Raw genomic sequence first — 57,671 nt, forward strand, 5'->3', positions numbered from 1 at the left:
GTTTACAATAAGTGATTTTTTTCTGCTCCAATCCCACAGTTCTACTGACATTGTGATAATGTTCTCAAACACTGCGATAACGGTGGAAAGCGCCGCAAATGACATGAAGATGAAGAAGAATATTCCCCACAAACGGCTTGAAGCCATATGGTGGAAAACGTTAGGCAGAGTGATGAAAAGCAGTGACGGTCCTGAGTCAGGCTCGATTCCGTATGCAAAGCAGGCAGGGATTATGATAAGTCCCGCAACGACAGCCACGGCAGTGTCAAGAACGATAACGTTCACAGACTCGCCTACAAGAGTGCGGTCCTTTTTCAAATAGCTTCCGAATATCTCCATTGTGCCTATGCCTATGCTCAGTGTGAAAAATGCCTGAGTCATTGCGGCGAAAAGCACTGATGTGAAACCTTTTTCCTTAAAGACGTCAAAGTCCGGCACAAGAAAGAATTTAAGCCCCTCAGAAGCGCCTTTCAGCCTGATAGAGTTCACCGCCAGCACCACCATGAGCGCCATAAGCAGTATCATCATAAATTTCGTTACCTTTTCAATGCCGTTTTGCAATCCCAGTGCGCAAACACCGATACAAAGTATGATAACGATAGCCGAGAATATGAGCATGAGCCACGGGGAAGCCTGCATATCCTTAAAAGCCTCAGCCGTTGCCGCTGTGCTTGAAGCGTCCAACGAGCCAGTGGCGTATTTGAAAGCGTAGTATAACATCCAACCTGTGACCATGGTGTAAAACATCATGAGCAGATAGTTTCCTGCAATGCTCGTGTATTTTGTGCAGTGATATCGACTACCGGGCTTTTCAAGTCGGTTGAAAGCCTGAGAAAGACTTCGGTTGCTTCCTCTGCCTATGGCAAATTCGCATATGAGTATTGGAAGACCCAACAGCACAAGGCAGATAAGGTATAGGAAAAGAAAAGCTCCGCCGCCGTTTTGTCCGCAAATGTATGGAAATTTCCACACGTTGCCAAGACCAATGGCACACCCTGCGGACACAAGTATAAATCCCAATCGGGATTGAAAGGTTGCTCTGTTTTTATTTTCGTTCATAATAATTCTCCTGTAAAAATAGTCATACAATCTCTATTATATAGTATATCTTATCTTTTGTCAAATTTTCACAAAGTATCATGTTACTATGCTAAAACGTGTTAAAACGAGCCTTTCAAAAAACGCAAAAGCGGGACGTCGAGGGCGCCGTCTCCTACATATACTGCAAAATGTTTTGTGAAATTTGCCGAAAACAAAAACCCTCCCAAAAGGGGAAGGCTTTGTTTTAAGGAAATGTATTATTAAAGGATAATTATTATGCAAATTTATATAAATTCTATTTTTCTGTAGGAGTCGATAGCACCCTGATGTTTAACGCTTTCACCGCAGAATTTATTTGAAAACGCTATACAGCGTTCTAGCTGTGTACTGTCAAGGTCACAAAGTTTTTCAACGGTCACGCTGAGAGTTTTCAGTGCATATAGGAACGAGCCTATAAATCCGTCACCGGCTCCTGTCGTATCAACAGCTTTCACCTTTTCGCTCTGTGCAAATGCCTGAGCGTTATTTGTGAAAGCATATGCCCCCTCTGAGCCGCAGGTGTATATCACAAGCTTCACATTGCCCGTGAAAAGCTTTGGCAGAGCGGCTTTGATGTCGTTTTCACCTGTGATAAATCCAAGCTCTTCGTCTGATATTTTCACAATGTCAGCCATTGGTATAAACTCATTCACGGTATCATGAAGAGCTTTCTTGTCGTTCCAAAGAGGAAAACGCAGATTAGGGTCAAAGCTTATCATTGCGCCTTTTTGACGTGCATAGGCGATAGCCTTTTTGTGTGCGTCTTTCATCGGAAAATCTCCAAGGGAAACACTGCAAAAATGCAGTGCGTATGCGTCCTCAAACCATTCCTCTTTTACCTGATCCGCTGAAAAAAGCATATCTGCGGAGGGCTTTCTGTAGAATGAGAATGTCCTGTTGCCGTCATTTTCAAGGCTCACAAAAGCCAAAGCTGTGTTCGCCTTGTCGGTGAAGCTCACAAGGGAAGTGTCGATTCCAGCCCTTGCAAGGTCGGCTGCTATCTTTCTTCCGAATGGGTCATCACCAAGCTGAGTGATAAATTTCGAGCTTCCACCAAGGATAGTGAACGCTCCGCAGACGTTTGCAGGCGCACCGCCGCTTTTAGGGCTGAAAGCCGTTACCTCCTCAAAAGCACAGCCTGTCTGTGCTGGGATAAAATCTATCAATGCTTCGCCTATGGCAAAAAGTGTGTTTCCCATTGCAGTTCCTCCTATCAGATGTCCCAGACCTGTGCTTCAAAGCCGTTTACTTTAAGCTTTACGCTGTCATTATCGGGATATATTCTTGTTGACATTACAGTTTCGCCGTCATTGATATATACCTCAATGCTTGACATATCTGCGATAACTCTTATGTTTCTCACGCTGTCTATCTCTGCATTTCTTACCGTTCTGCCACAGCCGTATTTTTCGTCAGTAAATTTCATTGTAAAGAGCTTTTTCTCTTTATCAAAGCCAAGTTCCAGCTTGCCGTCAAGGAATATGCTGAAGCTGTCAGCAGGCTCACCGTCAAGTTCAAATGGCAGAGGATATTCTGCAGTTTGACCGCTGCTCTGACGGCGTGCGTTGCTTTTAAGCTCGTCAAATTCAGCTATAGGCTGCTGTCTGGGCTTGCCGTTGGGTGCAACTGTTACGACCCTCGGTATGGTAAGGCAGTGCTGCCAGCCAAGCTCAGTTGTGGCATTGCCGTATGCCTTGTTATCCATGCCAAGCCAGCCTATGAGTATCCTCCTGCCCTGTGGGTCAAGAAATGTCTGCGGTGCATAGAAGTCAAAGCCCATGTCCCACTCGGTGAAGTCACCGAGAACGCTGTCCTCAAGCCTGCCCTGAACAGGGAAGTAGCCCGACTGGTTAAGGTTCTGCCACTTTGTTTCATAGTGAGGCATACCCTGCGGGCAGGTGCTTAAAAAGCCCTTGCCGTCTATCTCGAAATAGTCAGGGCATTCCCACATATAGCCGTAGCCCTCTTTGTATACCTTGCCGGTGTATTTCCAGTTTATAAGATCGTCAGATTCGTATACAAGCACACAGCCCTCGTCGTCAAGAGTTCTTGCACCGAGCACCATTTTCCATATGTCGCCCTCTTTCCACACCTTTGGATCTCTCACATGGCATGAGCAGAAATCAGGGTAGTCGCTGTTTCTGAGAAGTACCTGCTTTTCACTCATTTTGCTTCCGTCTGTGGTGGTGACGTGGATAACGTTCGCGCCTCTGCCGGCTTTGACATAATCATAATCGCCTATCATCTTCACATTACCTGTGTAGAAAATATGCAGAACACCATCATTTTCAATGGCGCTTCCTGAGTAAACACCATGGCTGTCCTCAGGAATGTCAGGCATCATAACTGCTCTGTCATAAGTCATGTGCATAAGGTCGCTGCCGTGATAATGTCCCCAGCCTCTTGGCGTGTGACCGTCAGCGGCAATTGGGCTGTACTGAAAATAAACATGATATTCGCCCTTGTAAAAGCTCAGACCGTTCGGGTCATTGAGCCAGCCGTCAGGCGGTTCGATATGAAATCTCTGACGCCATTTTGCGTTCTTTATTCTTTCTCTGTTTTCCAGTTTTTCTTTGTTATCCATTTATATCCTCTCCTTTTGATGCGTTGACTATAATTATTGACAGTTTGTCTGTGCTTTATGCGTTTACCTTTATTAGCTTATCTCCTATAGTCACTTCTGTGCCTTCTTCTGCAAGCTCCTCAACGGAGGCAAATTCGTCTGAATTGCCCACAAGAACAGGTGTGATAGTCTGATAGCCCTTACTCTTTATAAAGTCCATATCGAAAGTGATAAGCGTCTGTCCCTTTGTTACTCTGTCGCCCTCAGAAACGTAAGCCTTGAAGCCCTCGCCTTTAAGCTCAACAGTGTTTATGCCAACGTGGATAAGAAGCTCCTTGCCATTGTCAAGGGTCAGACCAACTGCATGGAAAGTGTCAAAAAGCGTTTCGACCTTGCCGTCGCCGGGTGCAACGACCTTGCCCTCAGTAGGTTCTATTGCCGCACCAAGGCCAAGTATGCCCTGCGCAAATGTCTGGTCAGGAACGTTTTCAAGCTTTACAGCCTTGCCGCTAAGCGGAGCTGTGATAATGCCGTCATCTGCTGCGTCTGCATTTTCAGCCTTTGTTTCGATAGCCTGTGCAGGCTGTTCAGCCTTTTCTGCCTTGTTTTCGGAAGGCTTGTTCTCGTTTTTTATCTGCTCGTTGTTCGTGCCGAAAAGCCAAGTAAGAGTGAATGCAACGCCCATTGCTACAGCCATTGAGATTATATACTTCACTGGGTGGTTGAGTGTAAGAAGTATTGCAAATATTCCTGTTACACCTGTTGCAGTTGCGCCAAGGTGGAGGATAGAAGCGACCATTGCTCCGCAAGCGCCGCCGATAGAACCGAATATGAAAGGTTTTACAAATCTAAGGTTTACACCGAATATTGCAGGCTCTGTTATGCCAAGCATACAAGACAGAGCAGATGGATAAGCCATTGATCTGATCTTATTGTTCTTGCTTCTTACTGCCACTGCAAGGCAGGCAGCTCCCTGAGCCATGTTTGCGGCAGATGCCAGAGGAAGCCAATAGGTCGCACCATATTTAGCAAGCTGACCAATGTCGATAACAGTGTACATATGGTGTATACCGCCAACAACTGTTGTTGAATAGAAACCGCCCATTATGAACGAACCAATGCCGAATGGGATAGTGATAAGCTTCTGAACGCCTGTGATAATGCCATTTTCAAGGGCAACGAATACAGGTCCAATAAAGGTGTAAACGAGGAAAGCCGTTACTGTAAGGCTCACAAGAGGTGTAACGAAAAGGTCGACAATGTCAGGCACTTTCTTGTGAAGCTTTTTCTCCATAGTCGCAAGAATGAATGAAGCGATTATGATAGGTATTACATGACCCTGATAACCTACCATGTGAACGTTGAACAGACCAAATATGGAGAACGTCTGCTCATATCCGTTTGTGGAAACTGTCCAGGCGTTTTGCAGGTCAGGGTGGATAAGGAACATTCCTATTACCGCACCAAGATAAGGGTTGCCACCGAACACCTTAGTTGCAGAATAGCCAATAAGTATCGGCAGAAATGTGAACGCTGCATTTGAAAGCAGTTTGAATATTGTGAAAACATATCCATTTGTGTCAAGGGAGATAAAGCCGTTTGAAGCCATGAAATTCAAGGCTTCCATTATTCCCATGATAAGACCGCCTGCAACGATAGCAGGGATTATAGGTACGAATACGTCGCCGAGAGTTTTGATAAGTCTTTTGAACCAGTTCTGCTTCTGAGCCACCTGAGCCTTGACTTCGTCCTTTGAAGAGGCTTCCACGCCTGCCTCTGCGATAAATTCGTCATAGACTTTGTTTACCGTTCCGGTGCCTATGATGATCTGAAGCTGTCCTGAAGCTTCAAAAACGCCCTTTACAACATCAATGTTCTCCAATGTTTCTTTCTGTATCTTTGAGTTGTCTGCGATTATAAGTCTTAATCTTGTGGCACAGTGTGCGGCACTGACCAGATTTTCCTTTCCGCCTATAGCAGAAAGTATCTCACGAGCTGAACTTCTGTGATCCATAATATCCCGTCCTTTGCTTGCATTTTTATTATTTTGTCCGAACTATATAATTTTATCAGTTTCATTATTTATGTGATACCGATTTCATTAACTATATTATAACCCATGGCGGTGCATTTGTCTATTGACAAATAATATAAACTTACAAGGCGGTATTACAAGGTTTCACACAGTTTCACATTTTTTCTCTGTAGACTCACGTTCTTCCAGCTCAAAACCGAGCGTCAGCGTCCTTGGTATAGAGCTTTCTCGTTTAAGTGAATTGAGCAGCATTTGTGCCGCTTCTATGCCTGCGGTGCGATAATGAAAATGCACAGAGGTCAGGGGAGTGGACGTGACATTACAAAGCTGAGAGTCGCCAATACCTGCTATCATTATATCCTCTGGTACTTTCAATCCCTGCTCACGGCAGGCAAGGAGTGCGCCTGCGGCAAGATTGTCGGTGGCACAGAAAATGTGGTCGTACCTTCTGCCACTTCTCAATAATGTCAAAGCCTTTTTGTAGCCTGAGTCCATTTTAAATTCAGCCGTTTGCATATCAGACTTTTCAATGTTGATGCCGTTGTCAGAAAGGGCGTGGAGAAACCCGTCTTTTCTTGCCTGACCTGCCGCCTTGTCCTGCTCAGTAACACCGATAAAAGCGGGCTTTTTGCAGCCTTTGTCAAGCATAAGCTTCTCTGCGGTATAGGCGGCTTTGTAATCGTCATGACAAACGCAGTTTGCACCCTTGTATTCCTGTCCCACAATTACCACCGGCACACGCATTTTTTTCAGCACAGCGTCATGGAGCGGAGTGAAAACAGAAGCCAAAAAGATAACTCCGTCAACACGATTGCTTCGGAAAAGCTCCAGATATTCCACTTCTTTCTTTGGGTCGTTGGCAGAGTTCACAAGCAAAAGCTGATAGCCCTGCTCGCTCAAGACCTGACTTATCCCTTCCACCTCTCTTGCACAGCTCTCACTTGAAAGCTTCGGTATAATAACTCCCACAAGCTTTGTCACCCTTGTTCTCACGTTCTGCGCCTGAACGCTTGGGGCATAGCCTGTTGCCTCTATGGCGGCTTCAATAAGCCTGCGCTTTTCTTCGCTCACATAGCCGTCGTTGAAATATCTGCTCACAGCAGATTTTGATACTCCTGCGGCTTTTGCAAATTCGGTAATGTTCATTCCTCGTCACTCCTTTTATTATATTATACCACTGCACTATGAATTTTCAATATGGTTTCATATGAATATTTCATATATAATGTGAAACCGTTTCAACTTAAAAAACTGCCGCACCCAATCGGTACAGCAGTTATGAAAATCTATTTCACTATGGCATGAAGCTTCCATTTTCCACCCTTGTATCTTAAAAGGCTCACCATAGCGGTCACAAACCACGTTGCGGCGGTGGTGTACCATATACCCCAGAAGCCTATGAAAGCTATCTTCGTGAGGATAAGTGAAAGACCTATCCTGCATATTACCTCCGCCATGCCGTTTACAAGGGCATAGTTTGTATCGCCTGCGCCGTTTAAAAAGCCCCTTGTGGTGTGGATAATACCCAGCGACCAGTAGAAAAGTGAGGTTATGATAAGCGCTTTTGCCGATATGCTTATAACAGTCTTGCCCTTGACAAACCAAGATGTTATCGCTCCACCGAACAGTGTGAACAGCACAAGCACCACCGCCGAGAATATCACCGATATCTTTATTGCACAAGCAAGACCTTTCTGCGCACGTTTTTCTTTTCCTGCGCCGATATTTTGTCCTGTGAATGTTGAAACCGCCGCATTAAGTGAAGAAAACGGCTGTTGAACGAACTGCTCAATACGCATTGAAACTGTGTATGCCGCCATGACCGTTTCGCCAAAGCCGTTAGTCACACGCTGGAGAGCCACCATTGATACCGAGATAAGTCCGTTTTGTATGGCGATAGGCACGCCTTTTTTCACACAGCGGCTCATCATGTCCTTGTCGGCGTGCAGATCGTCGGCGGTGAGCTTTATCTCTCCGCTCACTGCAAAGCAGTACACAATACAAGAAATGGCAGAAAGTGCCTGTGTAAGCACTGTAGCCCATGCCGCACCTGCTATGCCGAATTTGAATACCACCACAAAAAGCAGGTCAAGGAGGGCGTTTAGCAAGCTTGCTGCACCTAAGAATATCAGCGGTGTTTTTGAGTCGCCCAAAGCCCTCATTATGGCGTTTATCCAGTTGTATGCTGCCACCGCTATCGTTCCGCCGCAGGCTATCTGCATATACGCCACAGAATCTCCCATAAGCTTGTCAGGAACTTTCAAAAGCTCCAGTATAGGTTTTGCGGCAGGCACGGATAAAAGGCTTATTACAATGCCGAATATAGCCGTGACAAGCGCTGAGTTGAATACTGCCGACCGCAGGGCTTTTTGCCTGCCTGCACCGAAATACTGTGCAACAATTATTCCTGCACCCACCGAAAGACCAATGCAAAGGGTGTAAAACAGATAAGTGATAGAGCCTGTAGCACCAACAGCGGCAAGGGCGTCATCGCCCAGATAACGCCCCACCACCATAGTATCCACTATATTGTATGTCTGCTGCAAAAGATTTCCTGCAAGCAAGGGCAGTGAAAACATTATTATGTGTCGCATTTCACTGCCTTGTGTCATGTCTGTTGTTCTGCTTATTTTAGTCATTATTTTCCTTACGCTTCTTTCTCGCTATGCCGTATATCACTGCACCAACTGCCGCAGCAGCGCAAACGCCTGCCCCAACAGCTATAGGAAGCTTGCTTTTGCCTGACTTTTTGCTTTCAGACTTCGCAGGCTTTTCCTTCTCGAATGGTATCTTTCCGCCTGTTACCTGCATAGCGTCAATTGTATATTTGCCTGATTTTATGGTTACCTTTGCGGTGTGAGCGCCCTCAGACAACCCTTCAAAATGGCATGATATCTCACGCTGACCTGTCCTTGAAACTGTCACGAGCTGTTCATCACCTCCGTCTATTGATACCCCGAGTATAGCGTTTTCTCTTGTTTCACCTGAAAGCGCAAAGCCTGTTCCCTCAAAGCTTACTGTGAAAGAGTCGCCCTCTGTGCCATCTGATATGGTTCGTTTGTAGTTTTTGAAGCTGCTCATAAGGTTGTGTTCCCAGTTGCCCTCAAAAGTGAAGCAAGAGTCTGTTTCGTCAAAGCGAGTTACATATGTGTCACTGCCCTCCACAGGTTCAGCAGAGAAGTTGTCAAAGCTGTTTTTGTTGTATGAGCTGAAAAGTGACGCTCTGCCTGCACTTATAAGGGATTCACCCTCGTTCACAGTGTATTCAGCCACCATGTTTCCGTCAACATATCCACGGATAACGTTGCTTACAGCCTCGACTTTAAGCTTGTGAGAAGTCGTGCCGTCAAAGCCGTCTATGCTTCCACCGCTAAGAGTGCCGTCGTTTGCTTTAAGCTCCCAGCTTCCGTTCTCATAAAGCTTTATCCAATAGCCACTGTATGAATTGCAGCCAAGCGTGTATCTCAGACCAACGCCCACATAGTTTGATTCTGCGTCCTGCGAAGTCGCAAAAGCAGCGTCAACGTTCACAGAGTAGTTATACCACCTGTCGTCACCAAATGTAGTCACAGGTTCGGGGGTGTAGCCCCACTCGTTGGCTTTCATGTCAGCCGTTATCTGCTGAACTAGCATATTGCCCTTGTCGGTCTTTTCCACCTCGAAAGCACCGCCCTGATCTGTTGTGTATCTTGGCGCATTGCCCCTTGATGAAAGATAATTCTCAGGATAGCCTGCATACTCAAAATCGTCCGAATATGGAAGCTTCAAAACAGTGCGTTCGCTCTCGTCAGCGTTTTTGTATTCTGTGCGCTTAGGTGTAACAGTAGAAATTGTCACAATAGAATTTGGCTTCACTGTCACAGAGTATGTATAAGCTCCGCCGTTCTCTGTAGGGGTTATATCCTCAGTTTTCTTGAAATAATTCTCGTCATAGCTGCCGTCAATGCTGTCAGGACCTCTTGTTTCCCATACGCTCACGTTGCTTGACGCCTTGTCAAGTCCTGATACCTTGAGGTCATACTGTATAGGCTCGCTTGTAGTGTTTGTGATAACAGTGCTGTAATCGCCTGTTTCTGTGTCTGTGGCGGTCATATAGCTGTAAACTGCGTCGACGATAGCGTGGCCGTCACCGCCTTTTTTGCCGTCGCTGTAGCATCCGCTGTCAACGAACGCCCAGCCTTTTTCAATGAACTGTGAAAAATGCAAAGACATATAAAATCCGCTGTCAAGCATATAATAACCGCTCCAAGGGTCGCAGGCTGAGATAAGCTGTTTCTGACAGTAGCAAGCACCGTCATAGTATGCCGATACAACAGGCTGATACTCATAAAGTGTCATTTTGCCGTTTGGATACATTCCGATTATTCTGTTTGCAATATCAAGGGTGCCGTTTATGCCTGCCAGACCTGAGCCGTCATATCTGTATGTGCCCTGAGCATATGCCATTGGCGAGCTTGCTTCGCTGAACCAAAGCTCTTTGTTTTCTTCATATGCAAGCTTCTGTGCGTTCTCGGTGGACTCGCTTGTGTAATGGCTTCCCACCACGTCAACAACGTTCATAAGTTCGCTGTCCTCATACATTCTGTCAGCAAAGCCCCATGTGCAGACCTCTTCTCCACCGACTATCTTTATCTTTGAGTAGTCATAAGGGGTGCCTTTTTCACTTTTGAGATGAGAGGAAAGATATTTCACCCATTCAGGGTCAGCTCCACGCTCATTCTGCACAGCACTTACATAGTCAAATTCAAGTCCATATGTTTCATAAGCGGAGTCAAGGGTGTTCTTATACCATTTGTATCTTGCAGCATAAACGTCGGAAGCGTCAGATACCCACTTTGGTTCACTCCACCAAAGCATATCCAAGGTGAGGTCAGGATTTATCTTCTTTGCGTCAGAGGCAAGCTGGTATGCCGCACCTCTTGTTACGTCAGCCTTTTCGTCCTCAGTTCTCATTACAGATGGTTCTGTGCCTGATGATGAGTTTATATCCGCACCCATTTCCAACTTAAGGTGAGTAATGCCGATGCCCTCTTTGCCAAACATATACTCCATTATCTGCTCATATACATCAGGGTGTTCTGTCTTGTAATCCAGCAGAAGCCTTGATGAGTTGTTTGCGCTCACCATGCCTGCCCCTCTGTAGCGCATATTTTCTTTGAGCTGAGCCGTAGTTCCGTCAATAACTATCTCTCTTGTATTATTTGTATTGCTATCGTTCACCGTTGTTCCCTCCGCACTGCAATTGTAAGCGCCTGCGCTAGATATCATCATGACCAATGCTGACACCATTGACGCGCTCCTTTTTAGTATTGTCATAAGTTATCCTCCTTGCATAAAGCATGGCTTCTTGCTTTCTTATGACAATTATAAGCTTAAAGGAGTGTATGGTCAATCTGAAATATTTTGCATATTATTAAGATACGAACATTTTGCTTTGAAATATGCTAAGAAAATTCTAATAAAGCTTAAAATATTATTACAAACCTGTTCCTCTTGAACGACGGTATTCTCTTGGCGAAACGCCCTCCAGCTTTTTAAAAACGATGCTGAAATAGTTTCTGTCCTCATAGCCCACCTGCTTGCCTATGTCGCCTATTTCAGAGTCGGTGTTAAGAAGCAGAGATTTTGCCTGAGAGATACGTCGTTTTGCAATATATTCAAGGGGACGCATTGAAGTTTCTGCTTTAAAAACACGGCAAAAATGTTGTACTGACACCCCCGAAAGTCCTGCAAGTGTTTCTGCGGTAATATCCTCCATGTATCGGCTGTCAATATACAAAAGTGCCTGCCTTGTAATGCTTCCCACGTTGTTTCGGCTGTCAGGGAAAAGCATTGCAGTCCTCATGGCGAGGATATATTCATACACAAGTGCGGAAGTTTTTTCGCCACAATTCACAGGGTCGGCAGCGGCAACTAAAATTCGCTCAAAAAGCTGAGCAGGTTTTTGGGTGTTTATCTCAGGGGAGAATCTAAAGCTGTCAAAGCCAAGGTTTGCAAGCATTTGCCCCGCAAACTCTCCACGGAAAACTATCCAGTTTGTTATCCAATTCCCATTTGCAGGATAATATTCATGTGGAACGCTAGGGGGCAGATAAAATGCCGAGCCTTTAGTCTGCACAAATTCTTCTCCCCCGACAATTAGTCTGCCCTCGCCCTCTGAGGTAAAAAGAAGCTGATGTGAAACAAGCCCTTTGTCCCTTGTGACGTGAAATTCAGGGTCGGAAATGCCTATTCCGGTGAGATAAAAGGGCAGGGAAGTCTGCCTGCCGATAACAGGATATATGACCTTTGTCACTGCCGCACCTCCTTTTCAAAGTGTAGTTTCTTGGTAAATTATATATCCACAAGTGCGATTTGTCAATAGTTCGGTGCTTGACTACGGGTAAACATTGTGCTAAACTTTTATACACAGCGTTTTTCGACACAGCGAACGCCCGAAAGGCAGATGAACATTTTTGAAAAAAATCACGATAGGAAAGCATTCAAAGCCCTGATACAGACTGAAGGGTCAGCATTTTCGCTGACCCTTTTGCTTTGTCCTGCTATTTAATTCTCCGAAACATCAATAACAACATACTCAGACTTGCAGCCTGTTTTGAATTTTATCGCCCAGTCTGAAATGCCTGATGTCACGATAAAGTTGGTGTCCTCACGCTTTTCATAGCCGTATGTGCGGTCATTGCCGCCGATGAGAGTGCCAAGGAAGTTTATTGGTATGAGCTGACCGCCGTGTGTGTGACCTGACAAAACAAGGTCTACCTTTGACGCCGCCTGAGCGTCATAATCACAAGGCTGGTGATCCATTACAACTGTGAACTTCGAGCTGTCAAGATCCTTTGTGAGCTCTTCCATAGATGCTCTGTGACCGCCCTTTTCCATTTCCTCAGACCTGTCCTGTCTGCCTATTATGTAGAAACGATCGTCGATAAGCACGGTGTCGTCCTGTAATACGTTGACATTGTTCTTTTCAAGCTCCGCAATAAGATCGTCACCGCTGTAGCCACGATACGAAGGGTCATAGTATCCCTTGTCATGGTTGCCAAATGAGAAATAAACGCCGTATTTTGTTTTCAGCTTGCCAAGAGCTTCACAGCACTGTATCATGTCCTCTTTTGATGTGTCATCATCAACAAAGTCGCCTGTTATAAGCACCACATCGGGGTCAAGCTTCTGTATCTCTTCCATGTACTTTGCGAAGCCGTCCCCATGGAACGTTGTGCCAACGTGAGAGTCTGCAAACTGAACTATCCTTATATCCCCCGACTTCTTGTCTGTCTTGAGAGTGTAGTCAGTTTCCCACACATTGCTGCAAAGATACCAGCCCACCGCAAGATAAACCACCGTCAGCGGCACGGCGATAAAGCCTGCAAGGCATTTGCTTGCCTGTTTCTTTGATATCTTCTTTCCAATGAACACAAACAAGTCGCATAAAAGCCAGAATATAACAAGATGCAGCAAACAGATTATCGCATTTATCCAGTCCCATATAAGCCATATTATGCCGCCTGTGAGCACTATAAGACCTGCACTTATGGCGTATTTAAGTACCTTTTTATCCTTTGAAAGCTTTTTTATAAAGCCAAAAACTGATATTCTTCTTGTGAGATAAATAAAGCCAGCCACAGAGCAGACCGCCACAAGAATAGCTATCATTAACCATAAAAACATATTTTGCCTCCTGTAAAATTGCTGTAATATCATTATAAGTAGCAAAGCGGACTAATTTCAACGAGTTTTTTTTAACAATTCTTTACCTCTGTTAACATTTGTACCTATGTGCTGTTGAAAAAAGCGACAATAAGTTGTATAATTATCATATAGCAGAATGGAGGAAAGCAATATGTATGAAATGAAACGCACTGTAAATTGCAGCCAGATAGGTTCGCATGGCATAATAAGAAATAGCTGCCTTGTGGACCTTTTGCAGGATTGCTCTGTTATCCACCTTGACACTCACCCTGTTATGTCGCCTTTTTTTGAGAAAGAAAACTGCGTGATGTTTCTTGTGTCAAGACAGCTCGATATCGTCCGCAGACCTGAGCAAAACGAAAAGCTCACCGTCAAAACATGGACCTATGAGCTAAAAAGAATGTATGGCTACAGAAACACCGTTATATATGACGAAAACGGTGATATCTGCGTGAAGTCTATAGCTTCTGGCGCTTTCATGGACAAGACCTCTCAGCGGCCTATAAAAGCTCCACAGGAGCTTGTTGATAGGGTGAAGCTCTATCCAAAGCTTGATATGGAGTATCTTCCAAGAAAGATAGCCCTACCTGATACTGAGCCACAGGTGTATGAGGATATCCCTGTGTTGAAATGCTATATCGACATGAACGAACACGTCAATAATGCGAGATATCTTGACATAACAGACGAGTTTGTGGAAAACGAGTCAGCTGTGAAGCGTATCCGTGTGGAATATAAAAATCCCTTGAAGCGTGGTAAAGTCATAAAGGCTCTTGTTTATACCGATGAGGGCAGAAAATTTGTGGAGCTTTGTGATGAAAATAATAAGCCATATTGCATTACTGAGTATGATTATAGGTCATAATGCACAATTTAAGCTTGCAATAAGCTGATTTTGTTGTATAAAACACAGAAAGCATATTAATCCTATTGACATAGTAGGAATAAAGTGATATAGTATAACCATAGCAAACATAAGCGGTACAGAAAACCGCATAAAATAATTTTCATATCGGAGGTAGATTAAAATGTCAAAGATCTATAAGGGCGTTTCGGAGCTTATCGGAAAAACTCCAATAATCGAAGCAGTTAATTTTGAAAAGGCAGTAGAGGCTGACGCAACTATCCTTGCAAAGCTTGAATATTTCAACCCGGCAGGAAGCGTTAAGGACAGAGTTGCACTTGCAATGATCGAGGAAGCTGAGAAGAAGGGCGTTCTCAAGAAAGGTGCAACTATTATAGAGCCTACATCAGGAAACACAGGTATCGGTCTTGCGGCTGTGGGCGTATCAAAGGGCTACAAGGTAATTCTTACAATGCCTGAAACAATGAGTATCGAGAGAAGAAATCTTCTTAAGGCATATGGCGCACAGATAGTTCTCACAGAAGGAGCAAAGGGCATGACGGGTGCTATCAAGAAGGCTGACGAGCTTAAAGGCGAGATCGAGAATTCAGTTATCCTCGGTCAGTTCGTAAACCCAGCAAACCCAGCCGCTCACTTTGCAACAACAGGTCCTGAGATCTGGGAAGATACAGACGGTAAGGTAGATATCTTTATCGCAGGCGTTGGCACAGGCGGAACAGTAACAGGTGTTGGTCAGTATCTCAAATCAAAGAACCCTGACGTTAAGATCGTAGCAGTAGAGCCTGCAACTTCACCTGTTCTTTCACAGGGCAAATCAGGTCCACACAAAATTCAGGGTATCGGCGCTGGCTTTGTTCCTGATGTCCTCGATACAAAGGTTTATGACGAGATCCTTCCTATCGAGAATGAGGACGCTTTCAAGACAGGCAACAAGTTCGCTAAAACAGAGGGTATCCTTGTTGGTATCTCATCAGGCGCAGCACTTAAAGCAGCCGAGATACTTTCAAAGAGACCAGAGAACAAGGGCAAGACTATCGTTGCACTTCTCCCTGATACAGGTGAGAGATATCTTTCAACAGCACTTTTCGAGAGCTGATTTCTCAAACATATAAAATCGGAAAAGGGCAGACAGTCAGGCAAGCTGACGTTTGACCCAATGGGCAAGCTTTCTTCGATCAAATCCGATATAAAAAGCCGCAGGGTATACAGTTTTTGCGCTGTATGCCCTGCGGCTTTTATTAAGGCAACACCGCACAAAGCCCACCTGACGGCTTTGTGCGGTGTTGCCTTAAAGAATCCCCTTATAAGCTTTAACCCATTATGTTATTATCAGAATAATCAGGCTCATACTCATAATCTATTCCGAGAGCATCTGAGAAAGCCTTTGAAAGCTTGTCGTAATCAATGCCGAGTGCATTGTCTGTGTCATAAGAATTATCCGAATCGTCATCATCTGCCGAATTTAAAGAAATTCCAAAGCAAACATTGTCCCCTGCGTCAATAACAGGTGTGGAAGAGACGTTGTAATCGTCAATGTAAAAGTTTGATATTATGTTTGTGACCTGCTCCGCAACTGCAGTGCTGCCTGCTCCCTCAGGCACGTCCAGTGACATATATACAGTTTTTCCTTTGTTTGACATTGCTTCCTTTATGCGCTCAGGTATATCATAAACGCTGTCAAGCTTCTTGGCATTCTTGCATATGTAGCAATCGTCAGTTGAATTGCATTCAGGGAGGTCCTCTTTGTTCCAAGGATAAGAGCCGTCGTCCTTTGCAGTGTCAGGTACGTTGAAATATGCGTAGTCAGGAGCTTCGTTGCCGCCGTCAAATGTCACATCAAGGTGATACCATTTGCCGTCTACCTTCACAACGTTCCAAGCGTGTTCGCCGTTTTCTGTTGAGTGTATTATCTTGCTGTCGATACCCAGAACATCAAAAAACAGCTTTATTGTTGTTGCGTTTCCTACACAGATAGTAGAGTGGTCATGGAAAAATCCGTAAGGATTGTATGACTCGTCATCTTCACTGTCATCAGATATCGCCACAAGAGAATCGTCATTAAAGTGGGTCTGAGAGAACACATAATCATAAACAGACTTTTCCTTGTCATATTCGCTCATGCCGTCTTTGATTATCTCGCCCACAGCCTTTTTTAGCTCTTTGAGTATGTATTTGTCCTTATCGTCAGTGAGCTTTGAATCATCACCCGACTTGTAAGCTTCAACCACTGCCGTATCATCATAGATAGGGTGTATCTCACCATTTACGTTGCCGTCACCGTCTGCGGGATCAAATATATCCTCCCCCAGAATGTTAGAAAGCGTGTTTTCCAGCTTTTCAAGCTTGTCGTTAAGTTCTTTTATCTTCTCGCTGTCGCTGCTTTCTGATTGTGATGATGTGCTTTTAGTAATTTTAGTATCAGAACTGCTTTTATCTTTTGCACAACCTGTCATACCCGCTGTAAGGCAGGTCAGACAAAGTGCGAGGGTAAGTATTTTTTTCGCTGTTGTCATTTTCTTTCCTCCGTTTTTTAATTTATCATGTCTGTTATCTCGTCAGATATCTCGTCAGCATTGTCAGAGATAACAAGCACCCAGTAATCTCCAGCCTGAAATATCTTTGCCGCCTGTATTTTCTTTGTTTCTTCAGGCTTGTAGTTTTCATATTGATTAAGTCTGTAGCTCAGCCTGTCTGCAAGCTGGCTTTTTGCACTGCTTCCGTCAGCCATTTTGAGCATTGATATCTCGTCAGCATAATTGCCGTCAGAGGAGTAAAGTATTCCTCCGTCGCTGAGCTTGTCAGCTTCTATACCATAAAGCTTTTCGGTATTCTTTGTGAAGCTGTCCTCACCGTAAAAAGTCGAAGCGTCCATGTGGTCGCCCTCTATTGCCGAAAGGATATCCTTTGCAGTTTTACCGCTGTCTGCCGTAGATGTAACAGCACTTTCGGAGGCCTCAGACGAAATGGCGTTGTCTGCTCCGCATGATGTCATTGAAAGCGTGGTAAGAACTGTAAGTGCAGATGTTATCACGCAAAGTACTCTAAGAAACATATCTTTCCCCTTTCTCTGTCAGCCTTTCCTGACGACTTAAATTATAGCATTTTTGCAAGCTGTTTTCAATGGATTTAAGAAATTCGTAAGAAAAAACACCATAAAAATATCCGCCCTGTAAAAAGACGGATATTTTACAATGTTGTTACCAAGGCTTAACAGTTCCAACTATCTCAGAGATGTTGTTTATACCGTTGTCTTCGCAGAATTTCTGCATACCCTCGGCTATCTTCACAGGTGCATAAGGGTCAGCAAATATTGCCGCACCTACCTGAACAGCTCCTGCGCCTGCCATCATCATTTCAATGGCGTCTTCCCATGTGGCGATACCGCCCATGCCCATAACAGGTATTTTAACAGCGTTTGCCACCTGCCATACCATTCTTACGGCAACAGGGAACACCGCAGGACCGGAAAGTCCGCCCACGTTGTTTTTCAGTATAGGACGGCGTGTCTTTATGTCGATACGCATACCGAGAAGCGTGTTTATAAGGGAAACAGCGTCCGCACCGTTTGCCTCAACAGACTTTGCAATGTCCACAATGCTCGTAACGTTCGGCGAAAGCTTTACCATAAGCGGCTTCTCTGTAACGTCCTTTACAGCCTTTGTGACAGCACCTGCAACGTTGCAGTCGGTGCCGAATGCCGCTCCGCCCTGTTTTACGTTCGGGCAGGATATGTTAAGCTCTATCATGTCAACAGCCGTGCCGTTGAGCTTTTCTGCAAGCTCTGCACATTCTTCGATAGTTGAGCCTGCTATGTTGGCTATTATCCTTGTGTCCTTTGTTACAAGGTTTGGAAGCTCATAGTTTATGAACTTGTCAACGCCGCCGTTTTGAAGTCCAACAGAATTGAGCATACCGCTTGGAGTTTCCGCAACTCTAGGACCTGGGTTGCCCTCACGGCGGTGAAGCGTAGTGCCTTTTACGGATATTCCTCCAAGCTTGGAAAGCGGATAGAACTGCTCGTACTCTCTGCCGTAGCCGAACGTGCCGCTTGCAGGGATAACAGGGTTTTTGAACTCAACTCCGCAGAAATTCACATTTATCCTATTCATCAAACACTACCTCCTCGCTGTCGAATACAGGACCGTCCTTGCAAACGTGAGAATTGAACTCCTGACCGTCCTTGACAGTGCGGCATACGCATACAAGACACGCACCCACGCCGCAAGCCATTCTCTGTTCCAGAGATACCTGACAGTAAATGCCGTTTTCCTCACATATCTTCGTGATATTTTTGAGCATTATCATTGGACCGCAGGCATAAACGATATCAGGCTTTTCGCTTTTAAGCACATCAAGAAGTGCGTCAGTAACAAAGCCCTTTCTTCCTGCCGAGCCGTCGTCAGTGCAAAGCTGAACGTCACAGCCCATAGCCTTGAAGTCCTCCTGCAAAATGACAGCCGCAGCGTTTCTGAAACCGCTTATAACAGTGGCGTTCTCGCCGTATTCCTTTGCAATGCCCACCATTGGAGGCGTGCCTATGCCGCCGCCGATACAGACAGCTTTTTTGCCCTTTTCAAGCACCTTGAAGCCGTTACCCAGCGGTGCGATAATGTCAACAAGGTCGCCCTTGTTAAGCTCGCTTATCTTGTCAGTGCCGTGACCTCTTACCTCAAAAACAAGGCGGATAGTACCCTTGTCCTTGTCGATATCGCAAATAGAGATAGGTCTGCGGAGGAAAAAGCCCTCAGCCTGCACCTGTGCAAACTGTCCTGCCTTTGCCGCCTTTGCAATGTGCGGACAGTATATCTCAATGTCAAAAATTCCTTTTGCAAGGGTCTTTTTTGAAACTATTGGGTATTTACCCTGCTTGTACATTAAAAATCCTCCCTGTATTAGTTCTTTACTTCATTCGGAGCGTTCACCGCATCAAAAACGAGAGTGACCGAGTTATCATTATCAGTATAAGTAAGCTTTAGCGTGTAAGAGTCAGCAAAATAGCCTATCTCCTGCCTTTTGGACATATTCTCCCAACCGGCAGGCGGCGCAAAATCCACTCCGCTGTCATCAACAAAGATAAGATCAAGATCGTCGCCGTCCATTTCGATAGTGCCTTTTAAGCAGGGGTTGCCTGCTTCTGCGTCATACATGAGATAGTTGCCGTCTGAACGGATAATAAGGCTGAGATAGCCCGAATAAAGCTCGCTGTTGTCAAGGGGCGTTTCACGGCATTTCCACTCGCCTACGATACATCTTGGAAAATCGCTTTGCTCCTGCTGACTTTCCGTCAAAGAGCTTGTATCCTCGTTCTTTGCGCAGGAGCATAAAAGCAATGCTCCCACCGTCGCTGTAAACAATATAACGCCCTTTGCTGTCATACTCAGTCACTCCTTTAGTGTTTATTCAAGTGTGATCTTTGGCAGATATGAGATTATATCCTCTTTCATTCTGATAACTTCACGTCTTGCAGCCTTTGCAAAATCGTGCTCGTCGCAGTTATCCTCTTTCTTGTATGCACACATTACGCCACGGGAGGAGTTTACGATCGCACCAAGTCCGTGATCGTCAAATGCCTTTGATACGCCCTCAGCACCGCCTCCCTGTGCACCGTAGCCCGGTACAAGGAAGAATGTGTGCGGCAGAGCCTTTCTCATTTCAGCAAGCTGCTCAGGATAAGTCGCACCCACAACTGCGCCAACACCGCTGTAGCCATACTTGCCCATAACGTCCTTGCCCCACAGCTCGCACATTGAGCCCATTGTGGCATAAACTGTCTTGTTGCCTATCATAAGATCCTGAAGCTCACCGCTTGACTTGTTTGATGTCTTTACAAGAACGAAAATGCCCTTGTCATATTTTCTGCACTGGTCAAGAAGCGGATTTATTCCGTCTGAGCCGAGATAGCCGTTTACAGTGAGAGCGTCTGCACCGAAAGCCTCAATAAGCTCGCCGCCAACGTCAGTAAGACCAAGATGTGCGATTGCGTAAGCTTCCATAGTTGCGCCGATATCGTTTCTCTTTCCGTCTGTCATGACGAACATACCTTTTTCTTTTGCATACTGTATAGTCTTGTAAAGTGTCTTTACACCCTCGTAGCCATACATTTCATAGTATGCAGCCTGTGGCTTGATAGCAGGGCAGATATCGTGTATCTCGTCGATTATAGTCTTGTTGAATTCCCATATAGCCTTTGCCGCACCCTTGAGCGTCTTGCCGTATTTCTTGAACTTCTTTTCCTTGATGTATTCAGGAACATAGTCAAGCTTTGGGTCAAGCCCCACTACTGACGGGTTCTGTGTCTTTACGATATTTTCAATAAGTCTGTCAAATGCCATTTTTATCTTCCTTTCGGATATTTTATTTTAAAGCTCAAAAACGAGCTTTCCTCTGCATATTGTGTACATTACCTTGCCTTTGAGCCTTGTGCCTTTGAACACGCTGTTTTTGCTCTTTGAATTAAGCTCCGCAGGGATAACTTCCCATTCATAGTCAGGGTCAAAGATACAAAGGTCGCATCTTTCACCAACTGCTATTTTGATAGGCTCAAGTCCCATTATCTTTCTCGGATTTACCGACATTATCTCTGCTATCTTGTCAAGACCGCATTTGTCGCTGTGATAAAGCTTTGTAAGCGTAGCTGCAAGAGAAGTTTCAAGTCCCACAACACCGTTTGGAGCTTTCTCAAAGTCAGCCTTTTCCTCTGCGGAGTGTGGAGCGTGGTCGGTGATGATGCAGTCGATAGTGCCGTCAAGAACAGCTTCCTCAACAGCCGCCCTGTCCTCCTCAGTTCTAAGTGGAGGCGACATTCTGAAATCTGCGTCACGGGCTAAAAGCTTTTCATCTGTGAATGTGAAATAGTGCGGCGCAGTTTCGCAGGTGACCTTAACGCCGTCCTTTTTCGCCGCTCTTATGATGTTCACAGAGCCTTTGGTGGAAACGTGGCATATGTGAACTCTCGCATTACAGCTCATTGCAAGGCATATCTCACGGGCTGTGATATAGTCCTCAGAGGCTCTGTCCATGCCCTTTACTCCAAGCTTTTCGGATATCTCGCCCTTGTTGATGATACCACCGTTTATTATCTTCAGGTCCTCGCAGTGAGAAGTCACGATAAGACCGTTTTCATTAGTTTTTTCAATAGCCTGACGCATAAGCTCAGCGTTCTCAACAGGTCTGCCGTCATCAGAAATGGCGGTAACTCCTGCGGCTTTGAGTGCGTCATAGTCGCAAAGCTCCTGACCTTTCATGCCCTTTGTAACGCAGGCAATAGGGAAAACGTCGATACCTGTTTTCTTTGCCTTTTCAAAAACGTATTTCACGCCCTCAGGGGAGTCGATAGGAGGTTTTGTGTTCGGCATACAAGCGACACCTGTGAAACCGCCAGCCTTTGCGGCGTTCGCACCTGTGATGATGTCCTCCTTGTAGGTAAGACCTGGGTCACGAAAGTGAACGTGCATATCGAAAAGCCCAGGCAATGCACAAAGCTTGCCCTTTGCGTCGATAACTCTCTGAGCATGCTCGTCAGTTTTTCCAAGGCTGACTATCTTTCCTCCGTCAATGCCTATGTCCGTTATACCGTCAAGCCCTGTCTGCGGGTCGCAGGCACGGATATTTTTGATCAGTAGCTCCATTTTTACTCCTTTTTTATCTTAATCAAGTCTTTACTGCACAAAAGCTGCGGCTAAACATATCGTTCAGCCGTAGCCCTTGAAAATTCGTTATTTGCCGTCGTAGAATGAGCCGTCAGAGTCTTTTCTCTCGCAAGAGTAAACTCCGTCAGAGTTCTGGAAGATGAACTTGCAGGTAGCGACCTTGTCGCCCTCGTCCTCAGACGGTACAGAAAGGTTTTTGTAGGAAATAGTCGAGAAGAACTTCATTCTCAGACCGATATCAACAGTTGTATCTCTGTCAGACGGATTTACAAGAAGCTGTATCTTTCCGCTTCCCCCGTCCTCTTGAATTTTAAACCAGCCCTTTGCGATAACTGATTTGTCATCAGCGTGAGTGATAGTGAAATCGCCCTCGTCAGAGAACTCAAAAGTGATGTTTGCGTCCTTATCTGTCCATGTTCCAGAGATAAGCTCTCTTGAATCGCCTGATCTTGACGGCTGATTGAATACATATGTGCAGATGAAAACACCTACTACTACAAGAACTACAAAGAGTATTCCAAGCAAGCCTGAAATGAATTTTTTCATATTATTTCGCCTTTCTCCCTTATTATTTTGTGTCGGATATTAGTCCTTTATCTGAAGTATAGCACCTCTGTTTGCAGAAGTTACAAGTGAAGCGTATCTTGCAAGATAGCCTGTTGTTACCTTTGGCTGTCTTGGTTTCCAGTTCTTTCTTCTTTCAGCAAGTTCCTCGTCAGATACTTTAAGTGTGATAGAGCAGTTGTCGATATCTATTGCTATCATATCTCCTTCTTCAACAAGTGCGATAGGACCGCCTACGGCTGCCTCAGGTGAAACGTGACCGATAGAAGCACCTCTTGAAGCACCGCTGAAACGTCCGTCAGTGATAAGTGCAACAGTTGAGCCAAGACCCATGCCTGCGATAGCAGATGTAGGATTGAGCATTTCTCTCATTCCAGGACCGCCCTTTGGTCCCTCGTAACGGATAACGACAACGTCGCCCTCAACTATCTTGCCGCCTCTGATAGCGGCGATAGCGTCCTCCTCGCAGTCGAATACTCTTGCAGGACCTTCATGAGCCAGCATTTCAGGCGCAACGGCTGAACGCTTAACAACGCAGGTGTCAGGTGCAAGGTTGCCTCTGAGAACAGCGATACCGCCTGTCTGAGAATATGGGTTGTCTATTGGTCTGATAAGCTCAGGGTTTTTGTTTACAACGCCGCTGATGTTCTCGCCTACTGTCTTGCCTGTGCAAGTCATGCAGTCTGTGTTGATAAGGTTTTTCTTGTTAAGCTCACTGAGAACTGCATAAACTCCGCCTGCTTCGTTGAGGTCTTCCATGTATGTGTGACCGGCAGGAGCAAGGTGACAGAGGTTTGGCGTTCTCTTTGATATCTCGTTTACAAAGTCAAGGTCAAGCTCTACTCCGCACTCGTGAGCGATAGCAGGGAGGTGAAGCATTGAGTTTGTTGAACAGCCAAGCGCCATATCAGCTGTGATAGCGTTGATGAAAGCGTCCTTTGTCATGATATCTCTTGGTCTGATGTTCTTCTTGTAAAGCTCCATTACCTGCATACCTGCGTGTTTTGCAAGCTTGAGTCTTTCAGAATATACAGCAGGGATAGTGCCGTTTCCTCTAAGACCCATGCCAAGAACTTCTGTAAGGCAGTTCATAGAGTTGGCAGTGTACATACCTGAACAGCTTCCGCAAGTCGGACAGGCTTTGTTCTCAAATTCCTCAACGTCATCAAGAGTGAACTTGCCTGCGTTGTAAGTACCAACAGCCTCGAACATACTTGAAAGGGAAGTCTTTTTGCCCTTAACGTGACCAGCCAGCATTGGACCGCCTGATACGAAAATAGTAGGAACGTTTACTCTTGCGGCTGCCATGAGCAGACCGGGAACGTTCTTGTCGCAGTTTGGTATCATAACAAGAGCGTCAAAGTGATGAGCCAAAGCCATGCACTCTGTTGAGTCTGCGATAAGGTCACGGGTAACGAGAGAATATTTCATTCCCATGTGACCCATAGCGATACCGTCGCAAACAGCGATAGCAGGGAATACGACAGGTGTTCCGCCTGCCATTGCAACGCCCATTTTAACAGCTTCAACTATCTTATCAATGTTCATGTGACCAGGAACTATCTCATTATATGAAGATACGATACCAACGAGAGGTCTGTCCATTTCTTCCTTTGTCATGCCAAGAGCATTGAAAAGTGATCTCTGTGGAGCTTTATCTACTCCGTCACAAAAATAATTACACGCCATTTTTATTACCTCTTTTGAAAAACATATTACTGAGAGCGGTATTATTCTCCGTCCTCATTTTCTTTTGTTTCAGCCTCGTCTGAGCTTTCCTCTGTCTTTGCAGGGTGCAGACGCTTTCTTACACCGTATGCAGAGCAGTATTCGCAAACGATATCCAGCACTGAGAATATGATAAGCATAAAATTCATTGAGAAGATACCTGTCACAAGCACGAATGCCGCAGGGATAATGAAAAGCGGGATCCCAGTGCCGTAAATATCTTCAAAATGATTGCCTTTTTTATATTGCCTTATCCAAAGCACCCAATAAAGTGCGATAACGAGCAGTGCAACAACAGCCCATATTATGAAAAGCAGCTTGCTTGAAAAGCCTACCTTGTAATCTCCGATAGCAAGGCACATATAGCCTATGCAGCCAAATCTGCCCACGCACTTTGCGATAAAAACGATAATGTTCTCGTCCTCAAGCTCAGGCTTGTCGGCAGGTGTCTTGAAACAGGCTATCACCGCAGGTATCAGCAAAAGCAAAGTAGGTATAAATCCTATTATACTAAACTTCATTTTGTCCTCCTTAGCGGAATGGTCTGTCTTCTGTTGAAACTACTTCTCGCTGCATTGTGCGGACAGTCTCATCAACAGCCGCCATAAGCTTTTTCTCAAGTGGAGTGCCCACAACATTATGAGTGTAGCTTACGGTGAAACAGGTCTTGAAGCCAGGCATATAGTCGTAAAGCGGACAATAATAGAAATATTCAATCTTACCTCTGTTTTCGACTTTTGCCTTGAAGCGTGCTCTTGGACCCATGTCATTGACAGGCAGGAACATCATTGCATTTTCAGGTACGCCACCCTTATCAAATTTCTCTGCCATGTTATAGATTATTTCGTCATCTACATCTAAAACTCCAAAAAGCGGAGTATTTGAGTCAGAGTAATCTGCATCATAATCATCATCAATGGTCGGAAGATATGACGCCAGATAGTGTACATCTCCGGCCGTTTCAAGAAAATCTCCGCTCAGGTTGAATGTTACCTTCACTCTTATCTCAGCGTTTTCACCGTCAAAAACCTCAAATTCTATTTTCCTTGACGGCTTTGCAGGAATGCTCGCTGTGTCAAGAACTTCCTGCGGTGTGGTATATTTCGGTCTTGTATAAGCACAATTGCTTCTCTTGCTTGAACTTGAAGTGGTTGCAGTGCTTGGTTTGCTTGAAGTTGTGGTGCTTGAAGAGCCGTTTATAGCCTCGTTTTTCTTGTCCATAGCCTGATTAAACAGGTCTTTCAGTCCTGTCGGACCATTGCCGTTCTTTGCCGCAGCGTTGTCTATTGCGTCAACCGCACCCTTTAAAAGCTTATCAAATAATCCCATTGTAGTTGCCCCTTTTCTTTTTTGTTATTTATTTCTTGTGTGAAAGTCCAAGGAATGCCGCACCGATTATGCCTGCGTCATTTCCGAGCTTTGCAATAACTATCTCAGTGTTCTTTGCTGAATTCTTTGTGTAAATTTCCTTAGCCACAAGCTCTTTCAGCGGCAAAAGCAGAGGGTCACCTTCGTTGCATACGCCGCCGCCGATACAGAGTATATCAGGCTGGAAGATGTTTATTGTGTTTGTGATTCCGCAAGCAAGATACTTTATGTATTTGTCAACAACTTCCTTGCCTGCCTTATCGCCTGCTCTCATAGCGTTGAACGCAGTTCTTGCAGAAACTTTGCCGTCCTCTTCGTTCATTTTCCACATGATAGAGTCCTTGTCCTCGAACATAGCCTCTTTTGTCATTCTTACAAGACCTGTTGCAGAAGAGAATACCTCAAAGCAGCCGTGTCTGCCGCAAGTACACTGCGGACCGTTAGGGTCGATAACAGTGTGACCTATCTCAGCACCTGCAAAGTTGAAGCCTGAATATATCTTTCCGTTAATGATTATTCCTCCGCCAACGCCTGTGCCCAGAGTGATACAAACAGCGTCGTTCGCACCCTTTGCTGCACCTGCAACATACTCGCCGTATGCCGCAGCGTTAGCGTCGTTCTCAACATAGCAAGGCTTGTCGATAAACTTCTTCATAAGGTCAACAACGTGGAAGTTAAGGAAACCAAGGTTGTTTGAATACTCGATAACGCCTGTGTCAGAGTTTGCAGTACCAGGTGTGCCGATACCTACAGACTCTATCTGCTCTATCTCCAGCCCTGCATTCTTTACAGCTTCCAAAGCGACCTTAGCCATATCTTCGCAGATCTCCTCCGCAGGTCTTGGCAGATTGGTCTTGCAGGTAGCCTTTGCGATTATCTCAAATTCTTCATTTACAACACCTGCTTTGATGTTAGTGCCGCCAAGATCAATACCAATGTAATACTTCATAATAATTTCTCCCTTTTATTTTCTGAGCTTACTGAGCGTTATCGCTCTCAGTGTCATCGTCATATTCGTGAAAGTTTATCTCTTCCTTTTCCTCTTTTGGCTTTTGGGCTTCAGCCTTTTTTGCTATGGCGTCATATACCAGAAGATACACAAGTTCCAGCACTACAAAGCTGATAAGACCTATCCAAAATGAGCTTGCCACAAATCCGATAATAAAAGCGATCACAAGTGCGCCAAGCTCACCTATCTCTTTTTTCAGGTCAAGTTTAAGCATTTATCTCACCTTAGTCTATCTTTGTAAGCACGAATGTGCATTTGCCCTCAACAGTATACTTGCCTGTGCCTGCTGAAATGAATACGCTTTCGCCCTTCTTTGCACAAACAGTTTCGCCACCGCTGATAACAGGCTCGCCCTCGAGAACGAGAATACTGTTGAAGCTGTTTTCGTCAGCGTCAAGCTCAGCCTTTGTTTCAACGTTCACCCTGTATGTTGTGAAGTATTCGCATTTTGAAAGACGCTTTATGTCATAGCCGTCCTTCTTCTCAACAGGTGTCTCAGGATACTGCTCAGCAGGAGCAAGCTTTGTTACGTCAAGAGCCTTGTCAACGTGCAGCTCTCTAGGCTTGCCGTCCTTGCCAACTCTGCCATAGTCATAAATTCTGTATGTAGTGTTTGAATTCTGCTGTATCTCAGCAATAAGGATACCCTTGCCGATAGCATGGAGCGTGCCTGACTTGATGAAGAAAACGTCGCCCTTCTTAACAGGTACAGCGTTTGTTACTTCAAGAAGCGTGTTGTCAGCGATCCTTCTTGCAAATTCTTCCTTTGTTATCTCGTGCTTGAAACCATAGAGAAGAGTAGCACCCTCGTCACAGTCAACAACATACCACATCTCGGTCTTGCCGTATTCGCCTTCAACTCTCATTGCATAATCGTTGTCAGGGTGTACCTGTACGGAAAGATTGTCCTTAGCGTCAATGAGCTTAATAAGGATAGGGAAGTTCTCAAATCTTTCGCAGTTCTTGCCAAGAACGCCCTTGCCTGCCTTTTCGATATACTCGTTGAGTGTCAGACCCTTGTATTCACCGTCAGCCACAACGCTTGGACCGTCCTTATGACAAGAAAGCTCCCAGCTCTCTGCGACCTTATCATAATCGCACTTTTTGCCGTACTCATCTCTAAGTCTGGTACCGCCCCAGATGTAGTCCTTAAATGCCGGATCAAGTTTAAATATTGACATTTTATATAGCCTCCAATTAATAAATATACCTTTTAATATAATACCATAACTCCGTCTATAAGTCAATATTTCTGGTATAAAAAAAGCAGGAGAACGAACTGCTCGTCCTCCTGCTGTGATGTTAAAAAATATCCTATGACCTATCAGAACAGATCACTGTGAGTTCCTGTTCTATACAGAAGCAATATAAGTTCCTCATTGCGTCTTTCATATATTAGAAGCCAGTCAGGCTCAATGTGACATTCAAGGAAACCCTTGTAATTGCCTGTCAGTGAATGCTCTCTGTATTTTGCCGGAAGTGGCTGTTCCTCAGCGAGCATGGTAATGACTTCGTTAAGGTGCAACATATTCAGACCACGGCTTTTTGCTTTTTTGAAGTCTTTTTTGAATTTGTTGTGATAAGTTATCCTAAGCATTCAGACTCTCCCAAAGCTCGTCTACCGAATCAAACGGACCAACGAGATTTTTACCCTCTTTGGCTTCGTCAAGGACTTTCTTTGTTTCTTTGTTAGGCTCTTCTTTCTGAAGTCCTTGCAAGATAACAATAAGAGCATTGAGCTGTTCTTCTGTGAGATTGTCTATCATACTGTATGCAAGTTCTTTTGTACTCATAGCTCTGCCTCCTTAAATATCTGACTAATTGTTTCGTTCTTGCTTTTATTATACCACATCAAACCATGTTGTCAAGCAATTTTGCGACGTATTTTGACGAAAAAAGCAGGAGAACGAACTGCTCGTTCTCCTGCTGACAGCGTTATTTTTTACTTCTTTTCGTCCTCATCGTTCTTAGACTCGTCAAAAAGGTTTTTCTTGTCTACAAATTTGCCGGTGCTTACGTCAAAGGCTTCGCTTGACTTCTTGTTCATGATTATCACAATTACCACAACTGCGATAGCGATTCCTGCAATGACCGCAATAACTATGATAATAGGGTTTGTTCCCTTTGAGTCTTTTTCTTCTTTTTCTGCATAAGTCTTTGTCTTGCAGTTTGTTATCTTTACACCGGTCACCGTTATCTTCGCTCTGTCAGTTGCGCCTACCATTATTTTGTATACCTGGCTAAAATCATCTGTGCCGTATGCAGTTGCGATAGACTCAAAGTCATATGTAGCCGTTGTTTCGTCAAACTCAACAGGGGCTATCTTTGCCCAAACTGCACCGTCCTGTGCCACTGATGTAGTTGTATTCTCCCAGCTCTGAAAAATAAGCTCTGCACTGTATTTGTTGCCTGACTTTTCGTTTACGTCCTCGCTGTTGAATGTAACAACTATCTTTGAATCCTTTGTGAGCCTTGTAGCATTGAAGTCGCCCTGTTCAATGGTGAGAGATTGTGTCCAATTGCTTGCGGCTTCTGCGGAGGAGCAATCTATTGTAACGTCCTCAGTTTCTGCATCTTCGGCAAAAGCAGTCAGTGTGCATGAGAATATTGAAGCGCAGGCGATGATAGCAGACATTGCTGCCGATAAAAATTTCTTCATTTTCTTTTTCCTTTCAAATTCTTACAAAATATAATTTTGCACAAAACCTAACCCTGATATTTGTGCATACCCTCTGATAATAAAGCATTATAACATAATTAAATATAAAAATCAATAACCATAATGCACAAATAATCACAGTATTTAAGGAACTATTTTACTTTTTTGAGAAAATGATCTGCAGAAAGCTTTTCCACATTGCGTCCTTGCAGTTTAATTTCCTAAATTCTGCTTTAGAACTTGCTTTACAGACAGTATTATGATATAATGATAAGAAAAGTCTTGATATAGAGGTACATAAAATGAAAATAATGGCAATAGATTATGGTGACGCAAGAACAGGCTTTGCAATAAGCGACCGCTCTGAGTTTCTTGCTTCTCCTATCGGCACTGTTCCTGAGAGAAACGCCGAAAGGCTCGCAGATAAGGCGGCTCAGACGGCGGCTGAATACGGCGCAGGTGAGATAATAGTAGGTCTGCCTATAAACATGAACGGCACGGAAGGTCCAAGAGCAGAGAAGTGCAGGGCATTTGCTGAGCTTTTGAAAGAGCGTACCGACCTGCCGGTGAGAATGTGGGACGAGCGTTCCACAACTGTCACAGCACACAATATCCTTAACGAAACAAACGTCAGGGGAAAGGCAAGAAAGGCTGTTGTAGATACAGTTGCCGCAACGATAATTTTGGAGGGCTATCTTGAATACAGAAGAAAAAAAGCAAAGCAGGCTGACTAAAAAGCAGAAAAGGAATATACTCATAGTTATAATAGTGCTTGCTGTCATGATATTAGCCGATTTCGTTTGGTCGAATACCTATATCGAGGTCAAAAAGCTGTCAGCGCATTTTGACGATCTGCCTGAGGGCTTCGAGGGCTGTAAGATAGTTCAGATATCTGACTTCCACAACGAGTGGGGCAAGGGCTACATAGACAGACTGACGGAAAAGGTCAAAGACTGTGAGCCTGACTATATCTTTGTTACAGGGGACAGCGTGGATCAGATTTTTCCCGATGTTGACCGCTCCCTTGAGTTTATGAAAAAGCTCCCTGACATATGTCCTGTCTATCTTGTTATGGGCAACCACGAATATAATCTTTCTCAGGAGGAAAGGGAAAAGTTTGTTGCAGGTTGTGAAAGCTATGGTGTAAACGTCCTCTATAACGAGCATACCACACTCACACGAAATGGTGATACTATAAGCCTGTTGGGCTTTGACAATATGGAAAATGACAGCAAGGCTTTTTCTCAGGTCACAGAGGATTTTGTCATACTGCTAAACCACTATCCTGAGGATTGCAACTATTTCAGCAAAACGGCAGTGCAGTATGGTACGCATATTGATATCGACTTCACAGGTCACGCACATGGCGGACTTATAAGGCTACCCCTTGTGAATGGTCTTTATGCACCCGGTCAGGGTCTATTCCCGAAATACACCGACGGCACTTACAGCGTGAACGATACAACCCTTGTGGTGTCAAGGGGAGTGGGCAATAGTGGCTGGACACAGCGTTTCTCAGACCCTTTTGAACTTGTGCTTTTCACCCTTGAAAAATAGTTCTTTCAGTCCCATTAGGATAAGGAAAATACCGAAAGCTTTTGAAAGCAGGCTTTGCTCTATCCTGTTTGCAAGCCATGCTGATATGATAACAGCAGCCGTTCCCCACAAAACTGCGGGAACGGCTTTTTTCCATTCCACAAGCTTGTTTTTCGTGTGAAGCACAAGGCTTATTATTGCGATAGGGATAAAAAACACAAGATTTATCCCCTGCGCCGCTAGTTGCGAAAAGCCTGCAAACACCGTCAGATAAACTATAAGCACCATTCCGCCCCCAAGACCCATGGAGGCGAAAACACCTGTAAGAAAAGCCACCGCACATATGGTATACCAAGCCGTAATATCACCCTATTTCATAAATATCCTCACGCCTGCAATTATCATAAGTGCGCCAAAAATACGTTTTAGCAGGCTGTTTGAAAGCTTTTTCATGAGCATTGCACCCACTGCTGCACCAACTATCCCAAGTGGTATGAATTTCACTGCCTGCCAAAAGTCAAGACTGCCGCCCTTGAAATATATAAGTCCGCTTATGACAGACAGTGGAAGCGTTATAGCAATGGACGTGGCATGAGCTTTTTTCGCCTCACTGCCGCCTTTTTCAAGCATAGGCACTGCTATCATTCCACCGCCCGAACCGAAAAAACCGTTGCATATCCCCACGGCTATACCTGTGAGCGCATTGAAGCATTTTTTATTTATACGCAAAAAAATCACCCCATACTATTATCTGTACGGGGTGATGATTTATTCACTGAACTATCAGTCTATCTCTACCATTATTTTCTGATCCACACGGGAAGCACCGGCACGCATTACGACTCTTATAGCCTTTGCGATCCTGCCCTGCTTGCCGATAACTCTGCCCATATCGTCCGGAGCAACGTGAAGATGATAAACCACGATACCCTCTGCGTTAGGCTCGTCAACAACGACCTCAACAGCGTCCTTGTTTTCAACAAGCTCAGAAACTATAGTTTCGAGTAATTCTTTCATAAAAATATCTCCATTCTCCCACGAAAATGCGGCAGGGAAGCGTTTTCCCCGCCGAAAACGGCAAGCGAAGTGGTGGGATAGGTGGCTCACCGTCTGAATTGTCTTGTCAGCTATTAGATAGTGCCGTTCTTCTTGAGAAGAGCCTTAACTGTATCAGTTGGCTGTGCACCGTTAGCGATCCAAGACTTTGCCTTTTCGTCGTCAACCTTGAGTACAGAAGGTTCCTTAGTTGGGTCATAGTAGCCCAGCTCTTCGATGAAACGTCCGTCTCTTGGATATCTTGAATCAGCAACTACGATTCTGTAGAAAGGAGCCTTCTTAGCACCCATTCTTCTGAGTCTGATCTTTACTGCCATTGTATTTTCACCTCCATAAAAAACTTCATATATCAAATCAATCACTTGATTGCTGATAGCTTATCAACTATTGTGGCATTCCGCCGCCAAGTCCTTTGAGAAGTGCCGCTCTGTTTCTTCTGGATTTCTTTCCGTGAAGATTTCCGCCGATACCGAACTGCTTCATCATTTTCTGCATCTGTTCAAACTGCTTTAAAAGCTGATTTACGTCAGATACCTGCGTGCCGCTTCCGGCAGCGATACGTCTTTTTCTCTTAGGGTCAATGATCGCAGGCTTTTCTCTTTCAGCCCTTGTCATTGAATTTATCATAGCCTCAGTTTTTTTCAGCTGAACCTCGCCCTGCTCCACCTGCTCGTCTGTTACCTTGTTTGCGCCTGGAAGCATTCTGATAATGGATTTCATAGAACCCATTTTCTGTATCTGCTTCATCTGCTCCAGCAAGTCGTTAAGGTCAAAGCCCTTTTCCTGCATTTTTTCTGCAAGCTTTTTGGCGTCCTTTTCGTCAACTGTCTGAGTAGCTTTCTCGATAAGTGTGAGCATATCGCCCATGCCAAGTATTCTTGAAGCCATTCTCTCAGGGTGGAAAGCCTCAAACTCGTCAAGCTTTTCGCCCATACCAACGAACTTGATAGGCTTACCTGTTACAGCAAGCACTGAAAGCGCCGCACCGCCTCTTGTGTCAGAGTCGAGCTTTGTAAGGATAACGCTGTCGATACCAAGAGCCTCGTCAAAGCTTGAAGCTACCTTTACAGCGTCCTGACCGATCATAGCGTCAACAACGAGCATTATCTCGTTCGGCTCAGCGATCTTCTTGATGTCCTTAAGCTCGTTCATAAGCTCCTCATCAATGTGAAGACGTCCTGCCGTATCTATGATAACAAGGTCATTGCCGTAATCCTTGGCGTGCTTGATACCCTCTTTTACTATCTTTCGTGGGTCTATCTGACCCATTTCAAATACTGCGACTTCGGCTCTCTCTCCCACAACCTTTAGCTGTTCGATAGCCGCAGGTCTGTAAACGTCTGCTGCTATAAGCAGAGGACGCTTGCCCTCTTTCTTGAACATCTTCGCAAGCTTCGCAGCGTGTGTTGTTTTACCTGAACCCTGAAGACCGCACATCATTATGATGCAAGGCGGCTTGTTAGGGAAGTTTATCTTCGAGTTAGCCTCGCCCATGAGCTTTATAAGCTCGTCATTAACTATCTTTATGACCTGCTGACCAGGAGTAAGGCTCTTCAGCACTTCCTCGCCAACGCTTCTCTCTGTTACCTTGGCAATAAAATCTTTTACTACCTTGTAGCTAACGTCAGCCTCAAGCAGAGCCATTTTAACTTCACGCATTGCCTCTTTTACATCGGCTTCGCTAAGTTTACCTCTTGATTTAAGACGCTTGAACACGCCGTTTAGTTTTTCTGAAAGTCCTTCAAACGCCATAAGCTGTCCTCCGTATAATTTTTTTATCTATATCTATTCTTCTTCGGTATATTCTGCGTTGTCAAATTCATCAAGCTTAGAATCGAGATTTTCAAGAAGCACTATCACCTTTTCGGCGATATCTCTCGCATAATTCTTTTTTTTACACTCGTTAAAAACGTCCATAGCCTGAGCCTTGAACTCTTTAAGCTCTGCCAGATAAGCCTCCTGCTGTTTTAGCAGACCTAGCTTTTCTTCATAATCAGCCATTGCAGTTTCACATTTTTTTATAGCATCATGAACGCCCTGTCTTGAGATATCTAGCTGAGCGGCGATCTCTCCCAACGACAGATCGTCATTGTAATAAAGATCCATGATCTCGTTTTGTTTATCAGTGAGCAGGCAGCCATACAAGTCGAGCAAAACGCTGTTTTGCAAATTTTTACTCATACCGCTTACCTCCTAATGGATTTCTGTAAAGTCATAAACCTTTACAATTATATATCAAGTTTACCGACTTGTCAAGGGGTTTTTATGAAAAAATAAAATTTAACAAAATTCTGTGGAAAAAGTCCTTTTTATATGGTATAATAGTTTATCGGTAGACATAGTGATGATAAATAGTATAGGAAATTGTATGCCAAGGGGGAAGAGTATATGATAAGCTATGTGTTGAAAAACGACAGATATGAAATGAAAGTCCCTGCCCTGACTTTTGGTGCGGCAGGTTTTGAGAGAAACGATTGTGACGATGTGTATTTTGAGTTTCTCGACAAATATGCAGAGCTTGGCGGTTGGTGTATCGATACCGCAAGAGTTTACTGCGACTGGCTGGAGAATGGTCACAATTCCAGTGAGGGCGTAATAGGCAGATGGCTCAAAGCCAGAAATAATCGTGAAAAAATTTGTATCGCCACAAAGGGTGGTCACCCTGAAATGGGTCATATGGACAAAAGCCGTCTTAGCAGGGAAGAGCTTACAAAGGATCTTGAAGAAAGCCTGAAAGTGTTGGGCGTTGACTATGTGGATATTTATTTTCTTCATCGTGACGACCCGAAGATACCTGTGGAAGAGATAATGCCAGTTCTCAATGATTTTTATGAGAGCGGAAAGATACATTTTATAGGTGTTTCAAACTGGACAACTCAGAGGATAGAGGAAGCGAATAAGTTTGCTGAGGAAAACGGTATGGAGCCTATCAGGATCAGTCAGATAAACTACAGCCTTGCTCATTCGAGCGTTGAAACTTTCGGTGACAATACTCTTGTTTGTATGGATACAAAGGAGTTCCGCTGGTACAAGAAGCATGATTTTCCTGTTATGGCGTTCTCCCCGCAGGCAAAGGGCTTTTTTGCAAAGCTTGCAAAGGGCGACGCTGCAAACAATCTCCCTGAGGGACAGTATGCAGGCCCTGCTAATCTTGCAAGACTTGCAAAGGTAAAACAGCTCAGCGAGCAGACGGGGGACACTCCGGCAAAGATAACCCTCGGCTATCTGAACAGCCAGCCGTTTTTTGTATCGTCAGTTTTCGCAGTAACAAAGCTGTGGCAGCTTGACGAGGATATGGAAGCGCAGGATCTTACATACGATCCAAAGACAGTGGCTTTCCTTGAAAATATGATATAAAATAAAAGCACTCTGCATTGATCCGCAGGGTGCTTTATTTATTCTTGATACGTTGTAGGGGACGGCGTCCTCGACGTCCAACCTCTTACACAAAAAAACTTAACTATGTGATATCTGAATACACCACATAGTTAAGTATGTACGTTCATATTGATTATGCCATTGGTATTACGCCCTTCTGAAAATTCTAGTCGTAAACTCATGCTAAATTGTACTTTGGACTCACGCCTTTCAGTAAAATTCTGTCCGCATAATATAAGCTATTCCATTGGATCTATTTCCTTTCGGTAAAAATAATCTCTAAGTGCAAATTACCTTTCCATTGGATCTATTTCCTTTCAAAATATTAAGTTATGCCTCAGTAGATAAAACTTAACGTGCCATTGGACTTAACACCTTTCGTGAAATTTATTGTCAATGAAATTTATTACATTTCCATTGGAATTATCGCCTTTCGCATAATTTCAAGATCTCATGCTCATCATATCAGATAAGCCTTGCTGAAGTAACTGGCGGATTCACCTCCAAATATCAGATGTTCAAAAGCCTTGAGTGCATTTTCATAACGCACCACTCCTTCAGTATATTATATGATCTTTAGAAAAATCTTAGTCAGTAAATCAAATCAGTAAGAGCATTAAGCTCGTAAATTTCTTGGCGGACTCACTCCATTCTATTTCATGTTCAAGTTCCTTTTGTGCATTTTCATATGCACCACTCCTCGAAATTTATTTGATTTTTATAGCTCTGTGAGCTTTTTATGTTCAGAAGCTAAATTTTACATTGGAATCACTCTTTCAGTTTATTTCTTTACCTCTGAAAAGCTGAAATTGTGCATTGGAAACACTCCTGTCTAAATTTTATTTGCAAACCTTCTGTAACCGATCATGTCGATCACTCCTTATATAAAAGTTGCAAAATATTCAATTGTAAATTTGAGAGTATCCTTAAATTGCAGTAACTCTGTGCTGTGATTAGTCCATGAGGCTCTGCAATTTCTTCCTGTGTAAATCATATATGTCTGGATTCCTGTCAGCTCATTCGTCTGCGTCTTGATCCTTTTTTACTTTAAGAAATTGCCGAGCCTATGGATACTCTCCTGGATCTCTGATGCGTCCATTGGACTCGCTCCTTTCATATCTTATTAGGTATCCGATGAGCCTGCCCGCCTGCTGAACTGTAGTGTACCTAGTGTCGGGTATATGCTGTGTCCACCGATCTGCCTGTGATATATAAGGAAAACCTCTCGCCTTACTTCGCTTTGCCGTGCCCTCTGAAATCGTTACTGTATCGTCAGACCGTTGACCGTTTCAGCGAACCCTGTTGTCTGCTTTTGTTTGGCTCTTTGTTTTTCCTTGACTATACTATACCACATATTTTAGCACTTGTCAATAGTTTTTCTCAACTTTTTGTATATTTTATATTTAATATTACTTTTACAAAATGCGCTTGACTTTGATTTTGCAGTGTAGTATAATTAAAGTGTTGCGGTGGTCAGAAACAGTCTTTCTGTTCTGATTTTTTCGATATATCCCACTCAGAAAGTGCCGATATACTGCACAAGATCATGTTAGGAGGATAATTATGGATAACGAGTTTCTGCCGGACCTTTACGAGTTGGAGGACGAAAATGGTAATAAGCAGACTTTTGAGCTGTTGGACGCAATGGAATATGGTGACGAGAAGTATTATGCTCTCACTCCTTATTATGAGAACGGTGACGAAGCCCTTGAAGATTCAGGCGACGTTGTGATACTCAAGGCTGAGTATGACGAGAACAATGACGAGATACTTGCTTCTATCGAAGATGATGACGAGTATGAGAAGATCGGTCAGATGTTCATGGAGCGTATCGATGAAATGTTCGAGTTTGACGATGAGGACGAAGACGATGATTGCGGCTGTGGCTGCGGTTGTCACGATCACGACCACCTGTCATAAGAAAGATATCTCAGCATATAGGCTTGTCAATGTGTAAAATGTACAATTTTATGTACTTTGATTTGCTGAAATTACCTATTGATATTATGGATATGTTGTGATATACTAAGTAACAGAAAAAGTTTCCTGCCTTGTGCGAACAAGCACAGTTATTATAAATCCAACACTTCTAAAAAGGGATTCAGACTCTGGAAATGGATTGCAGACCTCCCGAACGAAACCGCATTTGCCGTTTCGGAAACGGACGAAGGGAGCGTGAAGCTTTCAGGCTGTTTTACCCACCCTGCTTTTATAGCGGGTTTATCGGCTGTGCGACGGCAAGGCGGCTTTTACTTAAACACTGAGCGTACCGATTTTTCGGTACGCTTTTTTGTGTCATAAAAACCATGTCGGCATAAAATGAGATAACGGAGCGTCTGCGGTGATCGTATGACAGTGGGTGACGCAGCCGAAGATCTGTGTCCGCAGGGCAGCCCGTTGTCATTTACTGCAGGACGTTTCGTTTATATAGAAAAAAGCCGCTGTGCCTGTGGGCATAACGGCTTTCTTCTTGTCAGATAAATAAATTACTTTCGCTAGTATGTTCAGCGGTGGCTGATAATGCCTTTTCCGCTGGATATTTGCTGTTTATGTATTCGGCGGCAACGAAAATAAATTCGCTGTTAGTGGGGTAGTGGTCAGGTCTTATGGCGAAATTACCGAATATCTCGGCTTTGTCTTTGTCCTGAGCTTTTTCCCAACCGATCCTTATGGCGGTGCGCATATTTCTTTCAACGCTTACTGTGGTTACTCCATGTGCCGCCGCTATCTCCGGATAAATGACCTTTGTGACACGTCTGTTGGCTTTGTCTGTCGTAAGAGCCATTTTTATTGCCTCTTTGATGTAGCCATAGCCGTTATAATTCGGAGTTATGCACAACCGCTTCATCACGGTGGATATAGCAGATTGTATGTCGCCATTGGTGTACCCCTTATCAGAGCCTCGTGTTATTGTGATGTTCGGATCTGCAGAATCATCAGGACACTGAAGCGCTCTGAGTGCGTTTTTGATATCCGCACAGCTTAGAGGGCTTATTATTATCCTGTCTGCATATTTTGCAAGTCCATTGTTTCCATTGTTGGTTTTTCTGCCGGAAAGCATGATTATTTTCAGCTTAGGACAAGCCCCTTTAAGATTTTTGCACAGCTCGTATGGAAACTCCGTTATTTCTGAAATTATCAGAAAATCAGGCTTGCTTTTAAGTGCCTCAAGCTGTATCTCCAGTGGATTGTAGTCTGACTGAGCAACACTGTACCCCTGTTTTTTCAGATAGTCTGCCACCTTCATGCCAGTCTGATTGAGGCTTCCGACAAGGATTTTGATCACGTCTTTTTTACACATTTTAATTCTTCCTCCAATTTTTTTATTTTTTAACTTTATACTACACTTGCAGTATAACATTTTTACGGTATAATTTCAAGTTTTTTACTTAATTTTCTTGCTTTTTGTACTATGTTTTAAGAAATGCGCAATAATCTATACATAGTAAATAAACAAATGTCGGTTATGACCAAATTTTAAATGAGATAATTGTGCAAATATTGTAATTTACACAGAGAAAATATGCTTTTGTGTCGTTTAAATCAATATATTATATGAATAAATTGACGATTTGCTATATTTTACATCAACTTTACATTGTTATAAAAGCTTATTTTATGTAGAAAAAAGTCGAAAACGCTAGCAAAGATTGCTATATGATTAATAAAATATTAAGATAAATGTGTGATTTTACATTTATTAATATTTGCGAAATGATATAGAAATATATAAATGAATGGTATTTTTACATAGCTTTTACAAAGGATAATTTCTTGACAAAAGCTTTATTGCGTGGTAAAATATACGGGAGGATCGTTGCAAAAACATGGTCAGCAGCTTTTTTGTGCCACCAGTTTGCAATGATGTCTTTGTAAAAAATTATAGATAATGTTGAGGGAGGCGACGTCGTTTTATGAAAAAAGACGTTATCAATTACATTTGGACAGATAAGAAAAGAACGATTTTTGGTCTGCCTATATCATTTACAAGATATTTTCTCACAGAAGATAAGTTTATAACACGCAAGGGTTTTCTCAGCATAGAGGAAGACGAGCTTGACCTTTATAGGGTCGTCGACAAAAAGCTTGTCCTGCCGTTCGGACAAAGAATGTTCGGCTGTGGCACAATAGTAATGAATGTCAAAGACGTTGATACGCCTGTTAAGGAAGTCAAGTCCATAAAAGCACCAAGAGATGTGCTTGCACAGCTTGATAAGTATATCAATATAAATCGTGATAGATACCGTGTGAGGGGCAGGGATATGGTCGGCGGTGACGGCGGTCATTGCCATGATCATGATGATTTTGATATCCATGACGATATCATATAAAGTTCTATAAGAATAAGGGGCTTTCGCAGATCTTTCTGTGAGAGCCTTTTTTGGAGAGGAAAGTGTGAATGTTTTCAAAAGAATATTTTCAGTCCCTTGAAAGCTCGTGGGACAGGCTCAAGACCTGTGAAAAGCCGATATTCATATACGGCATGGGCGATGGAGCGGAAAAGCTTCTTGATGAATTTGATAGACTTGGCATAAAATGCACAGGTGTTTTTGCAAGCGACGATTTTGTCCGCGGACAAAGCTTCAGAGGGTTTAAGGTGCAGACTTTCTCACAGGTGCAAGCTCGGTTTGGGAATATCACAGTTGTGCTTGGCTTTGGCACGAGCCTGCCTGAGATAATGGAGCGTATCGACAATATTGAAAAAAGCTGCGAGGTCATAGTGCCGGAAATGTACGTTGCAGGCGATGAAAATTTCAGCAAGGAAAAGCTTCTCTCAATGTATTCTCAGGCTGAAAAAGCTTACCGCCTTTTTGATGACGATATTTCAAAGCTTACCTTTGAAAAGCTGACAGCGTTCAAGATAACAGGCAAGCTTTCTTATCTCCGTGAGATATTTACGGATAAGGACAAGATAACCGAGATACTTCCCCTTGGAGAAAACGAGATATACTGCGACTTGGGAGCATACACAGGCGACACTGCCGCAGAGCTTATCTCACGCACAGGGGGAAAGTATGAGAGAATATATGCCCTCGAACCTGAGAGAAAAAACTTTCAGAAATGCCTGAAAAATCTAAAAGCCAATGACAATATAAGTCTTTACAATGCCGCCGCATGGAGCATTGATACCGAGCTTTATTTCGCAGGTGGCGCAGGCAGACAGGGCAGAGTAGATGCCACAGGAAAAAAGGTTCGTGCAAGAAGTCTGGACAGCGTTCTTGCAGGCAAAAAATGCACCTATATAAAATATGACGTTGAGGGAGCAGACCTAGAAGCTATCAAAGGCAGTGAATATACCATTTCACGCTATGCCCCAAAAATATGCAGTGCATTGTATCACAGACCATATGATTACATCACCCTGCCTCTGTATATAAACAGCCTTTGCAAGGGATACAAATTCTATATCCGTCAGGAAAGATATTACCCCGCATGGGAAACAAACCTTTTCTGCGTCCATGATAAATAAGGAGAAAAATAATGAGTATAACAGTAAGCCTTAACGATAACTGGAAAATGAAAAAAGCAGGCTCGCAGGAGAGCTTTGACTGCAAAGTTCCATGCTCTGTATATGAGACCCTGCTTGACTATAAAAAGATACCCGACCCATATTATCGTGAGAACGAGTATATCTCCACTCAGATATGTGATGATGACTTTGACTTTGAAACTACATTCACCGCAGACAAGGCCGCAGTGGAGTGCGAGCATACTGTCCTGCACTTTGACGGCATTGATACCATAGCAAACGTCTGTCTCAACGGCATTCACCTCGGCAGAGTGAACAATATGCACAGAGTGTGGGAGTTTCCTGTCCATGGTATTATCAAAGAGGGGGACAACACTCTCACAGTGAAAATAACCTCGCCAAACAGATACATAAAAGAAATGGACGAAAAACGTCACCTTTGGGGCGTTGACTCCACCATGACAGGCTATACACATATAAGAAAAGCCCATTGTATGTTCGGCTGGGATTGGGGTCCAATGCTCCCTGACATGGGAATATGGCGCAATGTATCCCTTATCGTCCCAGTTGCAGGACGTATACTTGACGTTTACTACAGCCAGAAACACACCGATAACAAAGTGACTTTGAAAGCCCTTTTGCATATAGAAAACCACGGCTGTAAAAAAGCTATGGTGGAAATATCCGACCCGCAGGGCAATATCGCCGCAAAAGCCGACATAAGCCTAGAGGAAAGTTCAGAATATTATGAAACAGAGCTTGTGATAAACGACCCTCAGCTTTGGTGGGTGAACGGCTATGGCGAACAGCCACTCTATATCTGTGCAGTGACTTTGTATGATGAAAACGGCTTGTGCGCTGATAAAAATACACAGCGCATAGGTCTTAGAACTTTAACTGTCAGCCGTGAAAAAGATCAGTGGGGCGAGGAGTTCTGCTTTATAAACAACGGCGTGAAGATATTTGCCATGGGCGCAAACTATATTCCCGAAGACCAGATAGTCACACGCTGTAACGAGGAGAAAACAAGAAAGCTCCTTGCAGACTGCAAGGCCGCAAACTATAACTTTATAAGAGTGTGGGGCGGCGGTTATTATCCTGACGAGTATTTCTATGACTTCTGTGACGAGAACGGTATCATAGTATGGCAGGACTTTATGTTCGCCTGCTCTGCATATCTGCTCACAGAGGAGTTTGAAGAAACTGTCCGTGGGGAAGTTCGTGACAACGTTATTCGCCTGAGAAACCACCCCTCCCTTGGTCTGTGGTGCGGCAACAACGAGATAGAATCCGCATGGGAATATTGGGGTCTTCCCGAGGACGAGGAAGCAAAGCGTGACTATCTTATCATTTTTGAGGATATTATCCCACAGGTGCTTAAAGCCTATGACCCATGCGAAAACACCTTCTATTGGCCGTCATCACCTTCATCAGGGGGAGGCTTCAAGGACGCATCATCAAACCACGCAGGGGATATGCACTATTGGGACGTTTGGCACAACTTCAAGCCTATCGAAGCGTTCAGAGAATTTTATTACCGCTTCTGCTCAGAATACGGCTTTGAAAGCCTGCCTGATATAAAGACCTGCCGTGCCTTTGCTGATGAAACAAAGGGCGACTTTGACCTTTGCTCACCAGTTATGGAGGCACATCAGAAGTGCGTTCAGGGCAACGAGAAGATAATGTACTATCTCGCTCAAATGGTGAGATATCCATATGATTTCAAAAAGCTCATCTATTCCTCACAGCTCGTTCAGGCAGACTGCATACGCTCCAATGTCGAGCATATGAGAAGAGCAAGAGGCAGATGTATGGGCTCTGCATATTGGCAGGTGAACGATTCAAACCCTGTTATCTCATGGTCAAGTATCGACTATTTCGGCAGGTGGAAAGGTCTGCATTATTATGCAAAACGTTTTTACGCACCATGCCTTATCTCCTGCGACGATACCCATAGAAAAAAGCCTGTACTCAATATATTCAACGAGCGAATGACAGCCTTTGAGGGCATTGTAAAATGGACGCTTAGAAACAATAAAGCTGAAATTCTGCAAAGCGGCGAAAAATCCGTGAGCGTTCCATCTCTCACAGCACAGAACGTCCTTACTATCGACCTTTCAGATGAGCTTAAAAACCGTACCGACCCTCGTGAAAAATATCTCGAATATTCCATTATGGAGAACGGCAAGGTGTTGAGCTTTGGCACAACGCTCTTTGTGCGCCCGAAAGAATTTACCTTCCTAGAGCCTGCCATAATCTACGGCATATCAGAAAGCGAGGATAAATTCGCCCTGACATTCTGTGCCGAGAATTACGCCAAAAGCGTTTGCCTCAGCCTAAAGACCGCAGATTGCGTGTTCTCTGACAACTGGTTCGATATCCACGGAAAAGAGCCTGTTACCATAATGATAGACAAAGCCTCCCTCAGCAGAAAAATGACAGCGCAGGAGCTGTCCGAGGAGCTTGAGATAATGCACAATTAGGGCTGTGACACTATGTTACCAGCAAGGAAAATTTGATGTTTATAAACACGCAATGCCTGTGCTTTGCAAATGTACATATCAAGCTATCCTGCGTATAAGTAGCCTGAAATAAAATTTTAGGAGGAACTGCTTTGAAAGTAAAACTAAGCAAATACTTGAAGCCCTATGCACTGTTTGCGGTGCTGACACCTCTATCCATGGTGGGAGAAGTGCTGGGTGACCTGCTTCAGCCAAAGCTTATGTCAAAAATAGTTGACGATGGTGTGCTGGGTCAGGATATGGATCTTATCATAAGAACGGGACTTCTTATGCTCCTTGTTCTTATAGGCGGCGGAGCTTGCGGAATTGCGGCTTCTGCATTCGGTGGGATAGCTTCCCAAAGCTTTTCAAGAGATCTGCGTGTGGACGTTTTTAAGCGTGTCATGGGTCTTTCATTTGAACAGACCGACAAGTTCACAACAGGCTCATTGGTAACACGTCTTACAGCGGATATAACCGCCATTCAGCAAATGGTAGACTTCATGCTGAGAATGTTGGTGCGTGACACCCTGCTGTTCTTCGGCGGAATAATCATGATGCTCACTCTGAACGTTCGCTTTGGAATAATAATTCTATGTGCCTTGCCTGTCGAGATAATCATGATGATAGTAATTCTCAAAAAGGCAAACCCATACTATTCTATCGTTGCAAAACGTCTTGACAGCGTAAACTCTGTGGTTCAGGAGAACGTCACAGGCGCAAGAGTAGTAAAAGCCTATGTGAGAGAGGATACAGAAGAAAAGCGTTTTGACGATGCAAATATAAGCCTTATGGAATCAAACCTCCGTGTCCAGACCCTTATGGCTATCCTTCAGCCGCTTCTTATGATAATACTCAATCTGTCTGTTATTGCCGTTATAGTTATAGGCGGCTGGCAGGTGCAGGCACAAGCTATGAAGGTCGGCGAGGTCATGGCGGCTATCACATATCTTACTCAGGTCTTGCATGGCGTAATGATGATGTCTATGATGTTCCAGACCCTCGCAAAGGCTTCCGCATCTGCAAACAGATTGAGAGAAGTCCTCGAAACTGACCCAGTTATAAAAAGCGGCAGCGTTTCCCTTGCAGATAAAACAGGGGGCACAGTGAGCTTTAAAAACGTTTCATTCTCCTATCCTGAAACCAAGGGCAGACCTGTTATCTCAGACCTTACCCTTGATATAAAGTCAGGCGAGAGCGTCGCCATACTAGGTGCAACTGGTTCGGGAAAATCCTCCCTTGTGAACCTTATCCCAAGATTTTACGATTGCACAGCAGGGGAAGTCCTCGTTGACGGCGTAAACGTCAAGGACTGCAAGCTTGACGAGCTTAGAAAGAAAGTTGGCATAGTCCTGCAAAAGAGCGAGCTTTTCTCAGGCACAGTTGAGGACAACATAAAGTGGGGCGACAAAAACGCTACCCATGAGGAGGTCATCTCCGCCGCACAGGCAGCTCAGGCTGACGAGTTCATTCAGAAAATACCTGCAGGCTATGAGGGTATTATAGCCGAAAAGGGTGCTTCACTGTCAGGCGGTCAGAAGCAAAGGCTTTCTATCTCAAGAGCGGTACTTAAAAAACCTGAGATCCTCATTCTTGATGATTCCACCTCCGCCCTCGACCTTGGCACAGAAGCAAAGCTCCGTGCGGAGATAGACCGCAAAATGAACGGCACTACCCTTATCATAATCGCACAGCGTATCCAGAGCGTAAAATCATGCGACAGGATAGCCGTCCTCGACCACGGCAAGCTTTGTGCCTGCGATACTCATGAAAATCTGCTAAAGACCTGCGAGGTATATCAGGATATCTACGCCTCGCAGGTGAAAACGTCAGGAGGTGAAGTGTAATGCCTCCAATGCCTCCAATGGGACCCGGCGGAAGAAAACCGGGCGGACCTCACGGTGCAAGGCTCACAATGGAAAAGCCTAAGGACGCAAAGAACACCCTTAAAAAGCTTATCGGCTATATAGGCAGAAACAGATATCTGTTTTTCGCTCTTATCGGTGTAATGCTCATCATAACTCTGCTCAACCTTGCCGCACCATCAATACAACAGATAGCCATAGACTGCATCACTCTCACCAAAAAGAAAACAAGCGTTGACTTCGGTGCGCTTGGCAAAACGCTCATAGGTCTTGGTGCAGTTTATCTCCTGTCCTCTGTTTTCACCTATATGCAGGGAATATTCTCCGCAAAGCTTTCACAGTACACAGTAAAGACCATGCGTAAAGACTTGTTCTCAAGCCTTGTAAGACTTCCTATAAAATATCTCGATACCCACAGCCATGGCGATATAATGAGCCGTATGACAAACGACGTCGAGAACATTTCCACAACTATCTCTCAGTCTATAGGCTCGCTCATCTCAGGCGTGCTGACCATAGTGGGAACAGTTGTCATAATGCTTCTGTATTCACCGCTTCTTACCCTTATCTCACTGTCTACAGTGTTTCTTACCATATTCGTTTCAGGCGTACTCACAAAGTATATGAAGAAATATTTCATCAAACAGCAGGTGCTTCTTGGCGAGATAAACGGTGAAGTGGAAGAAATGGTAGTGGGCTATAGGACGGTCGTTTCCTACGGCAAGGAGCAGGACGCTGTTGACAAGTTCGAGAAAATGAGCAACAATCTGAAAAAATGCGGCATAAAAGCTCAGATATTCGGTGGTGTAATGGGTCCTTGCATGAACTTAATATCCAATTTCGGCTTTATCCTTATCGCTGCATTTGGCGGCTGGTTCGCAATAAAAGGCTTTATAACAGTGGGAACTATTCAGGCTTTCATACTCTATTCAAAACAGTTCTCACGTCCTATCAATGAGATTGCAAACCAGTTTGCAAATATCCAGACCGCAATAGCAGGTGCAGAGCGTATATTTGAGGTCATGGACGCTGATAAGGAAACTGACGAGGGCAAGGCCGACTTTGAGGTGGAAAACGTCAAAGGCGATATCGACTTCAAGCATATCGACTTCTCGTATGTTCCTGAAAAACAGGTGCTAAAAGACCTCAATCTTGAAGTAAAAGCAGGTCAGAAAATAGCCATAGTCGGTGCAACAGGCTCAGGCAAGACCACCATAGTAAATCTTCTCACAAGATTTTATCCTGTTGACAGCGGTGAGATAACCATAGACGGTCAGAGCATTTACGATATCCCGAAAGACAAGCTCAGACGTTCCATAGCCATAGTTTTGCAGGATACAGTGCTTTTTAAGGACACCATAGAAGAGAATATCCGCTACGGCAGAGAAAACGCCACCCTTGCTGAAATAAAGGCGGCGGCAAAGTTTGCGAACGCAGACGAGTTCATAGAAAGACTTTCCGAGGGTTACGACACAGTGCTTGCCGAGGGCGGCTCAAACCTTTCACAAGGTCAGCGTCAGCTTCTCTCCATAGCAAGAGCAGTGCTTGCCGACCCGAAGATACTTATTCTTGACGAAGCCACTTCCTCAGTTGATACCAGAACTGAGATGCACATTCAGTCCGCAATGGTGGCTCTTATGAAAAACAGAACCTCCCTTATCATCGCTCACCGACTTTCCACTATCCGTGACGCTGATAAGATAGTCGTTATCGACGGCGGACGTGTTGCAGAGCAGGGCAGCCATGAGGAGCTTATCGCCGCCAAGGGCTGTTACTACAGACTTTATCAGACGCAGTTCTCAGGCGTTAAGACCTGATACAATGGTGTCTGGTAAACGTACATAGCCAATATCGTACATTCAAACAAATACGACGTCCCACTTCTCGATATTTCGTCAGCCCACAAAACTTCGTGATAATTCAAACTTTTACACTCTCAAAATCGGGCTGTCGAGGGCGCCAGCCCCTACATGAAAATTGGCGGTCTTATCAAACAAATCAAGGCACAGGAAAACCTCTCCTGTGCCTTTTTTATGCGCAAAAAAAAAACGGCTCTAATAAGAAAGCCGTCTTTAATGTTATCTGAAATATTACTTTGTAACAAGTGCCAGAGTATCTCTTGCAATGAGAAGCTCTTCGTTTGTTGGGATAACGTAAACCTTTGTCTTAGACTCGTCTGTGGATATCTCCTTGAGAATTCCACGGCAGAGGTTTTTCTCAGCGTCAATGTGGATACCGAGGATATCGAGATTTGAGCAAGCAGCAGCTCTTACCTCAGGTGCGTTCTCACCGATACCGCCTGTGAAGATAACAGCGTCAAGACCGTTCATTGCAGCAGCGTATGAACCGATGAACTTCTTGATCTGATAAGCAAATATCTCGCTTACGATAAGAGCTCTCTCATTGCCCTCGCTTGCAGCAGCCTGAATATCTCTGTTGTCAGAGCCGATACCAGAAAGACCAAGGAAGCCTGACTTCTTGTTCATGTATTCTGTCATCTGGTCAGGTGTGAAACCCATTTTCTTCTCAACATAGTCAACAGCAGAAGGGTCAACAGAGCCGCAGCGTGTGCCCATAACAAGACCGTCAAGAGGAGTGAAGCCCATTGATGTGTCAACAGACTTGCCGCCGTTGATAGCTGTGATAGATGAGCCGTTGCCAAGGTGGCATGAAACTATCTTAAGCTCCTCGATAGGCTTGCCCATTACTCTTGCAAGCTCGCCTGAAACAAATCTGTGTGATGTTCCGTGGAAGCCGTATTTTCTTACATGAAGATCAGTGTAGCACTCGTATGGCAGACCGTAGAGATAAGCCTTTCTTGGCATTGTTGAGTGGAAAGCAGTGTCGAATACAACTACCTGTGGTGTGCCTGCTGGGATAACTGCCTTGCAGGCTCTCAGTGCAAGAGCGTGTGGGTGGTTATGTACAGGTGCAAGCTCAGCCAGTGAGTCGATCTGGTCGATAACTTCGTCTGTTACAAGGCAGGTCTCCTTGAATATCTCAGCACCCTGAACTATTCTGTGACCTACAGCTGATATCTCAGACATAGAGTCGATGACCTTTGTTTCGCCTGATGTGAGTACCTCAACGAGCTTTTCAAAAGCCTCAGTGTGAGTAGGGAAATTGCAATCCTCCTCGATGTGTCTGCCGTCGCCTGTCTTTGCGCTCACATGGCCGTCGATACCGATACGGTCGCAGTTGCCCTTTGCGATAACAGACTCGTCCTTCATATCCAGAAGCTGATATTTAAGTGATGATGAACCTGCGTTTACAACTAAGATTTTCATTGGAAAAAATCTCCTCCCGATTATAATATGTCAGATAACGGGCTTGACTTTAAGCCCATAATATCATATACTTATAGTATATCAATATTAATGATAAATTTCAAGAGCTTTTTTCATAAATATACATATTGCACAATTTTTTTACTAGGGCTTAACATATTAGTATCATAATTCGCAGTAAGCTTTTGAAAGACGGAATAAAATTTGCATAGGGTAGAAAGAGGAGTAAAAAATGAAAATTGCGGGAATAGTTGCGGAATATAATCCGTTCCATAACGGACACAAATATCAGATACAAGCCACAAGACAGGCTGGCGCAGAGGGTATCGTCGCAGTAATGAGCGGTGATTGCGTGCAGCGTGGCTCAGCGGCTGTTTTTTCAAAATATGACAGAGCACAGGCTGCTATAAGAAACGGTGCAGACCTTGTTATAGAATTGCCATGCCCGTTCTCATGCTCAAACAGCGAGGTCTTTGCAAGAAGTGCAGTAATGCTTCTTGCAGGTCTTGGGGAGAATGTGGTAACGACATTGTCTTTTGGCTGTGAAAGCGGTGATAAAAATGCTCTTGAACAGGCAGCGGAGATATCCGCAATGCTGGAAAACTCACAGCAGGTCAGAGAGCTTTTATCTCAGGGAAAGACCTACCCGCAGGCTATGTATGAAGCCTCCATAGGTCTTTATGGCAGAACCGCTGAAGAGATATTCTCCACCCCAAATAACGTTCTTGCAGTTGAGTATATAAAGGCGGCAAAGCGTATAGCCCCATGGCTAGTGCCTTATGCCGTAAAGCGTGAAGCTGTTGCACATGATTCTCAGGCAGAGTCCGGTAATTTCGCTTCGGCTTCTCATATAAGAGCGCTTATAAAAGAGGGAGGCGAGTGGCAGAAATTTGTTCCATATGATTTTGAGGGCTGTAAGCCGTCCTTTACCCGGCAGGCAGGCAGAGAAATGCTTTTCAAGCTTTGTACTGCTTCAAGAGAAGATTTTCTTGCCCTCCCTGACTGCGACGAACACCTTGCCAACAGATTTATGTCTGTCGTAAGCTCCTGCCCTGAAACTATGGATATCTTTGAACAGCGTATAAAGTCAAAAAATATCACCATGGCAAGAGTAAGAAGAATGGTCCTGCACCTTGTTCTCGGCATCAGAAAGGACGATATCAGACAAGTGCCATACGGCAGGATACTTGCCTTTAACCGCACAGGCACACGCATACTTGCGCAGGCTGAGAACAGAACTCTTGAGTATGATACCTCGCTGAAAAAGCTTGAGGATATCTCCGACTATGCAAAGCGTGTTGCTTTCCTTGAAAAGAACGCAGTAAGGCTTAGAGAAACAGCGGCATATGGCAGATGCGTTTCAAACGAGTATACAAGAAAGATAACCATAACCTGAGATAAACAGGAGGGCGGAAAATGAGAAGAATGAAAGGTGCGGCAGGGCTTTTGACAGCTTTGCTCTTGGCTTTTCAGCTTTCGGCGCAGACTTTTGCACTTGCCAGCGAGGATAACGGCATAAAAGTCGTTCCCGTAAACTTTACCCATAACGGCTATAGCTATGAGATAGAGGGCGTGGCCAAAAGCACAGAGGGTGACTATCAGATAAAGTCCCCTTCAAGACTAGCCGCCCGAAAGCTCCCATCCACCTATGACCCAAGAAGCTCAGGAGAGATCACAACAGTAAAAGATCAGGCTTCAACAGGTGCTTGCTGGGCGTTCTCAGCCCTTGCCTGTGCGGAGCAGGATCTTATCAAAAAGGGGCTTGAAAACCCCTCCGCAGAATTTTCCGTGCCAGCCTTGGTGCTGTCCTCAAATTCAGGCACAGCCACAGGTAAAGACGATTTTTCATCAGGGGGAAACTGGCTCTTTGCGGCCTCCGCCCTTGCAAATGGTCAGGGACTATGCTATGAGGATTACGAGCCGTTTTTAGAATCCGGCACAGAGAATATGATAGTTTCCGAAAATAAGAAAAACGTCAGCGAATACAGGCTGAATTATGTCTTGGAGCTTTCAAGCACCACGCAGGTGAAGCGTAAAATAATGGAGCTTGGAGCAGTTTCCGCAAGCTATTTTGCAGGAAATGGCTATATGAATCATAACAATACTGCCTACTATGATCCCGACGCCTCAAAAAACACTATCATAAATCATTCCGTCACAGTGGTGGGCTGGGACGATAACTACAGTAAAGATAATTTCAGATATAAGCCTGCCAATAACGGCGCATGGCTTGTGAAAGGCTCGTGGGGCGCAGATCAGGACAATGACGGCTTCTATTGGGTGTCCTATGATGAAGCAGAGTTCGGACAGTTTTGCTGCTATGACTTTGAAGAAAGCTGTGATAATACATATCACTACAGCAAAATGACAGGCTATGTTGTGAACGCAAGCAATGACGGTTCTGTTTACGGTGCAAATGTTTTCACAGCTAAAGCCGATGAAAAGCTTGATAAAGCAGGCTTTATGTATGTGGGCAAAACGGGCAGTGCGGATTACACCCTAAGCGTCTATACCGACGTTTCCGACAGCGACCCTATAGGCGTCCTTGAAACGCAGATAAGCGGCTCAGTGTCCGCAAACGGCTTTTATACAGTTGACTTTCCCGAGGATATCCTCCTTGAAGAGGGCGAGAAATATTCCATTTCAGTAAAATTCAGCGGCGACAGCGGCAGGGGATATCTCCTTGCAGAAAGCGACCGAACATCAAAGGCGCAGTCAGGGCAAAGCTATGTTTCTCTTAACGGCAAATATTGGTCTGACGTCGGAGCGGACAAGACTGACTCCATAGGAAGTCTTTTTATCTATGCTTACACTGACGATACTGCAAAGCCCGATAAAAGTTCACTTGAAACCACCCTTGCGAAGTATGGTTCGCTTGCAGGCTGTGAAAGGGAAGCAAACAACGCCCGAAAGGTGCTTGCGGACGAGAACGCTTCCAAGAACGATATCTCAAACGCACAAAAGCTCCTTATCTCCGCCGCAGAAGAACAGGACGAAGCCCTTGTTATAACCACAGAAGCCCAGTGGGAAAGCTTTGCAAAGCGTGTCAGCAGTGGCGAAAGCTTCGAGGGCAAGCTAGTCACCCTTGAAGCTGACCTTGACTTTGACGGAAAAACTATCTCACCCGTAGGCGATTCTGAAAACCCATTCATGGGCTATTTTGACGGCAACGGACACCTTATAAAAAACGCAGTCATCATGTCCAATGAGTATTCAGGGCTTTTTGCATACATAAAAAACGGTGCAGAGATAAATAACATTTCCATGAAAAACTGTATAGTGAAAGGCGATTACGCAGGTGGAATAGTGGGCTTTTATCAAGGAACAGCCATAAAAGCCTGCACCTTTGACGGCACAGTGTCAGGAGAAGTCTATTCAGGTGGCGTCATAGGAAGACAATCCTGCGGTATCATAACAGAGTGTTCTTCAAACCTAAGGGAAAACAGCTCCGCCATTACAAATGCCTTTATAGGAGGCAGGGATATTGCCGTTTCTGTTGTGAACGCATACGGCTGTTACAGCAATGACAGCGACAGCCTGGTTTCAAGCCTCTCTGCAAAAAATGCACTTTCTCAAGGGGCATATGCAATGAACACCTACGGTGAAAAGTTCAAAGACAGCGCAAAGTGGACAATGGACGGAACTTTTGTGCGCCAGACCTCATATAACGAGCAGGCTTCCCATAAGATAACATTCTCCGCTGTGGCACAGACCATAGAAGTCTGCACCGATTATGCAGGCAAAGCCGTGTTCCCGAATGTGAACGTTCAGCAGGGCTACACTCTCGGTTGGTATCGTAAAGGCGAACCTGTGAACAGCAACACAGTTTTCACAGAAAACACCACAGTTTCCGCAAAAGTCACCCCAAGTGACAAAGCGAAGATAGATTATATCCTGAACGGTGGCGAAAACAGCTCCCTCAACCCTGATGAGCTTGGCGAGGGCGAAACCGCACAGCTTTCCGCCCCCACAAAAGAGGGCACACAGTTTACAGGCTGGTATGCCGACTCACAGCTTGAGAGCGAGCCTATAACGTCCGTGAGCTTTTCAGACGGCTCAAAGACGCTTTATGCAGGCTGGAAAGCCAATACCTGCAATGTCGATTTCACTGATATAAACGGCACAGTTTTGTCATCTCAGACCATAGAATACGGCAAAAGTGCCGATCCGCCCAAAGCACCGACCATAAAAGGCAAACGCTTTACAGGCTGGGATAAAGACTTTTCAAAAGTCACAGCCCATATGACAGTGCAGGCGGTCTATAACGACAGAAAGCTTATAAAAGACTGCGAGATATCAGGCTTTAAAACACATATGACATTCACAGGCTATGAGCTTGCTCAAAGCAGTATAACGCTTTCCTATGGCGATACCCCTTTGACAAATAATAAAGACTATACCATTGACTATGCCGATAATATAGCCGCAGGCAAGGGCAAAATGATAATAACAGGCATTGGCGGATACAGTGGTACTATAGCCAAAGCATTCGACATTTTTCCAAAGTCCGCCCAATTGACAAGCGTCTATTATGTTGATACGCTCTCCTACACAGGCAAGCCTATAAGACCTGACGTTATGGTAACGGACGGAGGAAAATTTCTTCTTCCTGAACATGATTATACTGTTTCCTATAGCTCAAATACAAAAATAGGCGTTGGAAAAATAACCATAAGCTTCATGGGCAACTATCAGGGTACGATAACAAAAACTTTTACCATTTATCCTGCAAAACAGGAGATACAATCTCTGCAAACAAGATATAAAGGCTTTTTTATCGACTTTGCTCAGAAAGGTTCAGCCACAGGATATGAATTGCAGTACAGTACACGCTCTGACTTCGCAGGTGCAAAAACCTTGATCATATCCTCAAACAAAACGGATAAAAAGACAGTTTCAAACCTGACGGCAGGGAAGAAATATTATGTAAGAGTGCGTTCGTATACAATAGTCAGCGGCAAGCGTTATAACGGCGCATGGTCTGATACAAAGAGCGTGATCACCGCAAAATATGATATTGCCAAAGCTAAGGTAGCAGGCATAAAAAACAAGTCTTTCACAGGCAAGAACATCACCCAAAGTATAACTGTCACATATTCGGGCAAGACCCTTAAAAACGGCACAGACTATACAGTGAAATATTCCTCCAACAAGAATATAGGCACAGCTAAGGTAACAATAACAGGAAAAGGCTCGTATGGTGGAGTGATAACAAAGTCTTTTATAATAAACCCTGCAAAGCAGACCATACAAAAGCTCATGCCGGTGAAAAAAGGCTTTTATATAGACTATGCACAGAAAGGCTCTGCTACAGGCTATGTGATATCCTATGCTGAAAATATATCTTTCAGCGGTGCAAAGACAGTTAAGGTGACCTCAAATAAGACCGACAAAAAGACCGTAACAGATCTTAAAAGCCAAAAGACATATTTCGTCCGTGTGAGAAGCTATACAGCCACAGGTGGCAAGACCTACTTCGGACAGTGGTCTGATATAGCCAAAGTTTATACCAAATAATTATCCATGTTATCGGGAGGGATAGCAATGACCACAAAAACAAAGCTTGTAAAAAGAATATTCTCATCGCTCTTGACAGCCGCACTTGCAGTTCCAATGACGGCTCTCACTGCCCATGCAACAGGGGAGGCTTTCTTCTATCCGCCTAAAAACCCCGTCATGACCGATCAGCAGTTTGAAGTGTCCGTGACATTTTCTGCAGATTCAGAGATAGGAAGCGTTCAGGCAAATATCGCCTATGACGATTCCGTTATAGAATTTGTGTCAAGCGACAATGCCTCAGGCGGCGGAGGAGTTCTTACAGTAAACGGATTTCCTGATACCCCCTCTTCAGAAGTGGATCTCAGCTTTACGTTCAAAGGTCTGTCAGCAGGAAATGCAAATATAAGCCTGCAAAGCTGTCAGATATATTCCCCTGATTCAGAGCTTATCGGCTCGCCTACCGCCTATTGTGTCATAACAGTTGGAAGCGATAAGGTGGAAACCAAGACCGAAACAGAAACCACGACCACCACCGAAAAGATCACCACCACTACCACTAAGACCGCACCTTCAAACGGCATACCCGATAAAGGCGTTCTTACAGCTCTGAAAGTGGATAACGGCGAGCTTTCTCCTGCCTTTGCCTATAATGTCTATAACTATACAGTGAACGTTGACAATTCCGTTACCAATGTTGAGATAGAGGGAACAACAGCAAGCCCCTCTGATTATATATGGTATACAGGCACAAGCGAGTGTCAGGTGGGCGAAAATGTTCGTACTATCACCGTCACAGACGTTGACGGCAATGCCGCCACCTATACTGTCACCATAATCAGAGCCTCAGGCGGAGATGAACAGCAGACCCAGACCGTCCAAAAGAAAAACAGCTCCGATACTTCATCTGTCGTGTCCAAAAACGCAAATGTTATGGACCAGTATAAAAAGATGCTCAATACCGCCCTTGCTATCGTCCTTATTGTCCTTGTTATTGCACTTGTCGTAATAATTATCTGGATAAGAGGAAAGATCAAAGGCGGCAAAAAGGATAAATAAGTTCTGTGTAAAGAGATGATAAACAGCCAAAAGCGGCGTATCAACGTGCTTTTGGCTGCTTGTGACAGCGTTTGTCACTCTGCTTACACGAATACACATTTTTTTTACAAAAATCACACAAAAACAAGTATAATTTCGACACCTGCCAGAGTATAATGTGAATATGCTGATGGTGATTCAGTTTAGAGAGTGGCTCCAATAGGGGCTGCTTTTTTTTATGCTCCAAAAACTTTTTCCATAAATTCTTCTGTGGAGATGATCCCGCTGCGATTGTATCTGTAAAGACCAAAAAGGCAGCGCTCATCTTCTTTTTTTATTATATTGATTTTTTCCTCTACTCCAAGACTAGCCTCAAACCCCATGTTCTTTACGAGCCGACTTGCACTTTCGCAGGTTATGCCGAAAGGATAGGTGTAAACGTTTGGCTGAAAACCACAGTGTTCATCGCAAAGCGTTTGAAGCTTCGTGGTGTCGTTAAGAAATACCTTTCGGTAATCCTCGTAGCTTTCCCCCTCCAGCTGACCGACTCCACGCCTGCCTTCAAGATTGTGCATATCGTAAGAGTGATTGCATATCTCCACATGACCGCTGTCACGAAGCACCGAAACGTCCTGCCAGTCAAGATAAGAGTAAGCAGGATCAGGCTCAGCCTCCTCGCAGGCAGCGTCAGTGTAAGCTCCCACAATAGATACAGTGGCTTTCATATCGTATTTTTCAAGAAGCGGCAGAAGATATTCTCTGTAGTTGTAAGTGCCGTCATCAAAGGACAGTATAATAGGCTTCTCAGGCAGCTCGCCTCCACGCTTCACATATCTTATAACGTCATTTACAAAAACAGTAGTGTAGCCGTTCTGCTTCAGATAAAGCAGATCCTTTTCAAGCTCGATAGGCGTTATGACATACTCACCGCTGCGATCTTCGTTTTTTACGATGCTGTGATACATTATGATCGGAAGCTTTATCCCATCTGTTTTTTCTTCTTTTGCAAAGGTCGGCATAACAGCCACCGCCGCCAGCATAGAAAGCACAGCTATAACGCAAAGCATCACCCTTTTTCTTATCCTTAGACTTATGTACATATTTTATTTACCCCCTTTTTACCTATTCTTATTCACCTTCATATCATTAATTGCATCATAAATTCACAAAAAATATGCTTGTGGTACTTGAAATAATTGTGCAATTATGATATAATAAACACGTAATATCGCAGTGTTGTGTGCTGTGTTAAAAACAAGTTCATAAGGGGGAACTGTATATGAAAACGTTGCGTTCAAAGCTGCTTTTGGCAATGCTTTCAATCGCACTTATCATCACGGTGCTGCTCAGCTTGGTTTCCGTGTATTTTATAAACGTTTCTGCAAAGGATACGCTCAAAAGCACCGCTGAACCACTGGCTGTTCAGGCGGCTAAGAATTTTGACTCGACGATCAGCTCTTATACGAATAATATAGTTTCGACCGTAAAGTCTGATTCTTTTTTAGGGGCAAAAACTGACGCTGACAGACTAAAGGCGGTAAAAAGTGGCTTTGCAGACAACACAGGCTTCTATCTGAATTTTACGGTTTTTGACAGCAATGGCATTGTGCTTGCAACAGATAATGAAATGGTATCGTCATCAGTTGAAAAAGAGCACGTCATAAGCGCTTGCGAAAGAAGCTCGGCTTATATAACCGATATATATACCTTTGGCGGTAAGAATTATTTTTCTATACTTGCTTCAACAAAGTCTGGCAACACAGAACAAAAAGTCGCTTGTATTACCATTCAGTCCGATATGCTTATCAATGCTCTTAATGAATATACCTTTGGAAAATCCGGCTATGTTTATCTTGTTGGTAAAGACGGAGAGATCCTTCTTCATAAGGATACAGATCAGATAGGTAAAAATGCCCTTAAGATCGGTAAGAAAGATGAAGAATATACGGAAGTGACAAATGCCGTTGAGAAAATACTTGCAAATAATAGCGGTACAACAGAGTATAAATTTAAGGATAACAATTATATCGTGGGCTATTATGGTTCGTCATATTTTGACGGTACTGTCGTCATGGTTACAAATGTTGCCGACTTCACCACTGCAAGCTCCAGCGCACTTACTAATATCATTGTAATGGGCGTTGTGCTTATGTGCCTGACGGTGCTGTTCTCTCTGCTTTTTGCAAAGAGGATAACAAAGCCTATCATTTCTACCACAAACAGACTTCGTTCTCTCGCACAGGGCAACCTTACCGACCCTGTTGACGTGTGGTATTCAAAGGACGAGCTTGGCGTCCTTTCAAACTCTCTGGAAGAAACTATCGTCTGCCTCAGACAGTATATCAACCTTATCACAGTGGCTCTTACCCAGATATCCGAGGGTAACCTTTGCCACAGAATGGAAGGCACTTTCAAGGGCGACTTCTATAAGATAAAGAGTACGTTTAACGAGATACTCGACTCTCTGTCTGATACCTTTGCTTCTATCAATATGTCAGCCGAGCAGGTGAACTCAGGAGCGGTTCAGGTGTCAAATATCGCACAGTCTGTATCACAGGGTTCTACACAGCAGGCTTCCGCGATCGAAGAGCTTTCCGCTACCCTCAGTGATGTTTCAAAGCAGATAACTCAGAACTCTGAGGACTCTAAGAACGCTTATAATATCGTACTTAAAAATACCGAAGCCATTGACAACTGCAACAGCGATATGGGCAACATGGTAAATGCCATGAATGCTATCCATACTGCTTCCGATGAGATCTCAAAGATAATCAAGGTCATTGACGAGATCGCATTCCAAACAAATATCCTTGCCCTTAACGCCGCCGTAGAGGC

General features: G+C 44.3%; 50 protein-coding genes (2 of these 50 cut by a window edge). 15 read left to right on the forward strand and 35 right to left on the reverse strand.

What is annotated here, in order from left to right:
• From DWW81_RS01085 to DWW81_RS01125, 9 genes are all read right to left on the reverse strand, one after another.
• Positions 1–1,059, reverse strand: partial view of a sodium-dependent transporter gene (locus DWW81_RS01085; RefSeq protein ID WP_117896396.1) — the 5' portion only. The gene continues 438 nt to the left of window position 1, outside the view; only the first 1,059 of its 1,497 coding nucleotides appear in the window; the start codon lies at positions 1,057–1,059; its stop codon lies beyond the left edge, outside the window.
• A gap of 266 nt (positions 1,060–1,325) precedes the next feature.
• A complete protein-coding gene (locus DWW81_RS01090) occupies positions 1,326–2,279 on the reverse strand; it encodes a carbohydrate kinase (protein WP_117896398.1) in 954 nt (317 codons plus the stop codon).
• Positions 2,280–2,293: 14 nt separating this feature from the next.
• Positions 2,294–3,664, reverse strand: coding sequence for a glycoside hydrolase family 32 protein (locus DWW81_RS01095; RefSeq protein ID WP_117896399.1), 1,371 nt, complete (start codon positions 3,662–3,664; stop codon positions 2,294–2,296).
• Positions 3,665–3,719: 55 nt separating this feature from the next.
• Entirely contained in the window at positions 3,720–5,657 is a 1,938-nt protein-coding gene (locus DWW81_RS01100) for a PTS beta-glucoside transporter subunit IIBCA (protein ID WP_117896401.1), read from the reverse strand.
• Positions 5,658–5,822: 165 nt separating this feature from the next.
• Positions 5,823–6,824, reverse strand: a complete 1,002-nt coding sequence (locus tag DWW81_RS01105) for a LacI family DNA-binding transcriptional regulator (RefSeq protein WP_117896403.1) — start codon at positions 6,822–6,824, stop codon at positions 5,823–5,825.
• Positions 6,825–6,964: 140 nt separating this feature from the next.
• Complete coding sequence (locus DWW81_RS01110) at positions 6,965–8,317, reverse strand: MATE family efflux transporter (protein ID WP_117896405.1); 1,353 nt, start codon at positions 8,315–8,317, stop codon at positions 6,965–6,967.
• Complete coding sequence (locus DWW81_RS01115; protein WP_117896407.1) at positions 8,310–10,994, reverse strand: glycosyl hydrolase family 59; 2,685 nt, start codon at positions 10,992–10,994, stop codon at positions 8,310–8,312. Before DWW81_RS01115 ends, DWW81_RS01110 begins: the two co-directional genes overlap by 8 nt.
• A 160-nt stretch (positions 10,995–11,154) precedes the next feature.
• Complete coding sequence (locus DWW81_RS01120; protein WP_117896409.1) at positions 11,155–11,973, reverse strand: AraC family transcriptional regulator; 819 nt, start codon at positions 11,971–11,973, stop codon at positions 11,155–11,157.
• A gap of 251 nt (positions 11,974–12,224) precedes the next feature.
• Positions 12,225–13,346, reverse strand: a complete 1,122-nt coding sequence (locus DWW81_RS01125; RefSeq protein WP_181982632.1) for a metallophosphoesterase — start codon at positions 13,344–13,346, stop codon at positions 12,225–12,227.
• Between the two features lie 172 nt (positions 13,347–13,518).
• Between DWW81_RS01125 and DWW81_RS01130 the strand changes: the two genes are divergently transcribed.
• Positions 13,519–14,232, forward strand: coding sequence for an acyl-ACP thioesterase domain-containing protein (locus DWW81_RS01130; RefSeq protein ID WP_117896413.1), 714 nt, complete (start codon positions 13,519–13,521; stop codon positions 14,230–14,232).
• Between the two features lie 163 nt (positions 14,233–14,395).
• Positions 14,396–15,328 carry a cysteine synthase A gene (gene cysK / locus DWW81_RS01135; protein ID WP_038671060.1) on the forward strand — a complete coding sequence of 311 codons (933 nt, stop codon included), beginning with the start codon at positions 14,396–14,398 and terminating at the stop codon, positions 15,326–15,328.
• A 214-nt stretch (positions 15,329–15,542) separates the two neighbouring features.
• Here cysK and DWW81_RS01140 read toward each other — a convergent pair whose 3' ends face one another.
• From DWW81_RS01140 to DWW81_RS01220, 17 genes are all read right to left on the reverse strand, one after another.
• On the reverse strand, positions 15,543–16,745 hold the full coding sequence (locus DWW81_RS01140; protein WP_117896415.1) for a transglutaminase domain-containing protein: 1,203 nt from the start codon (positions 16,743–16,745) through the stop codon (positions 15,543–15,545).
• Positions 16,746–16,762: 17 nt separating this feature from the next.
• Entirely contained in the window at positions 16,763–17,284 is a 522-nt protein-coding gene (locus tag DWW81_RS01145; RefSeq protein ID WP_117896417.1) for a DUF4358 domain-containing protein, read from the reverse strand.
• A 145-nt stretch (positions 17,285–17,429) separates the two neighbouring features.
• Entirely contained in the window at positions 17,430–18,341 is a 912-nt protein-coding gene (locus DWW81_RS01150; RefSeq protein ID WP_038671065.1) for a dihydroorotate dehydrogenase, read from the reverse strand.
• Positions 18,334–19,107 (reverse strand): dihydroorotate dehydrogenase electron transfer subunit, encoded by a 774-nt coding sequence (locus DWW81_RS01155; protein WP_117896419.1) that lies wholly within the window; start codon positions 19,105–19,107, stop codon positions 18,334–18,336. The genes DWW81_RS01150 and DWW81_RS01155 overlap by 8 nt, the downstream gene beginning before the upstream one ends.
• A gap of 17 nt (positions 19,108–19,124) precedes the next feature.
• Positions 19,125–19,607, reverse strand: a complete 483-nt coding sequence (locus DWW81_RS01160; RefSeq protein WP_117896421.1) for a hypothetical protein — start codon at positions 19,605–19,607, stop codon at positions 19,125–19,127.
• A 21-nt stretch (positions 19,608–19,628) separates the two neighbouring features.
• Positions 19,629–20,564, reverse strand: coding sequence for an orotidine-5'-phosphate decarboxylase (gene pyrF, locus DWW81_RS01165; protein ID WP_117896423.1), 936 nt, complete (start codon positions 20,562–20,564; stop codon positions 19,629–19,631).
• Positions 20,565–20,591: 27 nt separating this feature from the next.
• A complete protein-coding gene (locus tag DWW81_RS01170) occupies positions 20,592–21,860 on the reverse strand; it encodes a dihydroorotase (protein WP_117896425.1) in 1,269 nt (422 codons plus the stop codon).
• 87 nt (positions 21,861–21,947) lie between these two features.
• Entirely contained in the window at positions 21,948–22,427 is a 480-nt protein-coding gene (locus tag DWW81_RS01175; RefSeq protein WP_117896427.1) for a hypothetical protein, read from the reverse strand.
• Between the two features lie 39 nt (positions 22,428–22,466).
• Positions 22,467–24,134, reverse strand: a complete 1,668-nt coding sequence (gene ilvD / locus DWW81_RS01180; protein ID WP_022286635.1) for a dihydroxy-acid dehydratase — start codon at positions 24,132–24,134, stop codon at positions 22,467–22,469.
• A gap of 41 nt (positions 24,135–24,175) precedes the next feature.
• The gene (locus DWW81_RS01185; protein ID WP_117896428.1) at positions 24,176–24,694 is read right to left on the reverse strand and encodes a hypothetical protein; all 519 of its coding nucleotides are present in this window, start codon (positions 24,692–24,694) and stop codon (positions 24,176–24,178) included.
• Between the two features lie 10 nt (positions 24,695–24,704).
• Positions 24,705–25,502, reverse strand: a complete 798-nt coding sequence (locus DWW81_RS01190; protein WP_117896429.1) for a hypothetical protein — start codon at positions 25,500–25,502, stop codon at positions 24,705–24,707.
• 28 nt (positions 25,503–25,530) lie between these two features.
• The gene (locus DWW81_RS01195) at positions 25,531–26,490 is read right to left on the reverse strand and encodes an ROK family glucokinase (RefSeq protein ID WP_022286632.1); all 960 of its coding nucleotides are present in this window, start codon (positions 26,488–26,490) and stop codon (positions 25,531–25,533) included.
• A 28-nt stretch (positions 26,491–26,518) separates the two neighbouring features.
• Positions 26,519–26,764 carry a hypothetical protein gene (locus tag DWW81_RS01200; protein ID WP_117858428.1) on the reverse strand — a complete coding sequence of 82 codons (246 nt, stop codon included), beginning with the start codon at positions 26,762–26,764 and terminating at the stop codon, positions 26,519–26,521.
• A 10-nt stretch (positions 26,765–26,774) separates the two neighbouring features.
• Positions 26,775–27,731 (reverse strand): type I phosphomannose isomerase catalytic subunit, encoded by a 957-nt coding sequence (locus tag DWW81_RS01205; RefSeq protein ID WP_117896430.1) that lies wholly within the window; start codon positions 27,729–27,731, stop codon positions 26,775–26,777.
• A gap of 143 nt (positions 27,732–27,874) precedes the next feature.
• Entirely contained in the window at positions 27,875–28,147 is a 273-nt protein-coding gene (locus DWW81_RS01210) for a type II toxin-antitoxin system YafQ family toxin (RefSeq protein WP_117896431.1), read from the reverse strand.
• Positions 28,140–28,343, reverse strand: a complete 204-nt coding sequence (locus DWW81_RS01215; protein ID WP_117896432.1) for a hypothetical protein — start codon at positions 28,341–28,343, stop codon at positions 28,140–28,142. The genes DWW81_RS01210 and DWW81_RS01215 overlap by 8 nt, the downstream gene beginning before the upstream one ends.
• Positions 28,344–28,492: 149 nt before the next feature.
• On the reverse strand, positions 28,493–29,209 hold the full coding sequence (locus DWW81_RS01220; protein ID WP_117896433.1) for a hypothetical protein: 717 nt from the start codon (positions 29,207–29,209) through the stop codon (positions 28,493–28,495).
• Between the two features lie 302 nt (positions 29,210–29,511).
• Between DWW81_RS01220 and ruvX the strand changes: the two genes are divergently transcribed.
• Together ruvX and DWW81_RS01230 are read left to right on the forward strand one after the other, a co-directional pair.
• Positions 29,512–29,943 carry a Holliday junction resolvase RuvX gene (gene ruvX / locus DWW81_RS01225; protein WP_022286628.1) on the forward strand — a complete coding sequence of 144 codons (432 nt, stop codon included), beginning with the start codon at positions 29,512–29,514 and terminating at the stop codon, positions 29,941–29,943.
• Positions 29,906–30,766 (forward strand): metallophosphoesterase, encoded by an 861-nt coding sequence (locus tag DWW81_RS01230; protein WP_117896434.1) that lies wholly within the window; start codon positions 29,906–29,908, stop codon positions 30,764–30,766. Before ruvX ends, DWW81_RS01230 begins: the two co-directional genes overlap by 38 nt.
• Here DWW81_RS01230 and DWW81_RS01235 read toward each other — a convergent pair.
• The 6 genes from DWW81_RS01235 to ylxM form a co-directional block, all read right to left on the reverse strand.
• Positions 30,725–31,081 carry a sulfite exporter TauE/SafE family protein gene (locus DWW81_RS01235; protein ID WP_147338947.1) on the reverse strand — a complete coding sequence of 119 codons (357 nt, stop codon included), beginning with the start codon at positions 31,079–31,081 and terminating at the stop codon, positions 30,725–30,727. The two genes, DWW81_RS01230 and DWW81_RS01235, sit on opposite strands and share 42 nt — an antisense overlap.
• Positions 31,082–31,114: 33 nt before the next feature.
• The gene (locus tag DWW81_RS01240) at positions 31,115–31,474 is read right to left on the reverse strand and encodes a sulfite exporter TauE/SafE family protein (protein WP_242989537.1); all 360 of its coding nucleotides are present in this window, start codon (positions 31,472–31,474) and stop codon (positions 31,115–31,117) included.
• 54 nt (positions 31,475–31,528) lie between these two features.
• The gene (locus tag DWW81_RS01245; protein ID WP_022286624.1) at positions 31,529–31,762 is read right to left on the reverse strand and encodes a KH domain-containing protein; all 234 of its coding nucleotides are present in this window, start codon (positions 31,760–31,762) and stop codon (positions 31,529–31,531) included.
• A gap of 113 nt (positions 31,763–31,875) precedes the next feature.
• Complete coding sequence (gene rpsP, locus DWW81_RS01250; protein WP_022286623.1) at positions 31,876–32,118, reverse strand: 30S ribosomal protein S16; 243 nt, start codon at positions 32,116–32,118, stop codon at positions 31,876–31,878.
• A 67-nt stretch (positions 32,119–32,185) separates the two neighbouring features.
• Positions 32,186–33,553, reverse strand: coding sequence for a signal recognition particle protein (gene ffh, locus DWW81_RS01255; protein ID WP_022286622.1), 1,368 nt, complete (start codon positions 33,551–33,553; stop codon positions 32,186–32,188).
• A 33-nt stretch (positions 33,554–33,586) separates the two neighbouring features.
• Positions 33,587–33,982 (reverse strand): YlxM family DNA-binding protein, encoded by a 396-nt coding sequence (gene ylxM / locus DWW81_RS01260; RefSeq protein WP_022286621.1) that lies wholly within the window; start codon positions 33,980–33,982, stop codon positions 33,587–33,589.
• 207 nt (positions 33,983–34,189) lie between these two features.
• On the opposite strand from ylxM, the gene DWW81_RS01265 reads away from it, so the two are divergent.
• Complete coding sequence (locus DWW81_RS01265) at positions 34,190–35,158, forward strand: aldo/keto reductase (RefSeq protein WP_117896435.1); 969 nt, start codon at positions 34,190–34,192, stop codon at positions 35,156–35,158.
• Positions 35,159–36,742: 1,584 nt separating this feature from the next.
• Positions 36,743–37,099 (forward strand): DUF1292 domain-containing protein, encoded by a 357-nt coding sequence (locus DWW81_RS01270; protein WP_022286619.1) that lies wholly within the window; start codon positions 36,743–36,745, stop codon positions 37,097–37,099.
• Between the two features lie 553 nt (positions 37,100–37,652).
• Here the strand turns inward: DWW81_RS01270 and DWW81_RS01275 are convergent.
• The gene (locus tag DWW81_RS01275; protein WP_181982633.1) at positions 37,653–38,480 is read right to left on the reverse strand and encodes a sporulation initiation factor Spo0A C-terminal domain-containing protein; all 828 of its coding nucleotides are present in this window, start codon (positions 38,478–38,480) and stop codon (positions 37,653–37,655) included.
• A gap of 613 nt (positions 38,481–39,093) precedes the next feature.
• Here DWW81_RS01275 and DWW81_RS01280 point away from each other — a divergent pair.
• The 5 genes from DWW81_RS01280 (at position 39,094) to DWW81_RS01300 (ending at position 46,832) form a co-directional block, all read left to right on the forward strand.
• Positions 39,094–39,510, forward strand: coding sequence for a PH domain-containing protein (locus DWW81_RS01280; protein WP_117863546.1), 417 nt, complete (start codon positions 39,094–39,096; stop codon positions 39,508–39,510).
• A gap of 68 nt (positions 39,511–39,578) precedes the next feature.
• Positions 39,579–40,649 (forward strand): FkbM family methyltransferase, encoded by a 1,071-nt coding sequence (locus DWW81_RS01285; protein WP_117896437.1) that lies wholly within the window; start codon positions 39,579–39,581, stop codon positions 40,647–40,649.
• An 11-nt stretch (positions 40,650–40,660) separates the two neighbouring features.
• Positions 40,661–43,132, forward strand: a complete 2,472-nt coding sequence (locus DWW81_RS01290) for a glycoside hydrolase family 2 protein (RefSeq protein WP_117896438.1) — start codon at positions 40,661–40,663, stop codon at positions 43,130–43,132.
• Between the two features lie 131 nt (positions 43,133–43,263).
• Positions 43,264–44,997, forward strand: a complete 1,734-nt coding sequence (locus tag DWW81_RS01295) for an ABC transporter ATP-binding protein (RefSeq protein WP_278307467.1) — start codon at positions 43,264–43,266, stop codon at positions 44,995–44,997.
• A complete protein-coding gene (locus DWW81_RS01300; RefSeq protein WP_117896439.1) occupies positions 44,997–46,832 on the forward strand; it encodes an ABC transporter ATP-binding protein in 1,836 nt (611 codons plus the stop codon). Before DWW81_RS01295 ends, DWW81_RS01300 begins: the two co-directional genes overlap by 1 nt.
• 273 nt (positions 46,833–47,105) lie before the next feature.
• Here DWW81_RS01300 and DWW81_RS01305 read toward each other — a convergent pair whose 3' ends face one another.
• Positions 47,106–48,302, reverse strand: coding sequence for an acetate kinase (locus tag DWW81_RS01305; protein ID WP_117876869.1), 1,197 nt, complete (start codon positions 48,300–48,302; stop codon positions 47,106–47,108).
• A gap of 232 nt (positions 48,303–48,534) precedes the next feature.
• Here DWW81_RS01305 and DWW81_RS01310 point away from each other — a divergent pair, with 232 nt between their 5' ends.
• From DWW81_RS01310 to DWW81_RS01320, 3 genes are read left to right on the forward strand one after another with little or no spacing between them, the layout of a single operon-like run.
• On the forward strand, positions 48,535–49,698 hold the full coding sequence (locus DWW81_RS01310) for a nucleotidyltransferase family protein (protein WP_117896440.1): 1,164 nt from the start codon (positions 48,535–48,537) through the stop codon (positions 49,696–49,698).
• Positions 49,699–49,718: 20 nt separating this feature from the next.
• A complete protein-coding gene (locus DWW81_RS01315) occupies positions 49,719–53,819 on the forward strand; it encodes a lectin like domain-containing protein (protein ID WP_117945369.1) in 4,101 nt (1,366 codons plus the stop codon).
• 27 nt (positions 53,820–53,846) lie between these two features.
• Entirely contained in the window at positions 53,847–54,857 is a 1,011-nt protein-coding gene (locus DWW81_RS01320; protein ID WP_181982634.1) for a cadherin-like beta sandwich domain-containing protein, read from the forward strand.
• Positions 54,858–55,072: 215 nt separating this feature from the next.
• Here DWW81_RS01320 and DWW81_RS01325 read toward each other — a convergent pair whose 3' ends face one another.
• Positions 55,073–55,936, reverse strand: a complete 864-nt coding sequence (locus DWW81_RS01325; protein ID WP_117896443.1) for a polysaccharide deacetylase family protein — start codon at positions 55,934–55,936, stop codon at positions 55,073–55,075.
• Between the two features lie 179 nt (positions 55,937–56,115).
• Here DWW81_RS01325 and DWW81_RS01330 point away from each other — a divergent pair, with 179 nt between their 5' ends.
• Positions 56,116–57,671, forward strand: partial view of a methyl-accepting chemotaxis protein gene (locus DWW81_RS01330; RefSeq protein ID WP_117896444.1) — the 5' portion only. It continues 550 nt past the right edge of the window; the window shows 1,556 of its 2,106 coding nt (coding positions 1–1,556); the start codon lies at positions 56,116–56,118; its stop codon lies beyond the right edge, outside the window.

It is taken from the genome of Ruminococcus sp. AF17-1AC (genome assembly GCF_003461385.1).
Lineage (GTDB): Bacteria > Bacillota > Clostridia > Oscillospirales > Ruminococcaceae > Hominimerdicola > Hominimerdicola aceti.

What these genes read in the sequence shown, in the direction of transcription:
- rpsP (WP_022286623.1), bottom strand. Translation starts at nt 32,118, where the DNA reads ATGGCAGTAAAGATCAGACTCAGAAGAATGGGTGCTAAGAAGGCTCCT.
- ffh (WP_022286622.1), bottom strand. Translation starts at nt 33,553, where the DNA reads ATGGCGTTTGAAGGACTTTCAGAAAAACTAAACGGCGTGTTCAAGCGT.
- DWW81_RS01105 (WP_117896403.1), bottom strand. Translation starts at nt 6,824, where the DNA reads ATGAACATTACCGAATTTGCAAAAGCCGCAGGAGTATCAAAATCTGCT.
- DWW81_RS01145 (WP_117896417.1), bottom strand. Translation starts at nt 17,284, where the DNA reads ATGTTTCTTAGAGTACTTTGCGTGATAACATCTGCACTTACAGTTCTT.
- DWW81_RS01245 (WP_022286624.1), bottom strand. Translation starts at nt 31,762, where the DNA reads ATGAAAGAATTACTCGAAACTATAGTTTCTGAGCTTGTTGAAAACAAG.
- DWW81_RS01175 (WP_117896427.1), bottom strand. Translation starts at nt 22,427, where the DNA reads ATGAAAAAATTCATTTCAGGCTTGCTTGGAATACTCTTTGTAGTTCTT.
- pyrF (WP_117896423.1), bottom strand. Translation starts at nt 20,564, where the DNA reads ATGGCATTTGACAGACTTATTGAAAATATCGTAAAGACACAGAACCCG.
- DWW81_RS01220 (WP_117896433.1), bottom strand. Translation starts at nt 29,209, where the DNA reads ATGAAGAAATTTTTATCGGCAGCAATGTCTGCTATCATCGCCTGCGCT.
- DWW81_RS01140 (WP_117896415.1), bottom strand. Translation starts at nt 16,745, where the DNA reads ATGACAACAGCGAAAAAAATACTTACCCTCGCACTTTGTCTGACCTGC.
- DWW81_RS01215 (WP_117896432.1), bottom strand. Translation starts at nt 28,343, where the DNA reads ATGAGTACAAAAGAACTTGCATACAGTATGATAGACAATCTCACAGAA.
- DWW81_RS01110 (WP_117896405.1), bottom strand. Translation starts at nt 8,317, where the DNA reads ATGACTAAAATAAGCAGAACAACAGACATGACACAAGGCAGTGAAATG.
- DWW81_RS01210 (WP_117896431.1), bottom strand. Translation starts at nt 28,147, where the DNA reads ATGCTTAGGATAACTTATCACAACAAATTCAAAAAAGACTTCAAAAAA.
- DWW81_RS01275 (WP_181982633.1), bottom strand. Translation starts at nt 38,480, where the DNA reads ATGTGTAAAAAAGACGTGATCAAAATCCTTGTCGGAAGCCTCAATCAG.
- DWW81_RS01130 (WP_117896413.1), top strand. Translation starts at nt 13,519, where the DNA reads ATGTATGAAATGAAACGCACTGTAAATTGCAGCCAGATAGGTTCGCAT.
- DWW81_RS01095 (WP_117896399.1), bottom strand. Translation starts at nt 3,664, where the DNA reads ATGGATAACAAAGAAAAACTGGAAAACAGAGAAAGAATAAAGAACGCA.
- DWW81_RS01155 (WP_117896419.1), bottom strand. Translation starts at nt 19,107, where the DNA reads ATGTACAAGCAGGGTAAATACCCAATAGTTTCAAAAAAGACCCTTGCA.
- DWW81_RS01320 (WP_181982634.1), top strand. Translation starts at nt 53,847, where the DNA reads ATGACCACAAAAACAAAGCTTGTAAAAAGAATATTCTCATCGCTCTTG.
- DWW81_RS01190 (WP_117896429.1), bottom strand. Translation starts at nt 25,502, where the DNA reads ATGGGATTATTTGATAAGCTTTTAAAGGGTGCGGTTGACGCAATAGAC.
- DWW81_RS01125 (WP_181982632.1), bottom strand. Translation starts at nt 13,346, where the DNA reads ATGTTTTTATGGTTAATGATAGCTATTCTTGTGGCGGTCTGCTCTGTG.
- DWW81_RS01115 (WP_117896407.1), bottom strand. Translation starts at nt 10,994, where the DNA reads ATGACAATACTAAAAAGGAGCGCGTCAATGGTGTCAGCATTGGTCATG.
- ilvD (WP_022286635.1), bottom strand. Translation starts at nt 24,134, where the DNA reads ATGGCGTGTAATTATTTTTGTGACGGAGTAGATAAAGCTCCACAGAGA.
- DWW81_RS01315 (WP_117945369.1), top strand. Translation starts at nt 49,719, where the DNA reads ATGAGAAGAATGAAAGGTGCGGCAGGGCTTTTGACAGCTTTGCTCTTG.
- DWW81_RS01270 (WP_022286619.1), top strand. Translation starts at nt 36,743, where the DNA reads ATGGATAACGAGTTTCTGCCGGACCTTTACGAGTTGGAGGACGAAAAT.
- DWW81_RS01170 (WP_117896425.1), bottom strand. Translation starts at nt 21,860, where the DNA reads ATGGAGCTACTGATCAAAAATATCCGTGCCTGCGACCCGCAGACAGGG.
- cysK (WP_038671060.1), top strand. Translation starts at nt 14,396, where the DNA reads ATGTCAAAGATCTATAAGGGCGTTTCGGAGCTTATCGGAAAAACTCCA.
- DWW81_RS01305 (WP_117876869.1), bottom strand. Translation starts at nt 48,302, where the DNA reads ATGAAAATCTTAGTTGTAAACGCAGGTTCATCATCACTTAAATATCAG.
- DWW81_RS01185 (WP_117896428.1), bottom strand. Translation starts at nt 24,694, where the DNA reads ATGAAGTTTAGTATAATAGGATTTATACCTACTTTGCTTTTGCTGATA.
- DWW81_RS01325 (WP_117896443.1), bottom strand. Translation starts at nt 55,936, where the DNA reads ATGTACATAAGTCTAAGGATAAGAAAAAGGGTGATGCTTTGCGTTATA.
- DWW81_RS01290 (WP_117896438.1), top strand. Translation starts at nt 40,661, where the DNA reads ATGAGTATAACAGTAAGCCTTAACGATAACTGGAAAATGAAAAAAGCA.
- DWW81_RS01205 (WP_117896430.1), bottom strand. Translation starts at nt 27,731, where the DNA reads ATGTCAATATTTAAACTTGATCCGGCATTTAAGGACTACATCTGGGGC.
- DWW81_RS01280 (WP_117863546.1), top strand. Translation starts at nt 39,094, where the DNA reads ATGAAAAAAGACGTTATCAATTACATTTGGACAGATAAGAAAAGAACG.
- DWW81_RS01300 (WP_117896439.1), top strand. Translation starts at nt 44,997, where the DNA reads ATGCCTCCAATGCCTCCAATGGGACCCGGCGGAAGAAAACCGGGCGGA.
- DWW81_RS01265 (WP_117896435.1), top strand. Translation starts at nt 34,190, where the DNA reads ATGATAAGCTATGTGTTGAAAAACGACAGATATGAAATGAAAGTCCCT.
- DWW81_RS01100 (WP_117896401.1), bottom strand. Translation starts at nt 5,657, where the DNA reads ATGGATCACAGAAGTTCAGCTCGTGAGATACTTTCTGCTATAGGCGGA.
- DWW81_RS01195 (WP_022286632.1), bottom strand. Translation starts at nt 26,490, where the DNA reads ATGAAGTATTACATTGGTATTGATCTTGGCGGCACTAACATCAAAGCA.
- ylxM (WP_022286621.1), bottom strand. Translation starts at nt 33,982, where the DNA reads ATGAGTAAAAATTTGCAAAACAGCGTTTTGCTCGACTTGTATGGCTGC.
- DWW81_RS01090 (WP_117896398.1), bottom strand. Translation starts at nt 2,279, where the DNA reads ATGGGAAACACACTTTTTGCCATAGGCGAAGCATTGATAGATTTTATC.
- DWW81_RS01150 (WP_038671065.1), bottom strand. Translation starts at nt 18,341, where the DNA reads ATGAATAGGATAAATGTGAATTTCTGCGGAGTTGAGTTCAAAAACCCT.
- DWW81_RS01200 (WP_117858428.1), bottom strand. Translation starts at nt 26,764, where the DNA reads ATGCTTAAACTTGACCTGAAAAAAGAGATAGGTGAGCTTGGCGCACTT.
- DWW81_RS01285 (WP_117896437.1), top strand. Translation starts at nt 39,579, where the DNA reads ATGTTTTCAAAAGAATATTTTCAGTCCCTTGAAAGCTCGTGGGACAGG.
- ruvX (WP_022286628.1), top strand. Translation starts at nt 29,512, where the DNA reads ATGAAAATAATGGCAATAGATTATGGTGACGCAAGAACAGGCTTTGCA.
- DWW81_RS01310 (WP_117896440.1), top strand. Translation starts at nt 48,535, where the DNA reads ATGAAAATTGCGGGAATAGTTGCGGAATATAATCCGTTCCATAACGGA.
- DWW81_RS01160 (WP_117896421.1), bottom strand. Translation starts at nt 19,607, where the DNA reads ATGACAGCAAAGGGCGTTATATTGTTTACAGCGACGGTGGGAGCATTG.